At 41.7% G+C, this 44594-nt stretch carries 35 protein-coding genes, 1 tRNA gene and 4 pseudogenes; 21 read left to right on the forward strand and 19 right to left on the reverse strand.

Annotated elements, in window-relative coordinates:
- Positions 1-68 precede the first annotated feature (68 nt).
- The 5 genes and pseudogenes from V7K60_RS34995 to V7K60_RS00945 all read left to right on the forward strand — a co-directional run.
- Positions 69-185, forward strand: a pseudogene (locus V7K60_RS34995) (IS982 family transposase); the annotation flags it as partial.
- 485 nt (positions 186-670) lie between these two features.
- A pseudogene (locus V7K60_RS00930) lies at positions 671-1533 on the forward strand (MFS transporter).
- Between the two features lie 88 nt (positions 1534-1621).
- Positions 1622-1846, forward strand: a pseudogene (locus tag V7K60_RS00935) (arsenate reductase/protein-tyrosine-phosphatase family protein); the annotation flags it as partial.
- A 304-nt stretch (positions 1847-2150) separates the two neighbouring features.
- Positions 2151-2624 carry an ISAs1 family transposase gene (locus V7K60_RS00940; protein ID WP_334922203.1) on the forward strand — a complete coding sequence of 158 codons (474 nt, stop codon included), beginning with the start codon at positions 2151-2153 and terminating at the stop codon, positions 2622-2624.
- Between the two features lie 65 nt (positions 2625-2689).
- A pseudogene (locus V7K60_RS00945) lies at positions 2690-2865 on the forward strand (ArsC family transcriptional regulator); the annotation flags it as partial.
- Positions 2866-2900: 35 nt separating this feature from the next.
- On the opposite strand, the gene V7K60_RS00950 reads toward V7K60_RS00945, so the two are convergent.
- Together V7K60_RS00950 and V7K60_RS00955 are read right to left on the reverse strand one after the other, a co-directional pair.
- Positions 2901-6659, reverse strand: a complete 3759-nt coding sequence (locus tag V7K60_RS00950; RefSeq protein WP_334922205.1) for a PAS domain S-box protein — start codon at positions 6657-6659, stop codon at positions 2901-2903.
- Between the two features lies 1 nt (position 6660).
- Positions 6661-6915: a helix-turn-helix domain-containing protein gene (locus tag V7K60_RS00955; RefSeq protein WP_334922207.1), complete on the reverse strand. Its 255-nt coding sequence runs from the start codon at positions 6913-6915 to the stop codon at positions 6661-6663.
- A gap of 680 nt (positions 6916-7595) precedes the next feature.
- Here V7K60_RS00955 and V7K60_RS00960 point away from each other — a divergent pair.
- A complete protein-coding gene (locus tag V7K60_RS00960; protein WP_334922209.1) occupies positions 7596-8627 on the forward strand; it encodes a 1-acyl-sn-glycerol-3-phosphate acyltransferase in 1032 nt (343 codons plus the stop codon).
- A gap of 426 nt (positions 8628-9053) precedes the next feature.
- Here the strand turns inward: V7K60_RS00960 and rppA are convergent, their stop codons facing one another.
- Entirely contained in the window at positions 9054-9752 is a 699-nt protein-coding gene (rppA, locus tag V7K60_RS00965; protein WP_334922263.1) for a two-component system response regulator RppA, read from the reverse strand.
- Positions 9753-9828: 76 nt separating this feature from the next.
- On the opposite strand from rppA, the gene hisG reads away from it, so the two are divergent.
- The 3 genes from hisG to V7K60_RS00980 all read left to right on the forward strand — a co-directional run bounded on the left by hisG (position 9829) and on the right by V7K60_RS00980 (position 13636).
- A complete protein-coding gene (gene hisG, locus V7K60_RS00970) occupies positions 9829-10473 on the forward strand; it encodes an ATP phosphoribosyltransferase (protein WP_334922211.1) in 645 nt (214 codons plus the stop codon).
- A 669-nt stretch (positions 10474-11142) separates the two neighbouring features.
- A complete protein-coding gene (locus tag V7K60_RS00975; RefSeq protein ID WP_334922213.1) occupies positions 11143-12597 on the forward strand; it encodes a sensor histidine kinase in 1455 nt (484 codons plus the stop codon).
- Between the two features lie 337 nt (positions 12598-12934).
- On the forward strand, positions 12935-13636 hold the full coding sequence (locus V7K60_RS00980; RefSeq protein ID WP_334922215.1) for a hypothetical protein: 702 nt from the start codon (positions 12935-12937) through the stop codon (positions 13634-13636).
- 140 nt (positions 13637-13776) lie between these two features.
- Here V7K60_RS00980 and V7K60_RS00985 read toward each other — a convergent pair whose 3' ends face one another.
- Positions 13777-14856 (reverse strand): tetratricopeptide repeat protein, encoded by a 1080-nt coding sequence (locus V7K60_RS00985; RefSeq protein ID WP_334922217.1) that lies wholly within the window; start codon positions 14854-14856, stop codon positions 13777-13779.
- Positions 14857-14949: 93 nt separating this feature from the next.
- Complete coding sequence (locus V7K60_RS00990) at positions 14950-15585, reverse strand: sigma-70 family RNA polymerase sigma factor (protein WP_334922219.1); 636 nt, start codon at positions 15583-15585, stop codon at positions 14950-14952.
- Positions 15586-15781: 196 nt separating this feature from the next.
- On the opposite strand from V7K60_RS00990, the gene V7K60_RS00995 reads away from it, so the two are divergent.
- The 3 genes from V7K60_RS00995 (at position 15782) to V7K60_RS01005 (ending at position 17658) form a co-directional block, all read left to right on the forward strand.
- Positions 15782-16378, forward strand: a complete 597-nt coding sequence (locus V7K60_RS00995) for a glyoxalase-like domain protein (RefSeq protein WP_334922221.1) — start codon at positions 15782-15784, stop codon at positions 16376-16378.
- A 166-nt stretch (positions 16379-16544) separates the two neighbouring features.
- Positions 16545-17111, forward strand: a complete 567-nt coding sequence (locus tag V7K60_RS01000) for a Uma2 family endonuclease (protein WP_334922223.1) — start codon at positions 16545-16547, stop codon at positions 17109-17111.
- Between the two features lie 43 nt (positions 17112-17154).
- A complete protein-coding gene (locus V7K60_RS01005; protein ID WP_334922225.1) occupies positions 17155-17658 on the forward strand; it encodes a pentapeptide repeat-containing protein in 504 nt (167 codons plus the stop codon).
- 89 nt (positions 17659-17747) lie between these two features.
- Here V7K60_RS01005 and V7K60_RS01010 read toward each other — a convergent pair whose 3' ends face one another.
- The 5 genes from V7K60_RS01010 to pstS all read right to left on the reverse strand — a co-directional run bounded on the left by V7K60_RS01010 (position 17748) and on the right by pstS (position 22187).
- Positions 17748-18029: a hypothetical protein gene (locus V7K60_RS01010; RefSeq protein ID WP_334922227.1), complete on the reverse strand. Its 282-nt coding sequence runs from the start codon at positions 18027-18029 to the stop codon at positions 17748-17750.
- A 120-nt stretch (positions 18030-18149) separates the two neighbouring features.
- Positions 18150-18956 (reverse strand): phosphate ABC transporter ATP-binding protein PstB, encoded by an 807-nt coding sequence (gene pstB / locus V7K60_RS01015; protein ID WP_292774531.1) that lies wholly within the window; start codon positions 18954-18956, stop codon positions 18150-18152.
- A gap of 56 nt (positions 18957-19012) precedes the next feature.
- The gene (gene pstA, locus V7K60_RS01020) at positions 19013-19894 is read right to left on the reverse strand and encodes a phosphate ABC transporter permease PstA (protein ID WP_334922229.1); all 882 of its coding nucleotides are present in this window, start codon (positions 19892-19894) and stop codon (positions 19013-19015) included.
- A gap of 19 nt (positions 19895-19913) precedes the next feature.
- On the reverse strand, positions 19914-20864 hold the full coding sequence (pstC, locus tag V7K60_RS01025) for a phosphate ABC transporter permease subunit PstC (protein ID WP_334849092.1): 951 nt from the start codon (positions 20862-20864) through the stop codon (positions 19914-19916).
- A 141-nt stretch (positions 20865-21005) separates the two neighbouring features.
- Entirely contained in the window at positions 21006-22187 is a 1182-nt protein-coding gene (gene pstS, locus V7K60_RS01030) for a phosphate ABC transporter substrate-binding protein PstS (protein ID WP_334922231.1), read from the reverse strand.
- 590 nt (positions 22188-22777) lie between these two features.
- Between pstS and V7K60_RS01035 the strand changes: the two genes are divergently transcribed.
- Together V7K60_RS01035 and lspA are read left to right on the forward strand one after the other, a co-directional pair.
- Positions 22778-23365 (forward strand): biotin transporter BioY, encoded by a 588-nt coding sequence (locus tag V7K60_RS01035; protein WP_334922233.1) that lies wholly within the window; start codon positions 22778-22780, stop codon positions 23363-23365.
- A gap of 94 nt (positions 23366-23459) precedes the next feature.
- Entirely contained in the window at positions 23460-23936 is a 477-nt protein-coding gene (lspA, locus tag V7K60_RS01040; RefSeq protein ID WP_334922234.1) for a signal peptidase II, read from the forward strand.
- Between the two features lie 208 nt (positions 23937-24144).
- Here lspA and V7K60_RS01045 read toward each other — a convergent pair whose 3' ends face one another.
- Positions 24145-24879, reverse strand: coding sequence for a hypothetical protein (locus tag V7K60_RS01045; protein ID WP_334922235.1), 735 nt, complete (start codon positions 24877-24879; stop codon positions 24145-24147).
- A gap of 434 nt (positions 24880-25313) precedes the next feature.
- Between V7K60_RS01045 and V7K60_RS01050 the strand changes: the two genes are divergently transcribed.
- Both V7K60_RS01050 and V7K60_RS01055 read left to right on the forward strand, forming a co-directional pair.
- On the forward strand, positions 25314-27584 hold the full coding sequence (locus V7K60_RS01050; protein WP_334922237.1) for a transglycosylase domain-containing protein: 2271 nt from the start codon (positions 25314-25316) through the stop codon (positions 27582-27584).
- 97 nt (positions 27585-27681) lie between these two features.
- A complete protein-coding gene (locus V7K60_RS01055; protein WP_334922239.1) occupies positions 27682-28047 on the forward strand; it encodes a four helix bundle protein in 366 nt (121 codons plus the stop codon).
- 49 nt (positions 28048-28096) lie between these two features.
- Here V7K60_RS01055 and V7K60_RS01060 read toward each other — a convergent pair whose 3' ends face one another.
- Complete coding sequence (locus V7K60_RS01060; protein WP_334922241.1) at positions 28097-29524, reverse strand: DUF4335 domain-containing protein; 1428 nt, start codon at positions 29522-29524, stop codon at positions 28097-28099.
- Positions 29521-30147: a DUF3038 domain-containing protein gene (locus V7K60_RS01065; RefSeq protein WP_334922243.1), complete on the reverse strand. Its 627-nt coding sequence runs from the start codon at positions 30145-30147 to the stop codon at positions 29521-29523. Before V7K60_RS01065 ends, V7K60_RS01060 begins: the two co-directional genes overlap by 4 nt.
- 465 nt (positions 30148-30612) lie before the next feature.
- Between V7K60_RS01065 and V7K60_RS01070 the strand changes: the two genes are divergently transcribed.
- Positions 30613-31131, forward strand: coding sequence for an adenine phosphoribosyltransferase (locus V7K60_RS01070; protein ID WP_334922244.1), 519 nt, complete (start codon positions 30613-30615; stop codon positions 31129-31131).
- 140 nt (positions 31132-31271) lie between these two features.
- A complete protein-coding gene (locus V7K60_RS01075) occupies positions 31272-32318 on the forward strand; it encodes an ABC transporter permease (RefSeq protein ID WP_334922246.1) in 1047 nt (348 codons plus the stop codon).
- Between the two features lie 259 nt (positions 32319-32577).
- Here the strand turns inward: V7K60_RS01075 and V7K60_RS01080 are convergent.
- The 3 genes from V7K60_RS01080 to V7K60_RS01090 form a co-directional block, all read right to left on the reverse strand.
- Positions 32578-32648, reverse strand: a tRNA-Gly gene (locus V7K60_RS01080).
- Between the two features lie 50 nt (positions 32649-32698).
- Entirely contained in the window at positions 32699-33865 is a 1167-nt protein-coding gene (locus tag V7K60_RS01085) for a hypothetical protein (RefSeq protein WP_334922248.1), read from the reverse strand.
- Positions 33866-33933: 68 nt separating this feature from the next.
- A complete protein-coding gene (locus V7K60_RS01090; protein ID WP_334922250.1) occupies positions 33934-37464 on the reverse strand; it encodes a response regulator in 3531 nt (1176 codons plus the stop codon).
- Between the two features lie 1031 nt (positions 37465-38495).
- Here V7K60_RS01090 and V7K60_RS01095 point away from each other — a divergent pair.
- Both V7K60_RS01095 and V7K60_RS01100 read left to right on the forward strand, forming a co-directional pair.
- Positions 38496-39131 carry a GNAT family N-acetyltransferase gene (locus V7K60_RS01095; protein WP_334922252.1) on the forward strand — a complete coding sequence of 212 codons (636 nt, stop codon included), beginning with the start codon at positions 38496-38498 and terminating at the stop codon, positions 39129-39131.
- Positions 39132-40022: 891 nt separating this feature from the next.
- Positions 40023-40577 carry a hypothetical protein gene (locus V7K60_RS01100; RefSeq protein WP_334922254.1) on the forward strand — a complete coding sequence of 185 codons (555 nt, stop codon included), beginning with the start codon at positions 40023-40025 and terminating at the stop codon, positions 40575-40577.
- A gap of 8 nt (positions 40578-40585) precedes the next feature.
- Here the strand turns inward: V7K60_RS01100 and V7K60_RS01105 are convergent, their stop codons facing one another.
- The 3 genes from V7K60_RS01105 to gor all read right to left on the reverse strand — a co-directional run bounded on the left by V7K60_RS01105 (position 40586) and on the right by gor (position 43957).
- Positions 40586-41734, reverse strand: coding sequence for a histidinol-phosphate transaminase (locus V7K60_RS01105; RefSeq protein ID WP_334922265.1), 1149 nt, complete (start codon positions 41732-41734; stop codon positions 40586-40588).
- Positions 41735-41832: 98 nt separating this feature from the next.
- On the reverse strand, positions 41833-42468 hold the full coding sequence (locus V7K60_RS01110; protein ID WP_334922256.1) for a YqiA/YcfP family alpha/beta fold hydrolase: 636 nt from the start codon (positions 42466-42468) through the stop codon (positions 41833-41835).
- 112 nt (positions 42469-42580) lie between these two features.
- The gene (gene gor / locus V7K60_RS01115; protein WP_334922258.1) at positions 42581-43957 is read right to left on the reverse strand and encodes a glutathione-disulfide reductase; all 1377 of its coding nucleotides are present in this window, start codon (positions 43955-43957) and stop codon (positions 42581-42583) included.
- Positions 43958-44236: 279 nt separating this feature from the next.
- Between gor and V7K60_RS01120 the strand changes: the two genes are divergently transcribed.
- Positions 44237-44594: hypothetical protein (locus V7K60_RS01120; RefSeq protein ID WP_334922260.1), on the forward strand; the 358-nt coding region annotated here is incomplete at its 3' end.

The following is a 44594-nucleotide window of genomic DNA, read 5'->3' on the forward strand; positions in this document are numbered from 1 at the left end:
AAGTGGTGATTTTTCACCAAACACATCTGCACAAAAAGATAGACTTAGTTGCCTAGCCTTTTTGGATGATCGATCATCTATGTGTAAATGTTGCCGCTAAAATGACCAGTCATACTCTGTGTATTTTTTTGCTTCAGGGTTTTGGTATTGATGTCCTTACTTTTGAACAGCATCCTGTGGCTTAATTCATACAAGGCGTATAATATAATACAATACAGTTCAGTTAAGGCTTGATCCTCCCTAACCCTCCTTAAAAAGGAGGGAACTAAGCCCCTCTTTTTAAGCAGGGCTGATTCATTCCATTTAAAACAGGATTTGTCAAGATGGTTAGCAAGAAAATTGTAAGTAAGCGTGACGAAGAGATTAACATTTAAGCACTGAAATATCAGTAAAATAGTTGGTTTCATCGGTACGCCAGTAACAAAATAACTAATTTTTCATTGCTAGAACCCATGATTTTTAAAGCTCTTTAGGGAATGAATCAGCCCTGCTCTTTTTAAGGGGGGTTGGGGGGATCTTTCGGGACAGATATCATTAACTGAACCGTATTGTAATATAATAAGCTCAAAAATTGCTCAAAAATCCTTGAAACCTTCCTTATTGTGGTAAGGCTTTTAGTGAGTTCTAACTAATACCAATTCACGAAAAAAATGATAGACATAATTTAGGAATAAATGCTCATAGTGCCAATTTCAGGAACTATATCCTAGTCACCCTCGCCTACTGGGGTTTCACCCTCACCGATGGTGCTTTGCGAATGCTGGTGTTGCTATATTTACAACCAAATTGGCTATACACCAATACAAATTGCCTTTCTATTCCTGTTCTACAAGGTCTTCGGAGTCGTCACAAACTTTTTAGGCAGTTGGATTGCTTCTCAGTTCGGGTTGAAGGTAACGCTTTATAGTGGCATCGGATTACAGATTTTTTCTCTTTGCCTCTAGGGATGTGTGCTTTGTTGTGGGATTGCCAGTATTCTTGCGTGGAACCTTGGGTTGGTCGTTCTATCAGGTTGGTGGATTCTTAGCTTGTTGGGTAATTAGCTATGGCGTTATTCAGTTCTTAGCATCAACACTGATTCAGCGATTTGGTTCTGGTCGTCCACCGCAATCTAAAACCATCCAGTTTTGGACATTTACTCTAACAGTAGTTCCAGCTGCGATCGCTCTGGCTCTCCAAATAGGTATACCTGCAAATATTGCGATTGTTGGCGGACTACTGATTTTTGGCGTTGTGTTTGCCTTCAACTCAGCCGTTCACTCTTATTTAATGTTGGGCTTTACTGATGATGACAAAGTAGCGCTGAATGTAGGATTTTATTACATGGCAAACTCAGGTGGTCGATTAGCTGGCACTGTTTTGTCAAGTTTGACATATCAGTTTTTCGGGTTAGTGGGTTGTCTATGGACATCCATATTCTTTGTACTAGCAGCAGCATTAATTACTCTGAAACTACCAGATCCTCAACCCAGCAAAGCGATTCTCTTCAAGACGACAAAGCCGAACGCCTGGAAAGCAGGAGATGGGGATTAGTATATTGGTTATTCTCCTTTTCTGTAAAGTATCACCAGAGGCAAAAGCAGCTTCTGGTGACTTTGATAGAGCAAAAACAGGGACAGGAATTTTGAAAAAAAGTAATGTTTGTACGCATAATTCTCACCGATCGCAAATGGCGGAGGGATTTACGCAAATATTAGGAGAAGGTAAAGTTGCTGTTGCTACTTCAGGTTTGGCAGCAAGTGAGGTAGATCCTGTCACTGTTAAGGTTATGGCAGAAATTGGGATTGATATTAGCAATCAAACTTCTAAGCCTTTAAGTGATTTCAATGCTGATGATTATAGCGCTTCTCATTTGCGTGAGGTACACCCGTAGGGGCACGGCAGTGCCCATTGGTGTCAACTTAACGTGAAACCCGCTTGGTGAAAACGTTTTGCCCTCACCCCCAGCCCCTCTCCCATCCGTGAGAGGGGAGCCTGAGATTTAATTCCCCTTCTCCCTTGGGAGAAGCAGGGCTGTTTCATTCCCTAAAACAGGTAAAATTGCAAGTGTTGAGGGGATAAAAATCATGGGTGCAAATCTGATTGAACAACTGCAGCAAGTCGAAGACTTCAGAACTTTAGATGGTCGAAGGCATCGGCTTTAGTTAGTATTGCTGTTTGTAATAATGGGCACCATGAGTGGATATATTGGCTATCGTGCGTGGGGAGATTTCGTCAAACGGCATCGTCAAGTGTTGATAAAGACGTTTGAAATCCAAAAACATGGTGTTCCTTCGTACTCGACGATCAGGCGCGTAGTCATGGGAGTCGATTTTGATCAACTTGCCGCAACATTTAATCAGTGGGCAAAAAACTATGTTGATTTAGATGAGTCGGAGTGGTGTAGCATCGACGGTAAAAGCATTAAAGGAACAGTTCAAGACTACGAAAAATCAGCTCATAATTTTGTCAGTATCGTATCAGTATTTGCGAATAAAAGAGGACTTGTTGTCGGGATGGAAAAATTTGAGAACAAGGAGGAGAGCGAAATCGTCACTGTGCAAAATTTAATCGCAGCTTTGGATATCAAAGATGCTGTATTCAGCTTTGATTCTTTACACTGCCAAAAAAAACTTGCAAGTTAATTATAGACAGTGGCAATGATTACATGATTTCTGTAAAAGACAATCAGCCAAAATTACATCATCATAATGCTGTGATTTCATTATGTGGTTGTGGTGTTAATTTACCCCAACAGTGGGTATTAAGAGATGTGTTTGAAGATTGACAACTTGATGACCTGCAGGGCAATCAATTGAATATTTTCGTCATGTTCGAGATGAGGTTAAGGAACGAGTTGTAAAGTTAATTAAGTCTCTCAATTAACACCAGATCCCTGACTTATTTGAGAAGTTGCGGATTTAACGCAGATTGCTACAACTATAAATTAGGTTAGTGATCGCTCGAAGTAATTTAGCTGGCTCCACTGGTTTGGTAATATGCTGCCCAAATCCGGCGGCAATTGCCTGTTGATAATCAACCTCACCAGCATAAGCTGTAAGAGCGATCGCAGGAATTTTTCCTCCAAGTTCTGGTGAGATAGCTCTAATTTGACGTATCAGCATATAGCCGTCTATTTCTGGCATTCCAATGTCGCTTAACAGCAGATTTGGCTGAAACTGAGGCATAATTCGTAGTGCTTCGATCGCAGATGCAGCCTGGATTACTACCGCACCAGATTGCTCCAAAATGAAAGCAATTAACTCTCGCGTATCACGCTCATCATCTACAAGCAGAACTTTCAACCCATTGAAATCGGGCAAATCATCAGCTTGAGAGGCAATCTGATGGCTATTTAGATCGACCTGGATCAGCGGTAGCATGACTGTAAAGGTTGCTCCCTGTTCTTCACCCAAGCTTTCTGCTTTAACTGTGCCACCATGTAGCTCGACAATGTGACGAACAATAGCTAATCCTAAGCCCAGTCCTCCGAATTTTCTAGTGGTTGCGCCATCAGCTTGTCGAAAGTAGTCAAAGACGAATGGTAAAAAGTCAGGGCTAATTCCCTTACCTGTATCACTGACTCGCAACTGAACCTGAGAACCAACAGACTCTAAACTGATTTCTATCTCTCCACCTTGGGGTGTAAACTTAATAGCATTGGAAAGTAGATTCCAAATAACTTGCTGCAAGCGACTGGAATCACCTGTGACTAAAAATTTAGAATTTGAAGTTTGGCATTTTAAATTGTTAGGTTGCTTATGAAAATCGATAAAGTCTAAATTTATTTGAGAATTTTCTAATCCAAAATTGTTCGACTGAGCGCTCGCGTCATTCGCGTAGCGTTCCGCAGGAAAGTCTAAAATCGTAAATTGCAAATTGATCGATTTGGCTTCAGCGGCTAGACGTACAGTTTCTATTGATGCGGCGATCGCAGTTTCTAGATCTACAGGAGCAATATTCAGACTCAGCTTACCTTGTAGAATGCGAGAGACATCTAGTAAATCTTCGATTAATTGGGTTTGAAGCTTGGCATTGCGCTCAATGGTTTCGAGAGCGCGAGTAGTGGTTGCTTCATCATACTTTTTCGTTTGCAGTAACTTTGACCATCCCAAGATCGGGTTTAGCGGCGTGCGAAGTTCGTGGGAAAGCACCGCTAAAAACTCATCTTTGATCCGGTTAGCTTGGATTAATTCTTCTTTGCGTCGCTGTAACGAAGTCATTAACTGAGCGCGTTCCAGAGCAACCGCTACCTGATCGGAAGTTGCTTGTAATAGAGTTATTTCTTCAGAAGTGAAATTGGTACGGGTGCGACTGGCAAAAGAGAGAACACCAAGCAGCTTTCCCTGAGCAATTAACGGTTGACCTGCATAGGCTGTAATTCCTAAAGTTTGGAGGATGTGGGCATGGGGATGGGTAGAGTACAGCACATTATTGACGACAATTTGACGGCGTTCTTGCACCACTAGTCCGCATATTCCTTCATTAAATTCCATGTATTCAATTGCTTGAAATACTTCATCAGTAATGCCGTTCCAAGCTACTAACCGAAGTTTCTGCTTCTTTTGGTGTGTATCGATTAAATAGTGAAAGTAACAATGCAAATCCATTTGCGCCGAGAGTTTGCTAAACAAGCTGTTCATTAGATCCAAGGGGCGCTCGGTTGAAAGCAAATCACTAGTTGTTTCCGAAAGCAGTTTAAGTCTTTCACTGCGTTCTTGTAAGGCTTGTTCTGCAAGCTGACGTTCGCGAAGGGCGCGTTCGCGTTCGGTAATGTCAATTGCAACCCCTCCTACCAGGCGTTGGCCAGACGCATTAGTAATGGGAAACTTATAGACTAAAAATTCGCCAAGGGTGCCATCTGTGCGTGGGGCAGACTCAATCGTTTGAACAACCTGATTGCTCTCGGCAACTATTCTAATGTTATCTAGGAGAGGTTGAGCAATTTGGACTGGGTATAGGTCAAAAATGTTTTTATTGATCGCTTTATTTATTGACACATTGAATGTGCTGAAATAAGTTGGACTGAGGTAAAGTACACGTCCGTCTACATTTGTAATCCATGCGGCGGCGGGAATATTATCCATAAAAGCTTGAAATTGCTCTTGACTCTGACTCAGCGCTTTTTTAGCTTGTTTAAGATCGCTAATATCCAGAATGAATGCAACTGATTTGTGCCGAGATTTTCCTAAAAGGGAGTAGCCAACTACAACTGGTATGCTGGAACCATCTTTGCGTATAAATTCCTTCTCGTAAGGAGTACAGGTTCCCTTTGCTGTTGCCTCGGCAATAGCCAGTTCGTCTAAATATTGATACTCAGATGGCGTAATATCAGCCCACCGTAATCTACCTGCTTGGATATCCTCTTGGGTATAGCCGACAATTCGCAAAAACTCGTCATTGGCTTCAGTGATGCTACCATTCACATCACCAAAGAGAATGCCAACTATATTCGCTTTCACAAAACTCCTGAGCCGCTCCTCACTTGCTTGGACTGCCTTCTCTGCCTGTTTGCGTTTGCTGATATCTGTAGTGCTGCCAACTAAGCGTACTGGGTTTCCATCAGCATCTCGCTGTACTACTATCCCCTGATCTAAAACATAGATGTACTGATTGTTTTGGTTGCGAATTCGGTACTCGGCAGCATAGTGATCGCTATTTACCAAAGCAAGTATCGCCTCTTGTACACTTGGCAAATCTTGTGGATGCACAAGCTCACACCACCAATTACCAGTTGGTTCAGCTTCTGCAAGGGAATAGCCCAAAATTCGGGTTAACCCATCAGTTCTTTCAACGCTATCCTGTTCTATATTCCAGTCATAAATCAGACAGTTTACCGCAGATGCTGCTAACTCAAACCGCTCGTTAGCTAATCTCAGACGCTCCTCTTTCTCCCGCAAAATTTGTTCTGCTTGTTTGCGATCGCGTAGCGCTGCTTGTTGTTCGCTCAAATCAACAACAAAGCCAATGACCGTTTCTTGAGTATTTCCCAGCATCACAGAACCGAGCAGAACAGGAATGCGATCGCCATCTTTACGAATGTATTCTTTCTCAAAAGGCTTACATACTCCAGTAGTTTTCACTTCTTCCACTGAACGTTCACTCAAAAGAAGATACTCAGGTGGGGTCATCTCGCGCCAGTTTATTTGGTTAGCGGAGAAATCTTCTCGCGTATAGCCGATCATCTTCAGAAAAGCATCATTGGCTTCGATGATCAAGTCGTTGTTGAAATCAGTTACGATTACCCCAATGATGTTGGATTCTGCCAGTTGCCTAAACCGCATTTCGCTATTTTGCAACAACTTGAGGCTTGTCTCTGCGTTGCATCTAGCAGTTCGCAACTCTGAAGAGAGCGCAGTAATTAAGAAGGATACTAATGAGAACGTAGTTAATCGTACCAGGACTTTTAGGCTGAGTAAATCGAAGGAGTAGACTGGATCGATCAAAAAATAGAGCGCAATTGTCACAGATAAAGCGATCGCTAGCACTCCAAGTCTCATACCGCCATACCAAGCGCTGACTGCCACAGCAGCATAAAATAATGTAAATACGCTCGGATCAAAAACTGGCAGTAACACTTTTGTCAACAGCAGTGCCGCCATGACTGCCAGAATCATCACACTAAAAGCTATGAACCGAGAACGCATCATCAAAATTTTTTCAGGTACTTTCACCATCATCTTAAGAGTCCTCCCGTTGCTCCGATTTTGGAAGATACTCGTTTACTAATCTTTTGCCTGCTTCGCCCATCTTCTCTAACATTTCTTCAATCAGCTTTAGCGCCATCTGTGAAGGCACTGTAGATCCGTTCTCCCAGCGATTGATTGTTCGTAGAGAAACACCTAACTTAGCTGCAAACTTTTTTTGAGAGAGATGGAGTTGCTGCCGAAGCTGACGGATTAAATCTGAAATTTTGAGTGGCTTTTCTAGTTCCATAGTAAAAAGAGTAGGACAGATGTCTTGCCATTCGTCTCCAGCTTGAGGAAGAATTTAAACAATCATCAGTCGTTATCAATTTCATCTTTTGATGAAACATCAATATTCAGTTATCAGTGTTCACGGATTACTGAACGCTTACGAAGGTATATCTAACATAAACATTACGTTTTGTCCGATTTTCAATGCCAAAAGAGTATTATCTGAAGCAATTTAATTAATTATTATCAGCAATCGCACACAGCTAAACAATTATTAGTGCATCATAGTTATATGATTCATATCGAAATTAATTTGTTATATATATCTATATAGAAGTTCATTTTGTATTTGATAAAAGCTTTTAAATTATCCCTAGTTTAGCAACTAAATCTAAAATAAATTCCAAAATATGTAGTTAATTTTACTTCTATGGTAAGATGCTAGTCACAAAACTAGCAAGTTAAAAAGAAAGGCGGGAGCAGAAGGCAGTGTTTCGACTACGCTCAACAACTAGACAGAAGTAAAAACTTTAGTTCTGGGTCATTGCCCAGTCAAAAAAAAGAATTGTATCGAGCGGAAAGTACCGCGAGAGACAAAGCGTCTTTGCTACAATCCCATGTTTAAAAACATGGGTTCCTCCTGCCTCCTAAAGATCCACTCTTAATAAAACTTTTGCCTAATTCTAATCTTTAACTGTTTTGATTAATCAACACTCCGAAAACTTATTAAACAGTCAACAGGAAAATGCACCAGGTGAAGGCTATATATTTAACTGGTTTGATTGGTTTTGTCTTTGGTATCCTCCAGGGTGGCTAATTTTATTCAACCGACATTGGCAGCATTATCACACAGATTTAGATGGTTGGAATTGGCTAGAATATGGATTATTTTTAATTCCTGGTGGATTTTATCTAGCATTGCTGAGTCGCTGGTTGCGTCTGGGTTTTCGTTCACCCCGAAAAGAAGTTGGTGAATTTGATCCTAAATATCAACAAGCTTTTGGCCAAGAAATTCTGGCCCCTATCGTTAAATACTATTTTCAGGGAGAGTTGCAACAAGTTGAAAACTTGCCGCCAACAGGGCCATTGATTGTGGCCATGAATCATGCCGGGATGTGTTTTCCTTGGGACTTTTTGACCTTGGCTTATTTATTAAGTGAAGCCAAAGGATGGGTAGTACAACCCATAGCAAATCCAGTATTATTTGAGCATCCTTGGGTGATTTGGTGGCTACCACCTCAATGGTCGCAGGTTTTAGGTGGTGTGCGAGCCGAATTAGATGATTTTGAGTCAGCAATTGCTCAAGGTAAAATTCTTTTATATGCACCCGAAGGTATTCGCGGGCCTTTGAAAGGTTGGAGGAGACGCTATCAACTAGAAAAGTTTGATGTGAGTTTTATTCAGTTGAGCGATCGCTATCATATTCTCATTCTGCCAGTAGTTTGCATCGGTAGTGAATTTCTACATCCTTGGGCTGTTAATTTCACTAAATTGCAACGACTAGTCAAACTACCATTCTTACCTTTGTCGCCTTTGATGTTTGCCTTACTTCTGTTTCCCTCAATGGGAGTTTGGGCAATGAAAACTCGTTTGCGTTACTTTATTGGCCCTTTGCAACCATCAGGATTGGATAACCACTCAAAGACAGGGCGTGCAGCAGCTTATCAGCAGGCACAACAATTACGAGAAAAACTGCAACTTCAAATTAATCAGTTTTTGAGCAAATTTTAATACTACAAGCTGAAATTTGCTGATATAACAGGTTTACGATGTGGTTCAATTCAATGAAAACTGCTGTAAGTTTGTAGTGAATGTATGGAACCTGTAACGCTGACGGCTCTTGTGAGTGCGATCGCCACTATACTGTTGACTAAGCCACTAGAGAAAATCGTTGAAAACATTGGTGATGCTGTATGGACGCGTCATTACGAATGAAGTTATTGTTCCTACCACAACTTATGCGTTCGTTACCAACAGAACCTGTTTCGTTACCAATGCTTATCTATTTGTGGCAAATGCTTATGTTGTCGTTACCACAGCTTAAGTAAAACTTATTAATCAACGGCAAAATATAGCCATTCTCCTTTTGATGCTTGTGCGTGAATTACTGTAAAATGCAGGTAATTAAAACCAGCATCGCCAAGTGAAAGCAGGTGGCTAAACTGACTCCACTAAAGAAGCACCGAAACGATAGCCTTTGCCGTAGACTGTGTGAATCAGCGTAGTTTCTCTACCCACCTCAATCTTACGTCGCAGCAAACGAATTAATGCCGCAATTACATTACTACTGGGTTGTTCTGACTCTTGCCACAAATTTTGCATAATCTGGGCATGAGTCAGAAGTTGTCCAGTGTGTTCCATAAAATATTGCAACAACTGGCTTTCTTTTTGCGATAGCTCAATTATTCGTCCTTGGCGATAGGCTACTTGATTTTCACAATCAAGTTCTAAATCAGCAACGGTTAAACGTCCGGTGGTGGTTTCATAGGTCTGAGTAGCGGAACGACGCAATAAAGCACGGACTCTTGCTAATAACTCCCGCAATTCAAAAGGTTTAACCAAATAGTCATCAGCACCAGCATCTAAACCTTGTACGCGGTCATCAAGAGTATCTTTAGCTGTAAGAAACAATACGGGAGTGGTTTTGCTTTGGCGTCGCAATTCCTGACAAATCTCTAACCCTGTTTTTCCTGGCAGCATCCAATCTAAAATAAGTAGGTCATAACTGCCTACTTGTGCAAGTTCGCTGCCAGATGTCCCATCATAAACGGCATCTACAGCGTAACCCTCACGAGTTAATAGGCGACTCAAGGGTTGAGTTAGTTCAACTTCATCATCAACTAATAAAATTCTCATACTGCTTGTGGTCAGCATATAGAGATATTCTCAATATTATTCAACTGCCAAGACGCTAAGGATACCAATACAAAAAATGCTGACTGTTGCATTGCCAAAAGGGGAACTACTTAAAAATAGCATCCGCTTGCTACAAGCTGTCGGATTAGATTTTAGTGCTTTTTTAGATTCAGGAACTCGCCAACTTCAAATTCCTGACACCAAGGGAGTTGCAAAAGCTTTACTGGTGCGGGCGCAAGATGTGCCCGTTTATGTGGAATATGGTCAAGCACAACTAGGGGTTGTTGGTTACGATGTGTTGCGGGAGAAACAGCCGCAAGTTGCCCACTTGGTAGATTTACAGTTTGGGCATTGTCGAATGTCAGTGGCGGTAAAAGCATCAAGTTCTTACCGATCGCCTTTAGATTTACCACCGCATGGTAGAGTTGCTTCAAAATATGTGAATTGCGCTCGTGAATATTTCCATAGTCTGGATTTACCTGTGGAAATAGTGCCGTTGTATGGTTCAGTGGAATTAGGCCCAATTACTGGAATGTCAGAAGTGATCGTAGATTTGGTGTCTACAGGGCGAACTTTGCGCGAAAATGGTTTGATTGAAATTGCTAGTTTGTATCAAAGCACGGCGCGGTTGATTGCCCATCCTCTGAGTTACCGCTTGAATACGGGTAATCTGAGTGATGTGATTGGCAAGCTGCGGGAGGCCGTTTTGGTAGAGGTTTAATATAATTTGTAATTCGTAATAACGCTTCTTTAGATGCTCGTTCCTAGCTAACGCTGCACTATTCGTTCTTACAGCATCTTGTATTCAAGTGACTTCCAGATAAAAAATACTCAACTGTTGCTTGTGGGGTGAATATCTAACTACAGATGTCAATTTAACTTAAAAACCAGTCTAGACAAAGCTTTGAAAGATTGCCTCTTTATGCAGCCTCAGACTGCGATGCTGCTCATTAGGTTGCTGTCAGCCTAATGAGCAGCATTTCTAATACCAATTCAATTAATGATTGCAACACATCCTTGAGTAAAGTAAAGACGCGATTCATCGCGTCTCTACAAATGGTCTATTTGTCGTACTCTTTTTTAAAATTGGTATAACCTCTGGCTAAAAACTAGGTTTTAAAAGCCCTTACCTTTTGTTGCATAAGACGCGTAGAAACTCACCATATACAAAGATTAAATTTTTATTTAACCCTTCAGCCAATGTAACCAAAGTTATATTTATATTATTTTTGCAGACAAAGTAATATTTTTTTGAGCGTTAAAATTTGATGCGATCGCAAAAAATTAAACCACTATTATCTTGAACAAAATTGTTGATAGTAAAAAGCAATTTCAAATTATTCCTAACACGTAATCTGATTCTACTCAGTTAAAAAAAGTAGGTGAAAATATGTTTCAAGCTACTCGCCGCCGTCTTGCAATTTGGTACACTGCCGTCACTGCTGTATTACTACTACTGTTTGCCAGTGGCGTTTATTTATACTTTCGTACTACCCTGATTGAGCGGATTGATGACACCCTTAACCATGTAGTGGAAATAGTGGAGCGTTGCCTCACAACCAGTGGTTGTGCATCTACACTCATCTTTGAGCCAATTAATACTGATGCAGATAAATTTCGCATTAATGTAGAAGCTAGTTTTGGTGACAATACCGACACTGTAGAAGATGACCACATCGACCTAGAATGGTTTAGTCCAACTGGTAAATTACTTTGGTCAACGCTATCTGAACCCCTAAATATTCCCATTCGTGTCAATCGTACTGGTGAAACTGTGCGCGTAGTCAAGGGAGAGAGTGAAAATTTAAAATTTAAAATTCCTAACTCCCCACTCTTATTGCGACAAGTCACCCAACGCGTAGAAGTGAGACGACAAGTATTAGGATATCTGCGTGTTAGTCATCCCTGGTTTGAAGTTACTAAACCTAGTCGCCAGTTAATTTTTGATTTGGCATTAGGTATTGGGTTAATGGTGGTTTCCGTAGGCGCAAGTGGTTGGTTTCTTTCGGGTAAAGCGATGGAACCGGTGGGTGAGTCTTATCAACGTCTTAAACAATTCACTGCTGATGCTTCCCACGAACTTAGAAGTCCTATTACTTTGATTCAAACTAATGTGCAAGTTGCGCTTGCTGACTTGGATTTAGCTGAGACAGAAACGACTACTTCTTTGCAATATCGACAACAGTTAAAGGTGGTGGAACGGTTAACGCAGCGTTTGGGTAAGTTAGTCAATGACTTACTCTTCCTAGCACGACAGGATAGTGGTATTAGCAAAGATACTTTTTCACCTTGTCCCTTAGATGCTTTGTTAATAGACGTGGTTGAAGAACAACAATTGTTAGTCCCTGAGAAAAAAATCACCCTTTCTCTAGACTTAGTTGACCCTCCTAACTCTGAAACTAGCCCCGAATTACTAGAAAATTGGTTTACTATTGTAGGTAATTGGGATCAATTGGTGCGGCTGTTCACAAATTTAATTGCTAACGCTTTACATTACACTCCAGCAGGTGGACGAGTGAAAGTGGAATTGGCGCGGATAGAAGGAATAAATCGTGTTTCTGGACTACGTAACACCAGTGCCCAGTTGCAAGTTAAGGTGAGTGATACCGGAGTTGGAATTCCAGCGGAAGCGCTACCACGCTTGTTTGACCGCTTTTATCGGGTAGATCCAGCACGTACTCATAGGACGGGGAATACAGCTACAGCCAGCGCTACTGGTTCAGGATTGGGATTAGCGATCGCTCAAGCTATTGTCGAACATCATCACGGTCATATTCAAGTTGAAAGTACCCAAGGCATTGGCACTACCTTTACTATCACTTTACCAATAACTCTTGAGTTTTAATTCGCTAATAAATTTTTCTTTCCTGTGATAGATGTAAGATTTTAACCCATTCAAATTGACTTTAGTTATTAGCGAGAAAATTAATTTTTTAGCAGTATATTGAATTTGACTATTACACAAATGTGCTTAATGACAATGATTAAGGCTTTAAATCTTGAGAATGAAATATTTTCATTTTTTTAGATGATTTCCGTATCCTTAGCTAGATGCGATAAATTGAGTCATTTGTTAAATATTTAGATATACTCAACGACCGATAAAACCTAATTTAATTTCCGGTTGGAGAAATTTTTGTAAGAAAAAAAAGTTGAAGTTTTTTTAGGAGTTAAGAACAAATATGAAGTTTCAAAATTTCCGCAAGTCTAGCAAGTTATTTGGCGCTCTTTGTGGGGGATTGCTGATGAGTCTGCCAGCAATTCCTCAAGCTTTTGCACAAGAATCTACTCCCAATGTTAAACAGCCAGGAGCTGCTTCTTCAACACTAAACCCAAGTCCCAGTATTTTTAGCGAACCACCCTATAACCGCTCTCAAGCTCCCGGATCGCCAGAATCAGGTGTCACACCACCACAACCAGTTCCTCCGGCTGAAGGGCAAGTGTCTCCCATACCACCACAACTAGGTGTTAGACCAGCACGCACAATTCCTGGCGATCGAACTCAACAGCCTTCACCACCTACGGTTTCTACTGACCAACAACCACAAGTAGAACCACGGCAAACCCCCACTGCGACGATCGCAATTACTAATGGTACGGTTAATATCAAGTTAGTTAATAATACTGCGGCTAATATAACTTTCCAAGTGATTGGCGATACGGCACCGCGATCGCTACAAGGTAAGTCAGATGTAACACTCCAAGCTTTAAAAGCACCAGTAACAGTAACATTTGAACGAGAAGATGGCGGACAGTTGATAGTGACTCCACAAGCTGCTTCAGAGCCAGGAAATTTGGAAGTTACATTTAAGGAAGCCACCAATGCAACACAGGGTAGAAGTACAATGAGAATTGAACGAAATGGTTCAGTGTTCTTGAATTAATTAATTTAGAATTAGGGCGAAGGTCATTCACGGCTACATAAATAGGAGCTACACCGACCTGGGCTAGAGAAAATCAAGCTTTTATAACCCACGTAGGTCGATTTTGCCTGTGTAGACGTGGTTTCCAACCGCCCTTTTAACTACTTTCGCTGAAGCATTTTAGTTAACTGATCCAGCAATTGCACTTCTTGCTTGCTGTCTTGCAATGTCCGCGCCAGTATAATTGCCCTTTCGTAAAAATTGCGGGCAGTTAAATAATTACCTTGTTGCTTATATAACTGAGCATAAGATGCAAAAGATTTTAATTCTTCGTATAAATTTTGTAATTCTTTAGCGAGTGCTAAACGCTGCTCTAATAAGTCAAAGGCGCGTTCGTAACGTCCTACAGCAGTGTGAGCCGTAACTAAACCGTCAATTGCTCGTAATTGATTAGTGCGATCGCGGTTGGTTTTAGCTGTCTGCATTGCTTCACCATAAGTAGCAATGGTATCTTGATAATTTCCAGATGCTAAATAAGCATCTCCTAAATTATTCAAGGTATTTGCTTCACCGATGGCATCGCCAGTCTGACGGCGGAAAATTAAAGCATTTTCGTACAGTTTAATCGCCTTGTTATAATCTCCCAACCTGGCACTTACTAAACCCAAATTACTCAAAGACAGTCCTTGACCTTCAATATTTTTGACTCCGCGAGCAATTGCGAGTGCATCTTCAATTGTTTTACCAGCAGCAGCAGATTCGCCTTTTTGCAGCAGAAATGTGCCGATATTATTCAGCACAAAAATCTGAGATTGGAAATCTTTAGTATCACGAGCGATCGCTAATCCTCTTCTGAAAGCATCTTCCGCCTCTTTTGAACTACCAAGCTGCACATAAGCCTTAGCAAGCAAATTGTACGTCAGACCTTGTGCTTTCAGGTCGCCAATGGAATGATATAGTTCTAATGCCCGCAAACAAGACACAATTGTTTTGTCGCCATGTCCTGAAGCGTATTCTTGTTCAGCAATACGCAGCAAACCGTCTGCTTCATCTCTTGATTGTCGCCCAACGGAATCATTTAAAGGGCGGTGGAGTTGTTCGGTAATATCAACCGCACCCGCTACAGAACTCAGCAAAAAAGCAAACAGTAAAAAGCTCTGTAAAAGTACCTGGGGACAAGAAACCGCACCTACACAAATTATGCCTACCTTTTGGCATGGAAATACAAGCCGTTGTTTCATAAAAATTACCCGTAAAGTTGCGGGTTTAAGTAGAAGGTCTAAGAAAAAGTTTTAATGTTTTAAATTGAAGACAATCAATATACGCATTTATACTTAAACTTTTGATGGAATTAAATCTTCTCCAAAGTATATGGTGCGGATATCTGTGGGCAATTTGTCCTCTAACATACGATAGCCTTCTTGGAGAAAATTGGCTACTTCATTAGGAGTGATCGCTTCCCCTTCAGCTTGTAGATAAGCAGCGATTCTAGTTTCACTCCAGTGGAAAGTTTGAGCCATCAACACAATTAATCGTAAAACAGGCGGTAGTTGGTCTAACGCCTGTTCTACATAACACCATAGCGGCGGTGAAGTCGCTTGCAGAGAATAATGAATTGCTTCTGTGGGTGGTAGTTTAATCTCATTTATACAAAAAGCTGTCATATTAATTAACCAATTCTGCATGGTCAAAGTTTCCTCACCTGATTCAGACTCAGTTAACTTTAGTCCACCGAGTTCGTAATAAATATGTCGCCAGGTAAGGGCAAACAGATAATCTGCCTGCACAGGCGATCGCGCCGAATGCCGAATTAAGGTGTAGACTATGGGGCTATAGCGACAAAAAATCACCGTAAAGTACTTTCCGGCATCTGGATAGCGCTGAAACAGAGTCAGTAGTTCATGGTCACTGTGATGGAACAGCGACTTCACTAGCGGGTGATTAGCTTCGGGAAAATGAGGAATTTGCACAAGCCTTGGAGTTGATAGTTGTTAAAATAGTTTTGGGAATTGCACTCCCCTAGTTAATCGCATAATATCTTGGTGTTGCTCAGTTTGTAGATGAGACTCAGACTACTTGAGTATTGATAAACTAGAAACAAGGACTTAATTTTAGTCTTAATCGACAATCATAAAATCAACTCTCTTAAAGAATCCTTATTTGTTCATGGTTATAGAAGTTAGTGTGGTATCGTTCCTGCTCAGTCCTCTTACTTTAGGCTCCTTTCTGCCTTCCCTGCCCTTAGATAGCCTGTTCTCCACCCAAGGCATTATGGTGATGCTGCTAGCAGCTTACGCTGGTGCTATGTGGATGTTTCTCACCAGTGCCCCAAAAGTACACACTGTAATGGTGTCAGATTTGGAGATTGCCCGACAATTGTATGAAGGGCTGCTAGATTTGCCAGCAGCTGAGGTGCCATTGCACTACTACTACAACTACGAACAAACTATAGGCGCAACTGGCATCGATCCGTTATATATGTCTACCGGGCCGAGCTTGTCTAGCAAAATGATGAATAATGCTAACGATGGGTTGTGGTATCAATTGAAGAAAAACACCCAGCTACACGTCATTACTGGTGCAAGTTTAGGTAGCAAAAATCAGCAGCGCCACGTTTGTTTTGACCATGACTGTCTGGAAATGATTTTAATGCGAGTCGAAACGCGCGGTTTGAAATTGAAGATTCGTAACCACAAACCCCTGAACTTTTTGGTTAAGGACTATGAAGGGCGAGTTATTGAGGTGGCTGAGGTAGCGAATTAGTAGTTAATGATTAAATTATTTTAGGTTGGGTGGGGCGTAGCTTGCCGTCGTAGGCATCGCTCCACCCAATATTTTTGGAATTTAGATTGACTTCCGACTCTGCTGCTAATTAATGTCCCATTTCCACCCAAGCTAAAATAGGTAAATCCCCTAACCGAGATGATTTATGAACCAGCCGATATCTGAGAGAGTGCGCTGGACTACCGCCGACTTAGAGTTGTTTCCAGATAACGGAAATCGCTATGAAATTATTGACGGAGAATTATTTGTGACCAGAGCGCCTCACTGGAATCATCAAAAAACTTGTGTCAGAATTATTACTCCATTGCACATTTGGTCACAAGCTACTTCTTTGGGACAGGTCGTACCTGCTCCAGGAATAATTTTTGGCGATAATGATAATGTTATTCCTGATGTTGTCTGGGCTAGCAACGAGAGATTGCCTTTACTTCTAGACGAGGCGGGGCATTTGACAGGTGCGCCAGAATTGGTTGTAGAGGTGCTATCTGCTGGTAGTGAAAATGAAAAGCGGGACAGAGAACTAAAACTTAAGCTCTACTCATCACGAGGTGTCAGAGAATATTGGATTGTAGATTGGCGTAAGCAACAGGTGGAAATATATAGACGCGAACAAGCGAGTTTAAAGTTAGTTGGGACGTTATTCAATGGTGATGAATTGAGTTCACCCATATTGCCTGATTTTACTTGTGCGATCGCACAACTATTCACTTAACACCATATATTTTGAATATGTTAATTAATGCTGGAATTGAGATATGGATGCCGAGGAATTGCTCAGGCGTTATGCTGCTGGAGATAGAGATTTTACTGGAGTTGATTTGATTAACGCTAACTTGAGTAGAACCGACTTGCGTGGTATTAATCTGAGTAGAGCTTACTTGGATGGTGCAAACCTAATGGATGCCAACCTCTGTGGGGCTTGTTTGGCAGGTACTCACTTCGAGGATACTGAAATGATTAATACTGATTTCAGACAGGCTAATCTCAGTGGTAGTCATCTGAGTGCGAATCTGAGTGGGGCTAATCTCAGTGGTGCTGACCTAAATAGGGCTGACCTGTATAGCGCCTCTCTGGAGAACGCTCTGTTGATTGACACTGACCTCTCTTACACCAAGCTGGAGGCTGCTATTTTTGATGGGGCTAACCTCAGCTATGCTAACTTGACAGGTAGTACTGATGGTAATGTCAATGATGCTATTCTTTATCACACCATCATGCCCGATGGAAGTATTGTGAGCAATGACCATAGGTATAAATAAGAAATTAGTGTGATCGCTGCCGTCGCTAGTTAAAGAACAAAACCCAAAATTGATAAAGAATATCCAATTAACAAATGAGGAAGTAAAGCTTAACTGTGCTGTAAAAACTCAACTTTGGGCAATAACGGGTCAGTCACAATACCCACACCGCTAAAACCCCAGCGTTTGAGCAAATTTCCCAACTGTGTACGCGCAATGGATTCTACAGCAAAGCGATTTGCCACTTCTGCTGCGTGGGTATTGAGATAGCTAAGGGCGTCAAAGTTTTCTTGAAACAGCAATAAATAGCCCGATGTTTCAGAATCAGTACGAGCTATAAGATAATTTCCGTCAGTTTTTGAACGCACTAAATAATAGACTTCAGACAGCATGAAGATGAAATTTGTTGGGGAGGAAAAAATCCTTCAAATAAAAAACATAGAGGAATATCGCACAGCTTTAATTTCCGAGTATCCCTCATTGCTTTAATATAAACTATGTAAAATAAATATTTACCCAAATTTGCCGCTAACGTAATCTCTGGTATCTTCCTGCTGAGGATTGTTGAAAATTACTTCTGTTGCATCATACTCTACCATATAGCCATTACGGGTTCCTGTCTCTGAAGTCCGAACATTAAAAAAGGCTGTTTTATCAGAAACACGCGCTGCTTGCTGCATGTTATGGGTAACAATGACAATAGTATATTGCTCTTTAAGTTCGTGAATCAGTTCTTCAACACGCAAGGTGGAAATAGGGTCAAGAGCGGAGCAAGGTTCATCCATCAGTATAATTTCAGGTTGTACTGCGATCGCGCGAGCAATACATAACCGTTGTTGTTGTCCACCCGATAAAGATGAGCCACTTTGCTGTAGTTTATCTTTGACTTCATCCCACAAAGCTGCTTTTCTGAGACTGCTTTCTACCAATTCATCCAAATTACCTTTATAGCCATTGATTTTGGCTCCAAAAGTAATATTGTCATAAATTGATTTAGGAAATGGGTTTGGTCTTTGAAACACCATTCCAATTCTCCGACGTACTTCTACAGGGTCGATGTCAGATGCATACAAATTTTTATCGTAAAAAAGTATTTTACCTTCTGCCCGAAATGACTCAATCAGATCATTGAGACGGTTATAGCATCGCAACAACGTACTTTTACCACAACCAGAAGGGCCGATAAAAGCTGTCACCTGATTTTTCGGTATATCTAGCCAAATATTCTGTAAGGCTAAAAACTTGCCATAGTAAACGTTGAGATTTTCAGTGCGTAAAACGGTTTCAGTGTTATTCACTGTCCTAGTGTTGGTAGCCATAAATTAAATCTAGTGTTGGTTTAAACGATGGGATTTGCACTGTGGATGATTGTTTACTAAGCTTTTTTGCGAGTTGCCCAGCGAGCGATGATACTTGTGATTAGAACCATCAATACCAAAATTAAAGATGCTGCCCAAGCTAGAGATTGCCAATTTTTAAACGGAGAAATGGCGTATTTGTAAACTAAAACAGCCAGGGAAGCTGTTGGTTGGAATAAACCATCTGGCCAAAAGTTAGAAAATAGAGCAGTAAATAGCAAAGGTGCGGTTTCTCCAGATGCTCTGGCGATCGCTAGCGTTGCCCCAGTTACAATAGCTGGTAAAGCTGCTGGTAAGACTACTTGACTTACAGTTTGAAAGTTAGTCGCTCCTAAGCCTACAGATGCTTGTCGCAAATCTTGCGATACTAACTGCAATGCTTCATCAGTCGTTCGCAGAATAATGGGCAACATTAAAATTGCCAGTGCAAACCCTCCAGCTAGAGCTGAATACGATCCTAAGTTCAACTTTACCATTGTCAAAACTACAATCCCATAGGCAAATACCCCAGCAATAATTGAGGGGACTCCACTAAGGACGTTAGCCGCAAAACGCACCCATCTAGCTACTCTCGCCGAACTAAATTCTGTGATGTAAATCGCCCCTAAAACTCCAAAGGGGATACTAATCAAGGCCGCAATTCCTACCATCAGCAGCGTACCTAAAATTGCATTACCAAAGCCTCCTCCCTTTTGCAGAGCTTTGGGTGGCAATTCCACAAACACAGCCGGACTCAGACTGCTAAAGCCTTTAATAATCACGTAAGAAAGCACTGCTAGCAAAGGTAAAAGTGCCAATACTCCGCAGGTAAATGCGACTACAGTCATCACTGTATTAAACAGTGTCCTTTGAGACGTGGGGGAGCGAGTTAAACTGCGCTCTGGAAAATTAGAAGTCATAATTTAACCCAAAACTAAGCTATATTCGCTTGACTCTCAGAACGATCAACTCTGCCAGAATATTGACTACTAGTGTCAAAAAAAATAGAATTAAAGCCGCGTACATTAAAGCCGCAACTTGCAAACCACTTGCCTCTGAAAATTGATTTGCTAATAGAGAAGAAATCGTATTGGCTGGTGCTAAAAGAGAAAGACTGATGTTGTTGGAGTTGCCGATTAACATCGTTACAGCCATTGTTTCTCCCATTGCCCGGCCAAGTCCCAGCATCACAGCACTAACTATGCCCGAAAAGGCTGCTGGTATAAGAACTTGTAAAATCGTTTCCCAGCGGGTTGCTCCTAGTCCTATAGAGGCTTGGCGCAAACTTGGGGGTACAGAAATCAAAGCATCGCGGGATAAGGCTGTGATTATGGGCAAAGTCATAATTGCTAAAATGACTCCCGCCGGTAACATTCCTGGTCCTGTAGGAGAAGTGCTAAAAAATGGCAGCCAGCCAAAGTAACCATTGAGCCATTTTCCCAAGTTGGTTAAGATTGGCACCAAAACAAAAATACCCCACACTCCGTAGACAACGCTGGGAATAGCTGCCAGCAGTTCTACTGCAAAAACCAGTACCAGTTTCACTTTAGCGGGCAAAAAATCTTCGCTCAGTACAATAGCAGTACCAACCCCAATTGGTACTGCTATCAGCAAACCAATAAAAGAACTCAAGAGAGTTCCATAGATTTGAGGTAGAACTCCGTAGCTATCATTAACCGGGTTCCAAGTGGTGTTGACTAAAAAGCCAGCACCAAACTTTTGGATGGCAGGCCAAGAGGCAATTGCAACCTGCGACCCAATCCATAATAAAGTCCCAGCAACCCCAAAAGCGAAAATTTTAGTCAGCCAAATAAAACCCAAATCTAAGGATTTTTCGGCGTCAGAGCGATTTTTCATCGCTGATGACAGATTTTGAGAATTTGTAGTCATGAATACCGACTTTCAGAGTTAAATCAGAGAAAAATATGGGAGGCAACCAGATTAGTAAAATTGTCGCCTCATCATCTATTTAAACTGATACAATAGTAACTTCATGTTCAAAGTTACTACTGAATAGGCGTGTTTGATTGCTTACTTGCTAGCGCTACTACCACTAGCAACAGAAATTTTGTATTCTGGGCTGATTTGGTCAGCAGCAGCAGCCACTTTTGTGATCACATTTGGCGGTAGAGGAACATAGCCTAATGCACTAGCCTGTTTTTGTCCATCAGTTAAAGCGTATTCGATCGCAGCTTCAATCGCCTTGGCTTTTGCCGCATTGGGATATTTCTTGTAAGCCAAAATCCAGGTGTAAGTGACGATGGGATAGGAATCAGCCCCTTCGGGATCGGAAATGAAGGAGCGGAGATTTGCGGGTAGAGGTACTGATTCAAGAGTTTTAGAAGCTGACTCTTCACTAGCTACAACAAACTTACCGCCTTTATTTTCCAAAGCAGCAAACTTGAGACTATTTTGTTTGGCATAGCCATACTCGACATAACCAATGGAACCTTGAGTTTGTTGGATTTGGGCAGTAACACCCTCGTTACCTTTAGCACCTACTCCCTTAGGCCAGTTGACAGTTTTACCTTCACCAACTTTACTCTTCCACTCAGGGCTGATAGCGCTGAGGTGTTTTGTGAACACACCCGTAGTTCCGCTACCATCGGAACGATAAACAACTGTGATTGACTCTTTCGGAAGCTTTGCACCTGGGTTAGCCTTGGCAATTTGGGCATCATCCCAAGACGTGATTTTGCCTAGTAGAATATCGGCGTAAACGGCTCGTGGGAGCTTGAGTTCTGGGACATCAGGCAAGTTGTAAGCCAACACGATGCTACCAGCAGTCACAGGCAGTAAAACAACACCTCTATCTGCTGGTACTTTCTGGATTTCTTCATCCTTCATTGCGACATCGCTGGCACCAAAGTCTACAGTGCCTTTGATAAATTGCTCAACTCCAGAACCGCTACCAACTGATGCATAGTCAACTTGTAGATTGGGATATTTTTTGTTTAAATCTGTGAACCAGGTATCGTACAGTGGTGCCGGAAAAGACGCACCAGCCCCGCTTAACTTTACGGTTCCGCCAAGGTCTAATTTAGCTGGGCTAGAAGCAGTAGTATCTGTAGCAGTGCCAGAAGGCGCATCCTTGGTGGCTGTATTATCTGGTGCTTGCTGTCCGCCACAAGCTGTTAGGCTGATTGTCAGTGCTAACACTGAAATTGAACCTGTGAGGCGATGAATTTTTGTTGCACTAAGACGTGAGAGCATCGCTATCAATTTTTTAGTAACTTTTCAGGTGAGCGTTTCTAAGATACTCCCAAAGAACAACAATAGAGATTAACGAAAGGTTAACAAAGCAATAAAGATACTAGTTTTTTTGATAAAGAGCCAACCCTTGCTTCTAGTTTTTATTGATAAATTTTATACTTTTACTTGAGGTTTAAGATATAAATATTACTACAGTAAGTTTCTTGTATTTATTTACAAAACTTTATTGATAGTGTAATTTAGTTGGTCAATTCATAGAAAAAGTATATAAATATTAATTAAGATTAAGCATTCAATACTTTGTAGCCAAATTTAGGTACTCCTCTGCAAAACTAGTATAAATACTAATATAAATAATGTTAATTTACCATATTTTAGGTTAAACACCAGAATTCACAGCACGCCTTAGCCAAGAAAGTCAGACAATAAGATATTTCATTTGCAATTCGTAGAACTGAAAAATTACATACCAAAAAGGCAAAAGAAAATATGCTAGTTCTTAAGATGTAAGCACAAATTTCATTTCAATATTAATGAATATACTAGGTGCTGTTGGATTTCCCTTTTGCTTTTCTTTGGTTGCCTGATAAATGTTTGCTGCTTCCAATCAATTACTATGGTCTATGATTGGCTTACTCCTGACAATGGGTGGTACGTTCTTAGAAGTTTATGGCATCACCTTACCTTGGACTTGGAGTCAGCACGGAATTCAGACTTTTTCTTTAGGTGTCACTTTTCAAATTGGCGCAGTATTGTTGGTGGGTTGTTTAGGGGGCAAAAATGCAGGTGCGCTCTCACAAATTGCCTACTTAGTCATGGGGCTAACCTTACTACCAGTATTTGCCGATGGCGGCGGTATTGGTTATGTCAAGCTGTCTCAGTTTGGGTATCTACTAGGCTTTATTCCTGGAGCTTGGATTTGTGGCTTAGTTGCCTTTAAAGCAAGACCTCGACTAGAAACTCTTGCCTTTAGTTGTGTCTGTGGCTTGTTAACTCTCCACATCTGCGGTATTACTTATTTGATTATTAGCTATCTTTTTCAGTGGAAAGGCACAGAAAATCTACCCTTGATGCAAGCAATGCTTAGATACTCCTGGTTTGCACTACCAGGTCAACTAACTGTGGTCTGTGCAGTTACTGTAATAGCATATATATTGCGTCACTTAATGTTTTATTAGTTCATTGTTATTTGTCCTTTGTCATTTGTCAAAAGCTCATGACCAATGACCAATGACTAATGACCAATGACCAATGACCAATGACTAATTTGCCATGCGTTTAAAAAATCGTCTTTTCTGGATCGCTGCCTTCATCGCTTTTTTCTTAGATCAAATAACAAAGTACTGGGTAGTACAAAGCTTTAGCTTGGGGCAGACACTACCACTCTTACCTGGGATATTTCACTTCACCTATGTCACTAACACTGGTGCGGCTTTTAGTCTGTTTAGTGGGAAAGTAGAGTGGTTGCGCTGGCTATCTTTAGGAGTGAGTTTAGTATTGATAGCGTTGGCGTTAATTGGCCCAACATTAAATTTGTGGGATCAGTTAGGCTATGGCTTGATTTTAGGTGGAGCTATGGGCAACGGTATTGATCGTTTTGTTTTAGGCTATGTCGTTGATTTTCTTGATTTTCGCCTAATAAACTTTGCTGTATTTAATGTGGCAGATTCATTTATTAGTATCGGTATTGTTTGCCTGTTAATTGCTTCCTTGCAAAAAACACCGACTTCAACTGGCAGATCCCATTAAAATATTAAGCCTGGGATTAATTATCCCAGGCTATTGACTTAGTGAAACCCTTGCTTAGTCTTATATGCAAAGACTTTACGTATAAGGTTTTATCAATTTTTATTTTTCACCTAACACCAGTTTGCATAACTAGTGCAACAGTTCAAGAAAGATGCACCGACGATCGCTGATAGCAAACCATTATTTAGATTATGCCCCAGCTTTTAATTTAATTACCTGTGGTAGGAGTTTTTGGCGAACTAGAGCCGGGAGTACTGGGAGCTGGTTCAATACTGCTGCCAGGAGTGCCAGGAGTGCCAGGTTGTTCTGGTGGGGTTGCGCTTCCTGGGTCGGTAGTGCTACCAGGGATGCCAGGTTGTTCAGGAGTGGTTGGGCTTCCTGATGGTGGAGTTAAGTTGCTAGGTGCGCCTTCAGGAGTGGTTGGGCTTCCTGATGGTGGAGTTAAGTTGCTAGGTGCGCCTTCAGGAGTGGTTGGGCTTCCTGTTGGTGGAGTTAAGTTGCTAGGTGTGCCTTCAGGAGTGGTTGAGCTTCCTGGTGGAGTTAAATTCCTAGGTGCGCCAGGTGCCGATGGGGTTATGCTTCCTGGTGCTGGAGTGGTTTCGGGAGTGCTAGATTCAGGAGGGGTGGTTCCTGGTGCTGGAGTGGTTTCGGGAGTGGTGCTATCAGGCGTTGTTGTTTCTGCTGGTACTGTAGTGCTACCAGGAGCACTAGGCGCAGGAGCGCTAGGGGTGGCTGCTGTGCCGCCGGAACAGCGAGAGTTGAGCGGAAAATGATCGCACAGAATTTTCATGCCTTCTGGCGACATCTTGATTTCCGTTGGTGCGCTAGTGGAGTCGCTGCTAGATTGGGCTATGGGGGATTTACTGGATTCGGCTACAGCAATATTAGTGGTAAGTGCCAAAGATAAAGCTGTACCAATCAGGCTCAGAGATTTTCCCATCATTCTGTAATTAACCTTAACGGAACATTCGCCCCATTAAAGCAGATAACTAAGTTTTAAAAAATCCTCCTAAATGGAGATATTTAGGTTTTTTCAAAATATGTGCATATGTAAAATTGGTAAAAATTAAATCAGTTATTTATTGACAACTAGTGTTTAAAAAGACAAAATTAAAAAGTATATCTGTAGTTATTGAACTATTGATACTAGCTTATATAAGCTTTTGAGAATATAGAAAAAATATTTGTTTGTCTAAGAAAGTGATTAAAATTACAAACTAATTTATACTTTAACATAAATTAAAGTATAAATTAGCTCAAAAATTTACGTATAGCTAATTTATGCTTTGGCTTATGAGTAAAATGATGAAAGACTAACATCTAAAATTGATTGTAATTCGCCCGATTCTTCATTAAAAACTGTGATGTGAATAGCCGATGAGTTCTCCCCAACCCCCTCACAAGCCACAAACGTTACTAGGTCAACTGACTCAAGCAGTACATACGATTCAAGCTAGGGTCGATTTTTCAAAATTGGCGCTCAAGCCTAATGCCAAAGTACCGGAACTTTGGGTGCAGGATGCGGGGGCGGATAAAGCAGAGGTATATCCACTGTTGGGCGATCGCTATATTCTCGGTCGTAGTTCCAAATCCAGCGATATCGTCATCCGTAACCCTGTTGTCAGTCAAATTCACCTGTCACTATCGCGGAATTCTACTCAGCGCACACCAGTTTTCGTGATCAAAGACGAAAACTCCACCAATGGCATTTATCGTGGCAAGCGTCGTGTTAGTTCTCTAGAACTGCGTCACGGCGATATTCTGACTCTGGGCCCCCCAGAACTCGCCGCTTCTGTGCGATTGCAATATGTCGATCCACCAGCATGGTATGTCAAAGCTGCAAGTTGGACAGCTTATGGAGTTGGTGGTGTCAGTGCCCTGTTAACATTAGTGATTGGCGTCGAATGGCTGAAATTTTCAGTCAAACCTCTACCGACAGCGACACGCGCTCCAGTAGTTGTTTACGCCCGTGATGGAGCCACTCCCCTGAGAGAGCCTCGGACAATCTCTCATGTAGACATGAAGCGATTAGAGGAATTTGGCCCTTATTTGCCTGGTGCGGTAGTGGCTTCAGAGGATAGTCGTTATTACTGGCACTTTGGGGTTGATCCTCTGGGAATTTTACGAGCTGTGTTGATTAATAGCCGTAGCGGAGATGTGCAACAAGGAGCCAGCACTGTAACCCAGCAAGTTGCCCGCAGTTTGTTCCGCGAGTATGTAGGTAGACAGGATACCCTTGGCCGCAAATTACGGGAGGCAGTTGTTGCCCTAAAGCTCGAAACCTTTTACAGCAAAAATGATATTTTGCTGATGTACTTAAATCGGGTTTTTTTGGGAGGTGATACCTCTGGCTTTGAGGATGCAGCCCGATATTACTTTGAGAAGTCGGCTAAAGAATTAACTTTGGCAGAAGCAGCAACATTGGTAGGAATTTTACCTGCTCCCAACGCTTTCGATTTTTGTGGGGATGGGCCAAATAAGCTAGAAGCGGCTGAATACCGAAATCGTGTGATTAAGCGGTTACTGGAGATGGGCAAAATTAAAGCAGAGGATGCGAACCGAGCTAGACGCTCCACTGTCCAAATTAGTCCTAAAGTCTGCGAACAGCAAGCTAAAACGATCGCACCTTATTTTTACAGTTACGTCTTCTCTGAACTTGAATCAATTTTAGGGGAGGGAGCAGCAAGAGAAGGTAATTATATCATTGAAACCAAGCTCGATCCAGCGATACAGAGACAAGCAGAAGCAGCGTTGAATAATTCGGTGAACAACTCTGGTAGAACTTTTAATTTTTCTCAAGGGGCATTAGTCACTCTTGACTCTAGTACAGGCAGTATTCTGGCAATGGTAGGCGGAACTGATTACAAAAAAAGTCAGTTCAATCGTGCTGTTCAAGCCAAAAGACAACCAGGTTCCACCTTCAAAATTTTTGCTTACACCGCCGCTATTCAACAGGGAATCTCACCATCCAACAGTTATTCTTGCGCCCCTTTAACTTGGCAAGGCTTTACTTATAAACCCTGTCGTGCTGGTGCTGACACTAGTTTAGATATTGCCACCGGGCTGGCGCTTTCAGAAAATCCGATCGCCCTGCGAGTTGCCAGACAAGTCGGGCTGGATAAAGTTGTGGCAATGGCGCAGCGTTTGGGGATAAAATCAAACCTAGATCCGGTTCCTGGCTTAGTACTGGGTCAAAGCGTAGTCAATGTTTTGGAAATGACTGGTGCTTTTGGCGCTATTGGCAATCGCGGTGTGTTGAATCCTCCCCATGCCATTAGCCGAATTTTAGACAGTGGTGATTGTAGCGATCGCAAAGATATCAAAACCTGTCGTGTAATCTACTCCTTCGACCAAGATCCAGGTGCCAATAAACGAGTGTTGACAACTAATGTCGCCGATGAGATGACTAGTTTGATGCGCGGTGTAATCGCAAGAGGTACTGGTCGTAGTGCTGCCATTGGACTAGGGGAAGCTGGTAAAACTGGCACGACCAATAAAAACGTTGACTTGTGGTTTATTGGTTTTATCCCCAGTCAGCGACTTGTAACTGGCGTTTGGCTGGGAAACGACAATAATTCCCCGACATCTGGCAGCAGTGCTCAAGCAGCTCAATTATGGGGGAATTATATGCGGCGGATTACAAGGTAATTGGGCATTAGGCATTGGGCACTTGTACTGAGCGAAGTCGAAGTATTGGGCATTGAGAATTAGGAACTATTGATCAATAAATGATCAATGGACTTTTGTGAGAAGACCTGATTTTGAAGACTTAGAAGTTTATCAACTTGCCCAAAAGCTAGCTAATGAAATTTGGCGTACTGTTAAAGGATGGGACAATTTCACTAAAGATACACTGGGCAAGCAAATTGTTCGGTCTGCTGATAGTGTTTGTGCGAACATGGCAGAAGGTAGAGGTAGGTACAACGACCAAGACAATCGGGGTTTTGTCAAGATTGCGAGAGGATCTTTGTATGAAACTATCAGCTGGTTGAGGTTAGCCTACGCCAGACAGTTATTGACAAATGAACAGGTAAGCAGATTTAAACCAATTCTTGATGAACTGTTACCTAAGCTCGATGCTTATCTAAAAGCCATAGGGAATAGGGAATAGCAACTTAATTCTCTTGCCCCATGCCCAATGCCCAATACCCCATACCCAATTACTGATATCCTTTCCAAGGAGTGACTTCGAGCTTGCCGTTAGGCTTGAATAAAACTTGGAAGTGGGCTAGAGGTTCTTTGTCATTGGGAGCAGCTACATTAGAACCATAAATGGCGTTAAACATCTTAGGAAGAGGTGTTTCTCGGAAATAATCAAAGGCGACTTGATTAAGTGGTTCATAGTCAGCAATTACACCATCTTTGTTGACTGCTACCCGATATTTTAAATCTCGTGTAAAGGTGGGAGTGCCACTCCAGGTTTGGCGAACTGTATTATAAAGCTTTTGATTTAAACCTTTAGTGATATTAGAGTCGGTAATTTTTGCACCGACTACCTCTGGTGTCTTAGCATATCCTCGCCAAGGGCTAACTTGCAGCACACCATTTGTAGTAAACACTATTCGGAATTGGGCGATTGGTTCATTAGAAATGGGAGCACGGTTAGCAGGATTATAAAGTAGGTTAGGCAGAGGAGTTTGCCCGACTCCTTGATTGGCCTCTTTATTCACCGCTTTATAACCAACGATCGCTCCATCGGCAGCTACACCTAAACGATAGATCAAATCCTCTTGCAATCCTGAACGCTTAGTCCAAGCCGGATGAACTTGGTTATACACTTGGCGATTCAATGCACGCAGCTGGGATGGATCGGTAATTTCTGGAACTGTGTTTAAAAGTGCTTCTAAATCTTTAACTACTGGCTTTGCATTAGCTATTGGTGTGGGTGTTGCAGCTGCGATGGGTGTTGCAGCCGCTGATGCTGGAGGATTAAGGCTCTTTGTTGTAGAGCTAGTTTGCTCATCTGGCTTAGGCTGCGGTGGACGTATTTGAGGAGGTGGAATCAAGTTAAATGCGATCGCTGCTATTGCTAAACTTGATACTCCCACAGCAGCAGGAACAGCCTGCCTGATTACAGCTTGACTAGCACTGCCATAGCGTCTAGTAACTGGTTGTAGTTCTAGGGATAATTCTGGTAAAGTCTGGGTATCAGCAAAAAACTGATCCACTGCTTCTACTAAATCAAACAACTGCACCGTATTCAAATCTATTTCAATAGGCGGACGTTTAGAATTATTAGAGTGAGACTCGAACCCCTCTGGAGCATTCTCTGAATGTATGATTAACCTGTGGCGGTTACCGTCAATTTTTTGAAACTCTACTAGCTCTGATTCCTGGTTGTGTGCTTGCGGATTGGGTACAGTACTCAGAAATTCTTGGGCGTAACCACTAACAGCCCTCACCAAACTTTCAAAAAATTCTCGCCCTCCGGTTAGGGGTTGATTGTAACCAGATAAATAGCATTCTGCATTTACCAATATTGATAATTCTGGGCGCATTTCCTGGAACTGTGCAGCCCTAGTGACATCACTTAACCCTTCTAAAAGAAGAGTACAATTAGGCAGACTGTACTTACGTTGAATATTCATTCCACTTCACCGTCAAAAAGACTAATCCAGAACCGCTGCATTCCAGCAGTACCAGTACAAAATAGTAATTGTCCTAACAAATTTATTGCTAGCGCATCTAATTTTTCATCAGAAGTTAATGCTAGTACACCAGAACGTCGAGCATTCATCCGGCTTTTAAAATGCGTTCTAAACCGCTCTAGGTAATTAGATAGCCGCAAATTCTGTTCTAATGGAATCTGTTTTTCTTCCATTTGTTGACATATCATTAATAACTGGCGGATGACAACAGTTAAACGCCGTGCTATGTAGCAAGCAATGACCACCAAAGCTTTTGCTTCCATAATAGTTAAGGGACGGCGTATATGCGCTCTTCGTAGCGGGTTAGAGCTACGCATCCGCCATAAATTTACCCTGTCTTTAACAATTCCTTTAAGATCCAACTCTTGAGCAAAAGCCAAGATTGCTTCCGAACCACCAAGTTCTAAAGCTTCAATTGCCAGTAAAATCAGGTCAATTTGCAGCCTGGTTCTCCGAGGACACGTTTTGGAAGCGATCGCAGGATCTGGTAAAGTGTCCAGAATCATCGGCAGTGAGTCTTGGGTTGGACTGTTGAACGGCGTTAAACTTGCTGAAACATTCATTCTATAAATACCTTGTGCGGTTCCAACAGACTAGATAAAACAAATTTAAGATCGGTAGCCAAGACTTGAGCGTTAGACTTGTGGCAGTAGTATGACTACCTGATATATACATTACTTAACTCTTTCTACTCAAAGTTTTCCCTATATTGAAATCAAAATTTTAAAACATAACTAAATTCACCTCGTTTATTTAGTGAAATACCTTTTCTAGCTTGGTTTAGATTCTAATTATCGTCAATGAAAGACGAAGCTTCAGCCTCGACCTCCACTTGACCCCCAGCGTATGACATTATAGTGTACGATTTTTCAGGTATCTGAAATTGGGCATTGGGCATTGGGCACTTGTACTGAGCGACTCGTGCCGAGCGGAGCCGAGGTAAGTCGAAGTATTGGGCATTGCTTATTAATTTATCTACCTCATCCCCATGCCTGATTCCCCATTCCCTACTCCCCATTCCCCATTTTATGGATTTAAAGTCTCTCGTTCGTGACATTCCAGATTTCCCAAAACCCGGAATTTTATTTCGGGATATTACTACGTTACTGCGCGATCCAGAGGGACTGCGCTATACTATTGACTTTTTAACACAAAAATGCAATGAAGTTGGAATAACAGCTGATTATGTCATTGGTATGGAGTCGAGGGGATTCATTTTTGGTTCACCTCTGGCTTATAAATTAGGAGCTGGTTTTATTCCCATCCGCAAAAAAGGGAAGTTACCAGCAGCCGTTCACTCAATTGAATATCAACTAGAGTATGGTACAGATTGCCTAGAAGTGCATCAAGACGCTTTACACCAAGGTAGCCGAGTTTTGATTGTGGACGATTTGATTGCCACAGGTGGAACTGCGAGTGCCACAGCAAAGTTGGTGCAGAAAATTGGCTGCGAACTAGTAGGATTTGGGTTTATTATCGAGCTACGGGATTTACAAGGGCGTACACATTTACCAGACGTGCCGATTATCTCTTTAATTGAATATTAGTCACTAATCATTGGTCATTAGTCATTAGTCATTGGTCAATAGCAAAACAACTGGCAAATGACGAAGGACAAAGAACAAATGACATAGACGCGCCAGCGGCTTCCTGCAGGGTAGAACAAATGACAAAGGACAAAATATAAATGACATCTACGAAAATTTCCTTGGAGACCAGTCGGGATTGGCTAATCAGGCTAGTCACGAGTGAAACTTTTGTTTATGTGGCAAAGCGGCTATTGCAGGCACTGTTAACTTTGTTGTTGGCGTCAGCGTTGTCGTTTTTCATCATTCAACTCGCTCCCGGTGATTATGTAGATACGCTGCGGCAAAATCCGAAGATATCTCCAGAAAGAATTGAGGAAATCAAACGGCAGTTTGGTCTGGATAAGTCTTGGCCAGAGCAATTCGGGCTGTGGCTATGGCGAATCTTGACCAAAGGGGATTTTGGCACGAGTTTTATTTATCAACGTTCAGTAGCATCGCTGTTGTGGGAACGAGTCCCAGCGACTTTGCTATTAGCGATCGCATCTTTAATTGTCACATGGGCGATCGCCATCCCTCTAGGGATCTTTGCCGCTGTTAAACAAAATAAGCCAGCAGACCGGATTTTACAGGTAATTAGTTACGCAGGACAAGGCTTTCCCAGTTTCATCACTGCCTTAGCGCTGCTGGTTTTAGCCCAAATCACCTCGCCGTTTTTCCCAGTGGGTAGCATGACTAGCATCAATCACTCAGAACTGTCGTGGTTTGGCAGAATCTTAGATATCGGCTGGCACATGATTTTACCCACAATCGCACTCTCAATTACTAGTTTTGCTGGTTTGCAACGCATCACTCGCGGCGAATTATTGGATGTTCTGCGTCAAGACTACATCCAAACGGCTCGTGCCAAAGGTTTACCAGAAAACCGCGTCATCTACGTTCATGCACTGCGTAACGCCATAAATCCCTTAATTACCTTATTGGGTTTTGAATTAGCTGGTTTATTAAATGGTGCCTTCATCGCCGAATTTTTCTTCAACTGGCCCGGTTTAGGGAGGTTGACTTTACAAGCTTTACAAGCTCAAGATTTATATTTATTAATGGCAAGCTTGGTGATGGGCGCAGTACTGCTGATTGTTGGCAATTTAATCGCCGATTTGATGCTCAAAGCAGCCGATCCACGCATTCGCCTAGAAAATCTCAATTAGCAGCAATTCAAAAATCCAAAAAATCAAAACATATTGGGCGGTTTCCAGAGTACTGTCAACTATCAAACAACAAACAGGTAGCCAGAGTGCGGATGTTGTTGAAGAAAGAGTTGCTAATTTCTCATCCTGTCTTGAATTTGGCTACTCTCAGTTTCAAGCTATTTCTGTATACTGCAAAATTCTGAATTGCTTTTTAACTAATTATTTTACCAAGATTCAGACTTAGTTTTTGCACTCGTATATTTAAGAGTTTTTTTTAAGCGGGCGGCGGGAATCGAACCCGCATTAATAGCTTGGAAGGCTATAGTTTTACCACTAAACTACGCCCGCAAATTTCCAACCATATAAATTTAACACAGTTTTTGCCAAAATTCAAGTATTTAGTTGGAATTGGCGGATTGGATTGTGATCCTGACATACAAATTGCTCAATTCTGGTTTTGTGCCATCGTTATTGTGGGCAGCAATAAAGTTTTCTGTTTTGAAAACTTCGCTCAGGACTTGCTCGTATGTACTTTTTTGACTTTGCAGTGTTGCTGGTTCTATTTCTAGAACTACAGCTTGTTGAAAGTTGCCATTCTGATCAATTATCAAGCTAGCTAAGAGTTGTGCTGGATCAAGTCCCGAATTGTGGACAAGAAAACTTGGGTCTAATTGTTTTGTGTTGCTTCCCCTGTATAAAGGGATAACGTCAGGTAAAGCATCTTGTCGGAATCCTCTTGATTGTATCAAGCTTATCACTTGATTTCTAGATAAGGGAGCTACTATTGCTACCGATGTTCCCCCAGTCGAAGTTGCCAGAGTTTCTCTAGTCGAAGTTGCTGGAGTTTCTCTAGTCGAAGTTGCTGGAGTTTCCCTAGTTGAAGTTGCTGGAGTTTCTCTATTTTCAGGTTCTGAAACTGGTAGATTTGATGGAATACCTGTTGGTAGTTGCGTTCCCTTTCCCAGTTTAATTTCTTGACGACGCTTCCAAGGTAAATTACCGATTGTAACCGTAGGTGTCGGTGTGACTTTAGGTGTAGGTTTCGGTGTAACTTTAGCTATAGGTTTCGGTGTGGCTTTCAGTGTAGGTTTCAGTGTAATTTTAGCTATAGGTTTCGGTGTTGGTGTAGGAACTATCTGTTGTCTAAAGTGTTCACTATTAGGTTGAGAAGCGTAAATTCGGCTCTTTTTCTGGAGATTATCAAGGGAATTTATTACGCCAAAATCTTCATTTTTAGGCGTAGTTCGTGCTGTTTGTGATGAACGTGTTGGTACAGACTTTTGAGTTGAGGATAGTGGCTTTGACGAAACTATTTTGACTGGTGATTTTGATTTGATTATTGATTTTGTTTTAGGAGCAATGTCTATCAATTCAATGGGAACAGCAGATTGATTTTGCTGGGGGAACCACAGATTAAATGCATTAGATGAGCGCATCAGCCAGAACACCAGCAAGTGCAGAGAGACTGAACTGAGAACGACAAAAATCCACAAACCTGGTGGGTCGGTGTGTCGTCTCCAGACCTTGGCTGGAATTGGTGTTTTATCTGTAACCGATGGTGTCATATTATATAAACTGGATATGATTATGCACTTTTACTCATTGGTAATGCTTTAAAATACCAGTCTAAATTTTAGCGATTAACCATTACCTCTGGTGTAACCGCGAAAGTCAAAACAGTTTCATCTACTCCTTTAAGTTCTAGCGGTCTACCTTTAGTAATTTCTCCTTCCTGCAAATAATCTGCTACGGCAGCAGAAACCAGGATTGTACCGGGAACAGCAGCAGCTTGCAACCTTGCGGCAATATTCACACTTGGGCCAATAGCAGTATAATCGGCGCGTTCAGCGCTACCAAACATCCCCACAACAGCAGTACCTTGGTGAATACCGCACCGAAACTGTACGCTAGTAAGTTTGTCGCTATCGAATACACCTTGCTCTCGCCAGCGCTGGTTCAAGTCAGCCAGTGAGCGGTGCATTGCTCTTGCTGTATTAATAGCACGACGCACTTGTTCATTAGGAGTTAGTTCTTCCGGCGCTCCATATAAAGCTAAGATAGCATCTCCCATAAATTTATCTACAGTGCCGCCATTGCTAAAGACAACTTTGGTCATGGCTTCTAAATATTCATTTAGCAACTCCGCGACTCGTCGGGATCTGAGAGTATTTGCTAGCTGTGTGAAACCCACAATGTCGCTAAACAAAACTGTAATTAAGCGTGGTTCTGGGCGCAAATCTAAGGTTAAATCTCCGGTTGCGGCTTTTTGCACCAACACGGCAGGCAAAAAGCGCTTTAGAACCGATTCTGTTAGATAAGTATTTAACTCCACAATTCGCCGTTCATTTTCTTTCAATGCTAAAAGATTGCGAACTTCTGCCAAAAGTTCCCGATCGTTGAATGGTTTTGCTAAATAAGCATCTGCGCCATGTTCTGTACCTTCGATGCGAGTTTCTTCATCTACTTTCGCTGTCAGTAGAATGATTGGTGTTCCTTTCAACGTCTCCTCATTGCGGATCATCTGAATCATCTCAAGTCCGCTCACTAAGGGCATCATTAAGTCAGTTACAATCAAGCTGGGTAGAATTTCCTTAGCTCTACTGTGCCCTTCATGACCGTTACGAGCTATCTGTACATGATAGCCGTTGCGGCGGAAAATTTCAGATACATAGGTTCGCAAATCGGGGTTGTCATCTACAACTAAAATTGAGTGCTGAGTCTTATGTGCTGAGTCTTGAGTATCAATACTGGGGGAGAGGTTTATTGTAATATCTTCAATATTGTCTGTTGTTGACTCTACTAGTTCTAAATCAGCTAATTCTACGCTAGCGCGGCTTGCATTCAGTTCGGTAGGCGTTTCTAGTACTTGCTGTGCAGGTAAATGAGCATTTCCAGTCATCAGCCATAAACTAAAAGTAGTTCCTTCACCATAAACTGATTCCACAGTCACTTGACCACCATGTAATTCTACTAATTCTTTAACTAAAGCTAAACCCAAACCACTGCCTTCATAGGAGCGATTTGCTGAACCTTCAGCTTGGCGAAAGCGCTCAAATAGGTAAGGAATTTGTTCTTTAACAATACCAATTCCAGTATCTTGTACTTGCAAGATGCAACGATCGCGCTCAGATTTTAGTCGAACACCAATCGTCCCACCTTCAGGAGTAAACTTCATGGCATTTGACAAGAGGTTATAAACCACCTTGTCAAATTTTTCCATGTCTAAGTACACTATCGAACATTCATCTAGCTGGGTAACGAGATGCAGTCTCTTTTTCTCGCAGTAGGGACGAAAAGATTCCACTATTTGGCTGACAAATTCGACTAAATCGCAGGGATGGAAATTTGGCTGCATTCTCCCTGCATTCAGGCGTTGTAAGTCTAGGAGTTGATTTACCAGTCGCAGCAGGCGGCGGGAGTTACGCAGGGCGATCGCACTTTGAGAGTAAGATAATCCCTCACCAGCCGCCACCGCTGACTCTAATGGCCCTTGAATCAAGGTAATCGGTGTGCGAAACTCATGGGAAATATTTTGGAAAAATTCGGTTTTTTGTTTGTCTAATTCCAGTAAGCGTTCAGCTTGTTGGCGAGTCTTTTGATATAAGTGTGATTGCTGCACAGCGATCGCTGCTTGCGCTGCTACTGCTTTCGCCAAATCAATATCAGATGGCAACCATTGGCGTACTTTTTTACCTTCATGCAAGGTAATACTACCAATACATTTCCCATCAGCCAATAATGGCACAAACATTAGCGATCGCGCTGGCATTTTTAAAGGCAAATCAAAACCCCGCACATCCGAGGGAGAATGACTCACATTACCAATTACCACAGGTTCATGTGTCTGTAGCATTTGTTGGAGGATGGGATTCTCCTGTATAGATGCTTGAGAATAGGGTAATCTCTGGTTTTGTAGGTGATTATTGCTACCTAACTTATTGTCTGGGGCTGGTAATCGTAAATTTTCTGGATGTTGAAAACTGTCATACAAGCCTACACACTCAACAAACTCATCTTCCTCAGTCCATAAAGACAGGACACAGCCATCGACTTGTAAAGCTTGTCCCAATTGCTGTGTAATTGCCGCAAAGATATCTTGAGGATTTAAGCTAGAGCGAATTGCGCTAGTAATCGTATTAATCAAGCTCTCTCGCTTGGCAAGGGCACGTACTTGTTCGTAAGCATAAGCTTGAGACAAAGCTAAGGCTGCCTGATCCGCTACCATCAGCACTAACTGCACCTCATCATCTCCCCAAAAGCGAGGCAGAGAACACTGGTGCAGTGCTAGCACTGCCATCAGTTCTTGTTGGCAGATCAATGGCACAACTAAACTAGAACAAATATTAGCAGCAGCAAAAGCTTGCCCACGCTTGCGCAGTTCGGGAGTGTTACCGTAAATGCGCTCATCATCAATTACATCGTGAATCACCTGAACTTCACGGGTTTCCCACACCGTCTGAGCCAAAAGAGACAAAGCGGGAGCAGAGGATATAGTGGGCAAAGAGGAAAGACCTACTGCTACTTCCGCTTCGATCTGCTGCACCTCTGCTTCTTCAGAAAGAGGCTTCTGATAAATAAACCCTTTATCCGCCAACTGCTCATCTTGGAAGGGACGTAGCAGACAAACATCCACCTCCAACATGTGACCCACTGTATCTACAATTGCTTGCAAAATTTGTCTGTAGTCTAAAGCACTGCGAATCGTATTGGTAACAGTATTCAGCAGCGATTCTTGACGGAGTGTGCGGGTAAGTTCGCGGGTTCTAGCTTTGAGGACATTGTGGGTATCCAAAGCTTGGCGTACCACTGCTTTTAGTTCCTCCGCTTCCCACGGTTTAGTTACATATTTAAATACCTTGCCAGCATTGATTGCTTCCACCAGGTCTTCGACATCGGTGTAGCCAGTTAAAATAATCCGGATAATATCTGGATATTGAGTTGCTGTCAGGCTTAAAAATTCTGTACCGCTCATCATCGGCATCCGCTGATCGGAGATGATCACCGCGATCTCTCCCTCTTGAGCCAGCAGATCGAGTGCCGCAGGACCAGAGGTTGCCCTTAGCACCTTATAATCACGATAGAAAGTGCGGTAAAGCAAGTCAAGGTTGTCTGGTTCATCATCGACAACCAAAATTTTAGGCTTACTGTTTGCTTGGGATTTCATGCACCGCTTTCCTGCTGCAACGGCAGTCGGATAAAGAATAATCTGATCAGGTAAGGATTTTTCTGAGTCAGGTAAGAGCAGAGCATTTCGACCAATAAGGCTGTTTGGCTACATGACTGCTGAGTGTAGGAGCGTTTACTCACAGTAATTCGTCTCAATTGCTTGTACTGATTACCGTTTGCGTTGGTGCAGTGTAATTGCTTTCATTGTCAGTTTTAGTGTTACAGAGTCGACGCTTGCTTGCCAAATCTTTTTTCACCTCCTGTGAGCAATGTCTGATAATACATACAGCGCTCATAGCCAGCTGAAAAATCCAGATAAAGCTGCATATTAAGTTTTCCCTCCACAGCTGTTGTAATAACACTTGCAGGTAAATTTTATTTATGGTAGTCATGGTAGAGTCAGCGAAATTAAAACAATAAGATTTAAAGCCAAAGTATACTATTAGACAAATACCTCTTTCTAATTTAGCAATCAGAACTATCATTAAGACAAGTGGTAGTGGTTGAGGAGTTAGAGATTAGGGATTAGGGAACCCTACAGATTTATGTCCCAGTACCTATACAGCCTATTTGGATGACTTGGTAGCAAAGTAGTGTCAGTGTAGCGGCAACTGCAAAAACAAGTTCAGTACTGCAACTAAGGGTGGTTTGAAACCAGAGCTTGCCAATAGTGTACTTACTTAACAATTTCGGAGATGTTGCTTACGGACAAGTTATGCTATTCCTCTGCCCACTTGCTCAAAGCTCTATCACTTTACAGATGTTTTTGTGGCAATCAGTTTGATATCTTGCCTACCTAAAACAAGGAATGCAATGAATATACTGAATTTAAGGTTATAAATTTATGAAGTCCTAACTCCTAATACTCTTTCAAAATGCAGGTTATAAAACTCTAAGCTAAAGTGTAAAAATTTGTTTAATCGACAAGCAAAAGCGAATTAGCAATATTGGTTCAGTTAAATCTCCTGGGCAACTCTTAAGTTCTGATTTAATTTAAATCTTGTTTTAGGATATTTGAGAAAATTTTTGTTGAATAAAATCAATACTAAACTAGCCTTGAAATATCGGTTTTTTCACCCATACCAGCAACAGCCAATTGATCCAGCTTCCTACCAATTCCAAATTCGTACAGCTACACCTGCTGATTTGATTGGTGTTGCCCAAATTATTACTGAAAGCTTTCACTCCCATAAGGGTATATGGGGATGGGCTTTCCCATTGCTACGTCTGGGTATTTACGAAGACTTAAGACATCGGATGGCATCACCTACGCCCCGTCATCTTTGCTTAGTTGCCCTTGAAGCTACTACTGGTGAGGCTAATAACTTAGTAGGAAGTGTGGAAATGGGTGTACGTTACAGTAGTGATTCATGGAGCCAGGTTGGTGTAGGTTTTCCTTACTTATCCAATTTAGCGGTTCATCCAAAATACCGTAGACATGGTGTAGCTTCAGGATTACTTACTAGCTGTGAAAAAGTCTCTCGCGAGTGGGGATTTCAAGACTTATATCTCCATGTTTTAGAAAATAACTATCAAGCAAGACAGCTTTATTTCAAGCTGGGATATCGAGTGCATAAAGTCGAATCTAATTGGAATACATTTCTTCTAAGACGCTCAAGCCAGATGTTATTGCACAAGCACCTGAGTGCTGATTCCATTATCTGAATTTTGTTTTGGCAATTGTCAAGTTTTGTGTTTTATTCCAATTAATTCGATAAAATCTATAAATCATAGCGGTAATTAAACACAAACTAGGTTAAGCCACTTCTACCTTGAGAACCATAGTTCTTTTGACTTAGAGAAAGCTCAAAACTCAAGCCAGGACTAAATAATATACTTTTCTTAAGAACTTTAGGTTTTCAAATAGACGAGGTTTAATTAGAAATCTAGCCAATATTAGCTAAATATCTAGATAAATCCGCTTTGATTTGGAGAACTTATGTAGTTTAGCAGGCAAGAGCTAACGGTAAAGAAGGCTCTTTGAGTTATAGTGGTTTTTTCGCGCAATCAAACAGGAGTCCTATAGATCAAAACTAAAACATGTTTGTTACTTTACGAAGTGAGTAAATAGCTTTTGATAATTTTTTCTAAAAAGAATATTTTATTTAAACTTTTTACGAAAAATCCCCTCGTCCGTTTAAACAAATTATCTTTTTGGTAAATATTTTTAAGATTAAAAAATGTTAAATTTAGCCTTTTGGGATTTATGGTTAACAAATTTTTTTAAGCATTCGATATAGCTGAAAATGGACTATAATGGCAACATACGCGAAATCGCGTTGCAAGAAATAATTACTTCCTCATAATAACTTTGTAATTCATATATTCATCTTTATAAAAACTTTAATAAAACACTAGTATAGTTTACAGACAAATCTAGTTATATTTTATAAGATATAATCACTCAATGACTGAAACAACTCCTATATATTGCTATTTTTAGTTGGATTGGCCACAAAGGTCTTGATAATAAAAGAATTCAAAAACTTGATTTGATATAACAGCTAATTCCGTTTTGAAGTGCATACTACAACATTCATTAAAAATTTAAAAAACATGGATAGCGAACAGCATCGACGCTATCAGACCTCTATGGTATCAACTTATTACCCTGAAACTACTTTCTTTGACTCTGTTGTCATGTCAGATGGAACTGAGCAATCGCAAGGCTCGGATATCCTTACACGTTTGCACAGTGGAGAAGTTTTCATCGTCAATAGTCGTAGGCGAAATGGATTAATACTCTTTAAACGCTACCATGCAGAGTTTGCTGGGCCTGGAGCTGCTGTGGGTGGGGATTACGATTGTGATTGCCAAAGGGCACTGCCTATAGGTAATCTTTCTTTATTAACTCCTGAATCTAATGAAGAACGTCAGAAGGCTTACTTGATTAGGCGACAATGGATTCGATTAATTAAACAAATTACAGAAAATCCACTGCCTGGGCAGCGAGTCCAGAAAATTCTTGATCAATTTGAACAATACTTTCCACCAGAAATAGTGGCTCTTTTGCCGGATGTTGCTTTTGCTCTTTTAGTGGGTGTGCTGCCACAAACAGTGGGAGTAGTACGGCGTTTGGGCAGTGAGGTGAATAGCAGGTTTAATTACTGAGTAAATTGCTAAGATGACAAATTTGCCAAAGCAGCTTTTACTCGATTAATTGTGCGGGCGTTTTCTTCTATCGTTCCGACAGTAATTCGTAATCCTCCGCTAATGTGTCGCACAAGAGTGCCGAGTGTTCTAAGTTTCTGATGGAAAGTTTTTAAAGCAGCTTCTTGTGAATTAAAGCTATTTGCTTTAAGACGCAGGTAAATAAAGTTGGCAGCACTTGGGGTAATTTGTAGTTCTGGTTGCTGGGATAAAATTTCGATGAGTTTGGCTCGTTCACTCAGGGTCTGGGGAATTGATTCCAGCAAGAGTGTACGATTTTGTAAACCAACTAATGCTGCTGCTATGGAAAAACTGGGAAGATTGTAAGGTAAGCGAACTTTTTCTAAGATGGCGACCGCTTCGGGATGAGCAACGCAATAACCAATACGGAGAGATGCCAATCGGAAAGCTTTAGAAAAAGTGCGTAATATTACCCAATTAGGATGCTGTGCTAATTCACCTACTAGGGTAGTTTGGCTGAATTCAAAGTAAGCTTCATCAATTACTACCAAAATATGCTGTGGCAAACTTCTTAACCATGCCAACTCTGCCGCAGTTAAGCTGTTGGCAGTCGGCGAATTGGGATGTACTACGAAAACTACGCGAATCGGTGGATTCTGAGTCTGTTCGATGGCTGACTGTGCGGCGCTTATGTCAATTTCAAAATTTGTTTCATTTCTACCCACCGCAACTACAGGAATGCCCAAAGTTTGTGCCAAAATTCTGTACATCGAGAAAGTGGGATTGGCAACGAGAATTGACCCTTCTCCTCCTAGACAGGTGGCAATTAATAAAGAGCGGATTAGTTCATCTGAACCATTACCAACAGAAATATTGGCAGCAGTAAACAAGGATGATGATAGAGCGGCTGATTGATTGACGTACTCGGCGATCGCATCCTTAAGTGTTTTATGTCCGCCATCTGGATAACGATTTGTTTCAATTACTTGCTGATACATCCATGCCAGCTTCTCTTTTAACTCAGGTGGTAAATCGTAGGGGCTTTCATTTGTATCTAACCGATCAAACTGTGTGGCGACAGAATCGGCTGTATCGCTGCTAGGATGAGGTTTATAGGCGGTGAATTGGGCTAAATCTGACCGGATGAAGGGAAGCATAGTTTTAGTCATTAGTCATTAGTCATTGGTCATTAGTAATTAACAAAGGACAAATGACTAAGGACATTAGTTATGTGTGAGTCTAATATTTTACAACTTCAAGGTAATTGGCAAAAGAGGCGAATTGCCTGCCAAATTTCTTCCATAACATTACCCAAGGCGTGGTCACTATCGAGTTCAACTAACTCCACCCAAGGACGCGATTGCGCAAAGTCACGACTAGCTTCGATCGGAATGACTTCATCCTTTTTGCCATGCAAAATCAGTGTAGAGATAGGGCGTTGCAAAAGCTTTTCTTGGTATTGGGCAGCATCTGTAACAAAATCGTAACTTAAAGAAAGCGATTGCTGTTCCCCATAGTGGTAGACCATGATATATTTTTCTTGCTGCCAACGCTCTACTTCTTCATCTCCTAGCTTGGGCAACCAATGGGATAAAAACCCAAAAGCTGGTGCTAGCAAAACTAAGCGTTGCACTTGTAAATTTTGTTGTCCCAAGTGGGCAGCAGTCAAACCACCCAAACTTGAGCCAATAAGCGTTACTGGTGTAGAATCATTGCTGAATTCTCCAGCAACTTGAGTTAGCTGACGAGTAATTGTCAATTGGGAAAAATCGCCAGCATTGAGATCGGAAATTTTCAGATTTGTGTGAATTTTGGTAAAGCGATCGCCTATATCCCGCGCTTTGGCAGATTTAGGACTAGAAGCAAATCCGTGAAGATATATGTAGTCCAAGGTTGTAAATAGTTAGGAGTTAAAAATTATTGAGTGTTGATAAATAAAGATTTATCAATTGTTGTGGCTCACTTATAATTCATAACTCAGAACTCCTCACTCCTAAGTTTTATTAGCGCATTGTGACAAATTCCTCTGCGGCTGAGGGATGGACACCCACAGTAGCATCAAAGTCTTTTTTGGTTGCACCCATCTTGATAGCGATCGCCACACCTTGGATAATTTCAGCTGCACCTTCACCTACCATGTGAGCGCCTAAAACTTTGTCGGTGTTACTATCAACCACCAACTTCATCATTGTCTTCTCTTGCTTACCAGTCAAACTATGGTACATAGGGCGAAAGCGAGTGCGAAAAATTTTGACGGCATCACCGAGTTTTTCCCGTGCTTGGGCTTCTGTCCAGCCGACTGTTGCGGCTTCTGGGTTAGAAAATATGGCTGTGGGAACAGTTTCGTGACTGAATTCACGGCGATTATCTCCAAATTCACTATCGGCAAAGGCGCGACCTTCGCCAATGGCTACAGGAGTTAAATTGATTCGGTCGGTGACATCGCCAACAGCAAAAATATTCGGTTGACTAGTTTGACTATATTCATTGACTGCGATCGCACTTGTGGTAGGGTATCCAGGCCCTTCGATAGAACTGGCGACAACATCAACCCCAGCGTTTTCTAAACCTAATCCATCTACATTGGGGGTTCGACCGGTCGCTACTAAAAACACATCAGCAATTAGTGGTTCTTGGTCGTCTCCTGATAAAGTCAGCTTCAACCCTTCTGGGACGCGTTTAATTGCTTTCACCACATTATTCTTAATCAAGCGAATTCCGTGGTTCATCATACCCTCTTCAATTTCTATGCGGACATCTTCATCAAACCCATTCAAAATCTTTTCACCTCTGGTAATTTGTGTCACCTCAGAACCTAAACCGCGTATAATACAAGCAAATTCCGTGCCGATATAACCAGCCCCAATAATGACGATGTGTTTTGGTTGTTCTTTTAAATGAAAGATTTCGTCGGAGGTAATGCCATGTTCCATCCCTGGTAAATCTGGCTTGACAGGACGCCCACCAACTGCAATTAAAATTTTGTCTGCTGTAATTTTACGTCCATCAACTTCTACAGTGTGAGGGTCTACCAACGTGGCGCGACCAGAAAATAGTTCTACTCCAGCTTTTTCCAAGAAGCTGATGTGTAGTTGCGACAGTCGCCGAACTTCCTTATCTATAGATGTAATGAAATATTCCCAGTCCAACTCAGCATTACCCACTTTCCAGCCATAGCCTGAAGCGTCACTAAACAGTGCAGGAAAGTGAGAGCCATAGACCATGAGTTTTTTGGGAACGCAACCGCGAATCACACAAGTGCCACCAACTAAATCATATTCAGCGATCGCTACTTTTGCACCGTAGCTAGCCGCTCGTTTGGAAGCCGCCAAACCTCCAGAACCCGCACCAATTACAAACAGGTCGTAATCAAAAGTCATAAGTTTATGTTCTTCTTTAGCAACAAGTTAGTTCCTGGGAACTTACACACAGAACCTGATTGAACTATATAAGGATATCCGGTGAACCCTGTGTAAGTCCTGTCCTTGATTTAATCTAGCGTTAGCAGATGCCATCTGGTCGTAGGGAATATCACTTTTTGCTTTAGCAACGGCTGTAAAGGCAGTAGTTAAAAGTTGTTATAGTTCTGGCCCGTGGTTGAGCATAAGTCTGTGCTACTGCATTGGAGCAGCTAAGTTCCACAGGACTTACGCAACATTATGACAAAACTTACTGCCTTCGGCATTCGCAAAGCTTTTTTTTATCCCATTAACAATCTTTATGTACTTGGAGAGTCCGTTGGAGTTACAGGTGTTGGATTTGTCGGAGTTACGGGTGTTGATTCTGTTGAGGTTACAGGTGTTGTAGTTACAGGTGTTGGATTTGTTGGAGTTACAGGTGTTGGATTTGTCGGAGTTACGGGTGTTGGTTCTGTTGAGGTTACAGGTGTTGTAGTTACGGGTGTTGGATTTGTCGGAGTTACGGGTGTTGGTTCTGTTGAGGTTACAGGTGTTGTAGTTACGGGTGTTGGATTTGTTGGAGTTACGGGTGTTGGATTTGTCGGAGTTACGGGTGTTG

This window comes from Nostoc sp., assembly GCF_036917555.1.
Lineage (GTDB): Bacteria > Cyanobacteriota > Cyanobacteriia > Cyanobacteriales > Nostocaceae > Nostoc.

What these genes read in the sequence shown, in the direction of transcription:
- pstS (WP_334922231.1), bottom strand. Translation starts at nt 22,187, where the DNA reads ATGCTCTCACGTCTTAGTGCAACAAAAATTCATCGCCTCACAGGTTCA.
- V7K60_RS01100 (WP_334922254.1), top strand. Translation starts at nt 40,023, where the DNA reads ATGGATAGCGAACAGCATCGACGCTATCAGACCTCTATGGTATCAACT.
- V7K60_RS01075 (WP_334922246.1), top strand. Translation starts at nt 31,272, where the DNA reads ATGACATCTACGAAAATTTCCTTGGAGACCAGTCGGGATTGGCTAATC.
- V7K60_RS01010 (WP_334922227.1), bottom strand. Translation starts at nt 18,029, where the DNA reads ATGCTGTCTGAAGTCTATTATTTAGTGCGTTCAAAAACTGACGGAAAT.
- V7K60_RS01105 (WP_334922265.1), bottom strand. Translation starts at nt 41,734, where the DNA reads ATGCTTCCCTTCATCCGGTCAGATTTAGCCCAATTCACCGCCTATAAA.
- V7K60_RS01060 (WP_334922241.1), bottom strand. Translation starts at nt 29,524, where the DNA reads ATGAATATTCAACGTAAGTACAGTCTGCCTAATTGTACTCTTCTTTTA.
- V7K60_RS01005 (WP_334922225.1), top strand. Translation starts at nt 17,155, where the DNA reads ATGGATGCCGAGGAATTGCTCAGGCGTTATGCTGCTGGAGATAGAGAT.
- V7K60_RS01045 (WP_334922235.1), bottom strand. Translation starts at nt 24,879, where the DNA reads ATGATGGGAAAATCTCTGAGCCTGATTGGTACAGCTTTATCTTTGGCA.
- V7K60_RS01090 (WP_334922250.1), bottom strand. Translation starts at nt 37,464, where the DNA reads ATGAAATCCCAAGCAAACAGTAAGCCTAAAATTTTGGTTGTCGATGAT.
- lspA (WP_334922234.1), top strand. Translation starts at nt 23,460, where the DNA reads ATGCGTTTAAAAAATCGTCTTTTCTGGATCGCTGCCTTCATCGCTTTT.
- V7K60_RS00955 (WP_334922207.1), bottom strand. Translation starts at nt 6,915, where the DNA reads ATGGAACTAGAAAAGCCACTCAAAATTTCAGATTTAATCCGTCAGCTT.
- V7K60_RS01065 (WP_334922243.1), bottom strand. Translation starts at nt 30,147, where the DNA reads ATGAATGTTTCAGCAAGTTTAACGCCGTTCAACAGTCCAACCCAAGAC.
- pstB (WP_292774531.1), bottom strand. Translation starts at nt 18,956, where the DNA reads ATGGCTACCAACACTAGGACAGTGAATAACACTGAAACCGTTTTACGC.
- V7K60_RS01070 (WP_334922244.1), top strand. Translation starts at nt 30,613, where the DNA reads ATGGATTTAAAGTCTCTCGTTCGTGACATTCCAGATTTCCCAAAACCC.
- V7K60_RS01000 (WP_334922223.1), top strand. Translation starts at nt 16,545, where the DNA reads ATGAACCAGCCGATATCTGAGAGAGTGCGCTGGACTACCGCCGACTTA.
- rppA (WP_334922263.1), bottom strand. Translation starts at nt 9,752, where the DNA reads ATGAGAATTTTATTAGTTGATGATGAAGTTGAACTAACTCAACCCTTG.
- pstA (WP_334922229.1), bottom strand. Translation starts at nt 19,894, where the DNA reads ATGACTTCTAATTTTCCAGAGCGCAGTTTAACTCGCTCCCCCACGTCT.
- V7K60_RS01035 (WP_334922233.1), top strand. Translation starts at nt 22,778, where the DNA reads ATGTTTGCTGCTTCCAATCAATTACTATGGTCTATGATTGGCTTACTC.
- V7K60_RS00980 (WP_334922215.1), top strand. Translation starts at nt 12,935, where the DNA reads ATGAAGTTTCAAAATTTCCGCAAGTCTAGCAAGTTATTTGGCGCTCTT.
- gor (WP_334922258.1), bottom strand. Translation starts at nt 43,957, where the DNA reads ATGACTTTTGATTACGACCTGTTTGTAATTGGTGCGGGTTCTGGAGGT.
- hisG (WP_334922211.1), top strand. Translation starts at nt 9,829, where the DNA reads ATGCTGACTGTTGCATTGCCAAAAGGGGAACTACTTAAAAATAGCATC.
- V7K60_RS01050 (WP_334922237.1), top strand. Translation starts at nt 25,314, where the DNA reads ATGAGTTCTCCCCAACCCCCTCACAAGCCACAAACGTTACTAGGTCAA.
- V7K60_RS00995 (WP_334922221.1), top strand. Translation starts at nt 15,782, where the DNA reads ATGGTTATAGAAGTTAGTGTGGTATCGTTCCTGCTCAGTCCTCTTACT.
- V7K60_RS00975 (WP_334922213.1), top strand. Translation starts at nt 11,143, where the DNA reads ATGTTTCAAGCTACTCGCCGCCGTCTTGCAATTTGGTACACTGCCGTC.
- V7K60_RS00985 (WP_334922217.1), bottom strand. Translation starts at nt 14,856, where the DNA reads ATGAAACAACGGCTTGTATTTCCATGCCAAAAGGTAGGCATAATTTGT.
- V7K60_RS01085 (WP_334922248.1), bottom strand. Translation starts at nt 33,865, where the DNA reads ATGACACCATCGGTTACAGATAAAACACCAATTCCAGCCAAGGTCTGG.
- pstC (WP_334849092.1), bottom strand. Translation starts at nt 20,864, where the DNA reads ATGACTACAAATTCTCAAAATCTGTCATCAGCGATGAAAAATCGCTCT.
- V7K60_RS00950 (WP_334922205.1), bottom strand. Translation starts at nt 6,659, where the DNA reads ATGATGGTGAAAGTACCTGAAAAAATTTTGATGATGCGTTCTCGGTTC.